This window comes from Parvularcula sp. IMCC14364, assembly GCF_030758415.1.
Classification (GTDB): Bacteria; Pseudomonadota; Alphaproteobacteria; order Caulobacterales; family Parvularculaceae; genus Aquisalinus.
This window is the reverse complement of the sequence record NZ_CP132334.1, coordinates 2,211,521-2,269,191: the sequence shown is the minus strand read 5'-3', so window position 1 is coordinate 2,269,191 and position 57,671 is coordinate 2,211,521. Positions and strand designations below refer to the sequence as shown.

General features: G+C 51.2%; 30 protein-coding genes (2 of these 30 running past the window's edge). 21 read left to right on the top strand and 9 right to left on the bottom strand.

Annotation, left to right across the window (positions count from 1 at the left end):
• Both RAL90_RS10715 and RAL90_RS10710 read left to right on the top strand, forming a co-directional pair.
• Positions 1-703: the final stretch of a calcium-binding protein gene (locus RAL90_RS10715; RefSeq protein WP_306250448.1), read on the top strand. 782 nt of this gene lie to the left of the window's left edge; only the last 703 of its 1,485 coding nucleotides appear in the window; the start codon falls outside the window, past its left edge; the stop codon is at positions 701-703.
• A 142-nt stretch (positions 704-845) separates the two neighbouring features.
• Positions 846-3,710 carry a M10 family metallopeptidase gene (locus RAL90_RS10710; RefSeq protein WP_306250446.1) on the top strand — a complete coding sequence of 955 codons (2,865 nt, stop codon included), beginning with the start codon at positions 846-848 and terminating at the stop codon, positions 3,708-3,710.
• Positions 3,711-3,715: 5 nt separating this feature from the next.
• On the opposite strand, the gene RAL90_RS10705 is transcribed toward RAL90_RS10710, so the two are convergent.
• Both RAL90_RS10705 and RAL90_RS10700 read right to left on the bottom strand, forming a co-directional pair.
• On the bottom strand, positions 3,716-4,858 hold the full coding sequence (locus RAL90_RS10705; protein ID WP_306250443.1) for an AGE family epimerase/isomerase: 1,143 nt from the start codon (positions 4,856-4,858) through the stop codon (positions 3,716-3,718).
• A gap of 18 nt (positions 4,859-4,876) precedes the next feature.
• Positions 4,877-5,965 (bottom strand): mannose-1-phosphate guanylyltransferase/mannose-6-phosphate isomerase, encoded by a 1,089-nt coding sequence (locus RAL90_RS10700; RefSeq protein ID WP_306250441.1) that lies wholly within the window; start codon positions 5,963-5,965, stop codon positions 4,877-4,879.
• Between the two features lie 150 nt (positions 5,966-6,115).
• Between RAL90_RS10700 and RAL90_RS10695 the strand changes: the two genes are divergently transcribed.
• Complete coding sequence (locus RAL90_RS10695; RefSeq protein ID WP_306250438.1) at positions 6,116-7,168, top strand: glycosyltransferase; 1,053 nt, start codon at positions 6,116-6,118, stop codon at positions 7,166-7,168.
• Positions 7,169-7,179: 11 nt separating this feature from the next.
• On the opposite strand, the gene RAL90_RS10690 is transcribed toward RAL90_RS10695, so the two are convergent.
• Together RAL90_RS10690 and gmd are read right to left on the bottom strand one after the other, a co-directional pair.
• Positions 7,180-8,139 (bottom strand): GDP-L-fucose synthase, encoded by a 960-nt coding sequence (locus RAL90_RS10690; protein ID WP_306250436.1) that lies wholly within the window; start codon positions 8,137-8,139, stop codon positions 7,180-7,182.
• A gap of 20 nt (positions 8,140-8,159) precedes the next feature.
• Positions 8,160-9,233, bottom strand: a complete 1,074-nt coding sequence (gene gmd, locus RAL90_RS10685; RefSeq protein WP_306250431.1) for a GDP-mannose 4,6-dehydratase — start codon at positions 9,231-9,233, stop codon at positions 8,160-8,162.
• A 236-nt stretch (positions 9,234-9,469) separates the two neighbouring features.
• On the opposite strand from gmd, the gene RAL90_RS10680 reads away from it, so the two are divergent.
• From RAL90_RS10680 to RAL90_RS10610, 15 genes are all read left to right on the top strand, one after another.
• A complete protein-coding gene (locus RAL90_RS10680) occupies positions 9,470-10,456 on the top strand; it encodes a glycosyltransferase family 2 protein (protein WP_306250429.1) in 987 nt (328 codons plus the stop codon).
• Positions 10,457-10,500: 44 nt separating this feature from the next.
• Positions 10,501-11,220, top strand: a complete 720-nt coding sequence (locus RAL90_RS10675; protein WP_306250427.1) for an acylneuraminate cytidylyltransferase family protein — start codon at positions 10,501-10,503, stop codon at positions 11,218-11,220.
• Between the two features lie 9 nt (positions 11,221-11,229).
• Positions 11,230-12,165, top strand: a complete 936-nt coding sequence (locus RAL90_RS10670; protein WP_306250425.1) for a phosphoglycerate dehydrogenase — start codon at positions 11,230-11,232, stop codon at positions 12,163-12,165.
• A complete protein-coding gene (locus RAL90_RS10665; protein WP_306250422.1) occupies positions 12,158-12,910 on the top strand; it encodes an SDR family NAD(P)-dependent oxidoreductase in 753 nt (250 codons plus the stop codon). The genes RAL90_RS10670 and RAL90_RS10665 overlap by 8 nt, the downstream gene beginning before the upstream one ends.
• Positions 12,907-13,818 carry an SMP-30/gluconolactonase/LRE family protein gene (locus RAL90_RS10660; protein ID WP_306250420.1) on the top strand — a complete coding sequence of 304 codons (912 nt, stop codon included), beginning with the start codon at positions 12,907-12,909 and terminating at the stop codon, positions 13,816-13,818. Before RAL90_RS10665 ends, RAL90_RS10660 begins: the two co-directional genes overlap by 4 nt.
• Positions 13,819-13,840: 22 nt before the next feature.
• Positions 13,841-15,034, top strand: a complete 1,194-nt coding sequence (locus RAL90_RS10655) for a hypothetical protein (protein WP_306250418.1) — start codon at positions 13,841-13,843, stop codon at positions 15,032-15,034.
• Positions 15,031-16,449 (top strand): MBOAT family protein, encoded by a 1,419-nt coding sequence (locus RAL90_RS10650; protein ID WP_306250417.1) that lies wholly within the window; start codon positions 15,031-15,033, stop codon positions 16,447-16,449. The genes RAL90_RS10655 and RAL90_RS10650 overlap by 4 nt, the downstream gene beginning before the upstream one ends.
• Before the next feature lie 197 nt (positions 16,450-16,646).
• Positions 16,647-17,309: a hypothetical protein gene (locus RAL90_RS10645; protein ID WP_306250415.1), complete on the top strand. Its 663-nt coding sequence runs from the start codon at positions 16,647-16,649 to the stop codon at positions 17,307-17,309.
• A 14-nt stretch (positions 17,310-17,323) separates the two neighbouring features.
• A complete protein-coding gene (locus tag RAL90_RS10640; RefSeq protein ID WP_306250413.1) occupies positions 17,324-22,186 on the top strand; it encodes a glycosyltransferase in 4,863 nt (1,620 codons plus the stop codon).
• Between the two features lie 27 nt (positions 22,187-22,213).
• The gene (locus RAL90_RS10635) at positions 22,214-23,044 is read left to right on the top strand and encodes an ABC transporter permease (RefSeq protein WP_306250411.1); all 831 of its coding nucleotides are present in this window, start codon (positions 22,214-22,216) and stop codon (positions 23,042-23,044) included.
• Entirely contained in the window at positions 23,041-23,814 is a 774-nt protein-coding gene (locus tag RAL90_RS10630) for an ABC transporter ATP-binding protein (protein ID WP_306250409.1), read from the top strand. The genes RAL90_RS10635 and RAL90_RS10630 overlap by 4 nt, the downstream gene beginning before the upstream one ends.
• A complete protein-coding gene (locus RAL90_RS10625; RefSeq protein ID WP_306250407.1) occupies positions 23,768-24,697 on the top strand; it encodes a sulfotransferase domain-containing protein in 930 nt (309 codons plus the stop codon). The genes RAL90_RS10630 and RAL90_RS10625 overlap by 47 nt, the downstream gene beginning before the upstream one ends.
• A gap of 93 nt (positions 24,698-24,790) precedes the next feature.
• Positions 24,791-25,564, top strand: a complete 774-nt coding sequence (locus RAL90_RS10620) for a sulfotransferase domain-containing protein (RefSeq protein ID WP_306250406.1) — start codon at positions 24,791-24,793, stop codon at positions 25,562-25,564.
• Positions 25,565-25,573: 9 nt separating this feature from the next.
• Positions 25,574-26,596 carry a sugar nucleotide-binding protein gene (locus RAL90_RS10615; protein WP_306250404.1) on the top strand — a complete coding sequence of 341 codons (1,023 nt, stop codon included), beginning with the start codon at positions 25,574-25,576 and terminating at the stop codon, positions 26,594-26,596.
• The gene (locus RAL90_RS10610; protein WP_306250402.1) at positions 26,593-27,423 is read left to right on the top strand and encodes a sugar phosphate isomerase/epimerase; all 831 of its coding nucleotides are present in this window, start codon (positions 26,593-26,595) and stop codon (positions 27,421-27,423) included. Before RAL90_RS10615 ends, RAL90_RS10610 begins: the two co-directional genes overlap by 4 nt.
• Here the strand turns inward: RAL90_RS10610 and RAL90_RS10605 are convergent.
• The 4 genes from RAL90_RS10605 to RAL90_RS10590 are packed head-to-tail and all read right to left on the bottom strand — an operon-like array spanning position 27,420 to position 32,962.
• Positions 27,420-29,909 (bottom strand): GtrA family protein, encoded by a 2,490-nt coding sequence (locus RAL90_RS10605; RefSeq protein ID WP_306250399.1) that lies wholly within the window; start codon positions 29,907-29,909, stop codon positions 27,420-27,422. The genes RAL90_RS10610 and RAL90_RS10605 overlap by 4 nt on opposite strands.
• Entirely contained in the window at positions 29,899-31,077 is a 1,179-nt protein-coding gene (locus RAL90_RS10600; protein ID WP_306250398.1) for an FAD-binding oxidoreductase, read from the bottom strand. Before RAL90_RS10600 ends, RAL90_RS10605 begins: the two co-directional genes overlap by 11 nt.
• 14 nt (positions 31,078-31,091) lie before the next feature.
• Entirely contained in the window at positions 31,092-31,964 is an 873-nt protein-coding gene (locus RAL90_RS10595) for a glycosyltransferase family 2 protein (RefSeq protein ID WP_306250396.1), read from the bottom strand.
• Positions 31,961-32,962 carry a hypothetical protein gene (locus RAL90_RS10590; RefSeq protein WP_306250394.1) on the bottom strand — a complete coding sequence of 334 codons (1,002 nt, stop codon included), beginning with the start codon at positions 32,960-32,962 and terminating at the stop codon, positions 31,961-31,963. Before RAL90_RS10590 ends, RAL90_RS10595 begins: the two co-directional genes overlap by 4 nt.
• A 340-nt stretch (positions 32,963-33,302) precedes the next feature.
• Here RAL90_RS10590 and RAL90_RS10585 point away from each other — a divergent pair, with 340 nt between their 5' ends.
• The gene (locus tag RAL90_RS10585; protein ID WP_306250392.1) at positions 33,303-50,978 is read left to right on the top strand and encodes a hypothetical protein; all 17,676 of its coding nucleotides are present in this window, start codon (positions 33,303-33,305) and stop codon (positions 50,976-50,978) included.
• Positions 50,959-55,014, top strand: coding sequence for a hypothetical protein (locus tag RAL90_RS10580; RefSeq protein WP_306250390.1), 4,056 nt, complete (start codon positions 50,959-50,961; stop codon positions 55,012-55,014). The genes RAL90_RS10585 and RAL90_RS10580 overlap by 20 nt, the downstream gene beginning before the upstream one ends.
• Before the next feature lie 71 nt (positions 55,015-55,085).
• On the opposite strand, the gene RAL90_RS10575 is transcribed toward RAL90_RS10580, so the two are convergent.
• Entirely contained in the window at positions 55,086-56,168 is a 1,083-nt protein-coding gene (locus RAL90_RS10575) for a TIGR03032 family protein (RefSeq protein ID WP_306250388.1), read from the bottom strand.
• 154 nt (positions 56,169-56,322) lie between these two features.
• Between RAL90_RS10575 and RAL90_RS10570 the strand changes: the two genes are divergently transcribed.
• Positions 56,323-57,671, top strand: partial view of a ligase-associated DNA damage response DEXH box helicase gene (locus RAL90_RS10570; RefSeq protein ID WP_306250386.1) — the 5' portion only. Its footprint extends 1,132 nt past the window's final position; only the first 1,349 of its 2,481 coding nucleotides appear in the window; the start codon lies at positions 56,323-56,325; its stop codon lies off the right edge, out of view.

The following is a 57,671-nucleotide window of genomic DNA, read 5'->3' as shown; positions in this document are numbered from 1 at the left end:
TAAAGACACCATCTCAGGTGGCTCCGGCAATGACACGATCTCTGGCGGCACGAATAACGACATTTTGGATGGTGGCACCGGCGATGATACAATCAATGGTGACAAGGGCATGGATCTTATTCGCGGTGGCGAAGGTAATGACACACTTGCTGGCGGCGGCGGTGCCGATACCATTTTTGGCGGTAATGGCGATGATATTATTGAGGGGGCCATCGGGCAGGATGTTCTGATGGGTGAGGCTGGCAATGACTTTATTACGGCCGGCAGTGGTGCAGACACCCTTGATGGTGGTGTCGGTAATGACACCATGTTTGGTAACAAGGGCGATGACCTGTTTCTCGTTGGTGATGGCGTGAAAACAATGGACGGTGGAAGCGGTGCTGACACATTCGAGTACAGCATCCTTGATGGCACAACAGACACGATCAACAATTTTGACGTTAACCGCCTGGACCCGGAAACGGAACTGAACACCAATGACTTGCTTGATATTTCCGACGTACTTGTTGGCTATGACAGCAGCGACCCAGTAACCGCATATCTCCTGTTAAACACGACAGATGCTGGGACAGAGGTGTTCGTTAACGCTGACGGTGTGGGAGAGGATTTTGTTTCTCTGGCGCTGCTGACAAATGTGATGGACTTTATTTCCGAAGCTGATTTTGTCGCAAACGGCAATATCATCCTGGAAGATGTAGCCTGACGACGAAACAAACAGCTTTTTTACGGCCTGCAGCGAGACTGTTTTCTTGCTGTGGGCCGTTGTTGTTTTAGCTGCCTAATTTCTGGCAAATTCGTCGTCCATAAGGTAGTTTAATGAAAAAATAGCGCTCGGGAGCACGTATATGTCAGGTTTTTTTGATCGTCAGTCACTGTCTGATGAAGCTGTAATAACCAGCAGTTTTTCAGTAGAAACGTTTGGCAGCAGCCTGGCAGCAGCGGGTCTTAACGTTGACAGCTTGCTGAGCCGGCTGAACTACAATCATGCCAACAAATATGAGATGGACGGCAAGGGCGGCTGCGGCTGTTGTGGCATACAATTGGCGACGGACCTTGTTGAAGTAGCTCCAGGGACAACTTTCAGTGAAAGTTTTGATGATTTTCCTGTCGATGCTTCCGGCACGGCGGACGGCCCTCAAGCAAAGACGACGGCGTCAGGTTTCAGCGATGGCTCGCTTTCAACTGTTCTTCAGGCGCTGGTTGGCGATTCGGCTTGGGACAATTCCAGCCCTATAACTTATCATCTCAAATTCTCTGACTTTGATCAGAACAACGTCAATGACTGGGATGAAGATGGTGCCGGTGATGCCATGCGTCTGGCAATGGCGTTGTGGGATGATGTGGCGGATATTCAGCTGCAAGAAGTGGCCAATGAATCTGGGGCTAACCTTATCGAAAGTGTAACCGATGCTGACGGTGCACTCGGTTTTCATTTCTTCCCGAATACAAGCAGCAACACCACGACAACAACTGACGGCATTGTCCTCCCGCCGTTTGGCTCCCCTGGACAATACAACCACGATGGTCGTGGTTGGGATGCTGCAGGCCTTATGCAGGGTGGGTATGGCTTCATCACATTGATCCACGAGATTGGCCATGGCCTTGGTCTTGAGCATGGTCACGATCAGGATCTTTTTCCAGGCGTTGGCGCTGAAAGTGATTTTGGGACGGGCAAAATCAACCAGGGTGTCTACACAACCATGTCGTATAATGACGGGTGGGAGTTATTGGGCGGCGGTTCAACCGAGGATGGTTTTGGCTGGCAGGGCACACCGATGGCTCTGGATATCGCTGCTATACAGGAAATTTATGGCGCAGACATGACCACCCGCACGGGCAATGATACTTATGTCCTGAGTGACAGCAATGGATCTGGTACATTCTATTCTGCGATCTGGGATGCGGATGGTACTGATGAAATATCCTATGCCGGCTCTAAGAATGCATATGTGTTCCTCGGTGAGGCAACGATCGATGCAACAGCAACAGGTGGCGGGCTGATCAGCTTTGTTGAGGGCGTTACAGGCGGCATGACTATTGCGCGCAACGCAATCATTGAGAATGGCACAACTGGTGGCGGTAACGATTTGCTGGATGGGAATGATGCAGACAATGTCTTGAATGCTGGTAGTGGTTCTGATGCCGTGGTCGGTCGGTTGGGCGCAGATACGATCAACGGTGGTGCTGGCGATGATATTCTGATTGGGGACTTTGACGGTCTCTCAGCGCTGCAGGAAATTGATCCAACGATTGGCGGTGGCATTTCCCTCGGGTCCGGTGTGTTGGTTGCAGGGCAAGAAACGTCTAATGATACGCTCAATTCAGCCATTGATATCAGCAGTGCATTCAGTTTGTCCGCAGACGCTGATATTGAGGATGCGACTACCATACCGCATGTGAAGGTTCAGGGTACAGGTAACGGTCAACTCGACATCTACCGAGTTCAAATCAATAATCCTTATGCGCGTATTGTTGCAGACATTGACAACACTTCCGGGGACATGGATTCGTTTATTGGCATTACAGACAGCACTGGTAATTTTCTTGCTTTCAACGATGATTCCAATCCGGCGGACGGGGCTGGTGGAAGCGAGTCAGAGTTTCAGGGCCGTGCACTCGATTCATACATTGAGTTTGTCCCTGGAGCCGCCGGGGCGTATTTTATTGTTGTCGGCACTTTTCCGAATCTGTCTGAAATCAATGTCGGCGATACGTATGACCTGAATATCTCTATCGAGAATGAATTGGGTGGTTCATCTCCCTATTCGTTTTTCTTCGATTATTTCGACTTTGATGCCACCGGTGGCGGTGATGATATTATTGACGGCGGAGATGGTAACGACCGTATTTTTGGCGGTGACGATTTTGATCAGCTTACAGGCGGGTCAGGTGATGACATCATTTCTGGTGGCGACGGTCAGGATACCATTGACGGCGGCAATGGTCAGGACACGTTGAATGGTGATGCTGGTGCGGATATCATCGTTGGTGGTGCCGGGGCTGATATAATTAGTGGCGGTGGCCAGAATGATGACCTTACCGGCAATGGTGGGCAGGACACAATCTTCGGCAATGATGGTGACGACATCATCTCCGGCGGTGGCGACAAGGACATCCTCGACGGCGGCGATGGTAATGATGAGATCATTGGGGGTGACTCCGGCGACAGAATTTTCGGTGGCGCCGGTGATGACAATATCTCTGGTCGGCGTGGCAGTGATGACATCTTTGCGGGTGACGGAAATGATTTCGTTTCAGGCCGGGGTCTGACGGACACAATTTTCGGTGGTCTTGGTAATGATGAGTTACGTGGCAATGGCGGCAATGACGTTATCCATGGCGAAGAGGGCGATGATCTGATTGTTGGTGGTGCCGGCAACGACCAGATGTTTGGTGGTTCTGGTGATGATATAATTGATGCTCGCCGCGGTGATGATATTCTGTCTGGTGGTGCTGGCAACGATGTCCTGACGGGCAAGTCCGGATTCGACACATTTATTTTCGGGTCAGGTCACGAGCAAACAGAAGTGACTGATTTCAAGGATGATGAAGACACACTGGATTTGTCATCGTTTGGCTTTGGATCCGTGAATGATGCAACGGCGCAGATGATTGAGCTTGGAGGCGATGTTATCTTCACTGATGGTCTTGATGTGCTTACTTTGCGCAATATCACAATTGCTGCTTTGGAAGACGATATAGCGATCTAGGCAAATCAGGCTGAGGGTTGGGTTTGCTCATTCAGGCCCAACCTTTTCATCTCTGCGCCAACACCGATCAGGTGATAGAAACTGCTCGTTTCCATAAACCCGGGAACAGTTACACCGATATTGTCACAGGTATCAGACCATCCGCCGGCAACAGGCACTGACAAGTATTTGTCCAGCATCAGTCCTGTAAGACCGTTTGCAGCCTCAAGCTTGCCATTCACCATGCTCGCTTTGATCAACTCTGTGAGCGTCCAGAGGCGACTCGTTTCTTTCATCACGTCGCCGGATTTTGTCACCTGATCGAACAGAAGTCCTGTTTTTTCGTTCAGGCCAATATGCTCTGCCTGTGCATACAGTCTGTCGGCGTAGTTACGCGTCTGTGTCCCAGTGAGGCGACGATACCAGTCCAATAGCCATACCCACTCCATCATATGGCCTGGCTCAATCAGATGACCGCTCTTGGTGTCAGGCTGAAACCGATCATTAAAAAATTCCAGCAGCAAGCCGGAATCCATATCGTAAAAATGGTCAGTAAAAAGATTAAATATCTGATTGGCTTTTTCCAGATAAATATTTTCTCCGGTCGCTTCATGGCACGTCATAAATGCTTCTATCAGGTGCATATGAGGGTTCTGGCGGCGGGGTAGGGTTTCTGGGTGTCCTTCCTTCCAACCACCAGCAGGATGGGAAAGGCGTGAATCCAGAAAACCGACTGTCTGCTCAAGGATATCTCTTGCTGCGCGATCATCGAATGCTTTTACGCGCCACGCAGCTGCTAGGAGAAGAAAGGCCTGCGCGTAGGTGTCCCTGTGACCGTCCAGAACGGAGCCATCGGGGTTCAACAGATGCGCTATTCCTGCTCTGTCATCGCTTCCTGCCATGCCGTCTCTCGTCAGGAAGTGCCACCCATGGTCTGAAACAGCTTCTGCATTCTCGTACCAGCCATAATACGCAGCCATACTGTAGACCTGCGTCAGTCGTGCCTGAACACGCACACGCCGAGCGCAATTCGTGACGGGTTGGCCTTGCATGGTTAGCTTTTCATGAAAACCACCAGCCGGATTGATTGCCGCTTTTGCCCAGAAGGGCAGGGCATACTGAACAAGCCAATCGTGGTAGCGTAAAAAGTGGTGGTGCGGATGATCCATGCGTATGATTGCCCGGCCTTATAAAAGGTCTTTGCGGTCGCTTTCGGATAATTGTGCCACGATATTTTTGACGTTTTGTGCCTGCTCCGGTGTGGTCACGAGTATCGCATCTTCAGTGGCAACGATGACTATATTTTCAAGGCCTACTGCGGCAACCAATGGCCCGTCAGTGCGAATATAGCATCCTTCGGAGTTGACGCTCATGACGTCGCCTCTGACAACATTTTTGTCATCATCTGACAGCAGCTCACGGACGGCTGTCCAGGCGCCAATATCATTCCAGCCTATATCAACCGGTGCCACAATAGCGCCCCGTTCAGTATGCTCCATAATGGCGTAATCTATTGACTCGGCGCGACAGGCAGAAAATGAATCCGTATCAAGAAAAATAAAGGTTTCCTGTTTTTGTGAAACGGTGAGGCACTTCTTGCAGCTTTCAAGAATATCCGCTGCGCATTGATCGAATTGAGTGAGCATCTCTGCTGCATTGAAAAGGAAAATACCGGCATTCCAGAAATAATTCCCAGCTTGCAGATATTCCTGAGCTGTCGCCCGATCAGGTTTTTCGCGGAAGCTGTCTATACTGAAAACCCCTTCGGTCAGCTGCTTGTCGCTTTTTATATAACCGTAGCCCGTCTCCGGTTGTGTTGGCTGTATCCCGAAGGTCGTGATATGTCCCTGTTCCGCAACCTGAAGGCCCGATGCAACGGCCTGCCAGAAACCATCTGTATCAACGATGTGATGATCTGCGGGCAACAGCAGGATGATGCCATCTGGATCAATCTCCTGAATAACCAGAGAGGCAATCGCAGCGACAGGGGCTGTGTTGCGGCCCACCGGCTCCAAGATCAGTTTTAACAATGTGATGTTGTTTTCCGCACACTGTGTGCGCACCGTTTGTTCATGCGCAGTTGCGCATATGACGATCGGATCAGCTATATCCAGAGCGGTCGTGGTGCGCCCTTGTGTAATCCTGCTGACGGTCTGCAGAAACATGGTCTGGTCAGTTACAATAGCCTGAAACTGCTTTGGCTGCCGTTTGCGGGAAACAGGCCACAGTCGTGTTCCGGAACCACCGGCCATGATGACGGGAAAAATCTTTGCCATGGCTATATCACCTTTGCATCTCTGGAGCCTTAGGCAGAAATAAACATCATGACAAGAGAAGATACCCGGGGAGCCGGAAAGCGGTCTGTACTTGTTTGAAAACTTTCCCTAAATCACTGATCTGGTTCAGCAAATTCAGCAGTATGGTTCATGAATGACTTTGCCATAGTCGTGCCTGTCGGGCAGTACGATCCGCGCCTTGAGATCGCGCTGAAATCGCTAGAGGTGCAGGATGTGCAGGTTGAAGTTGCGTTGATGGACGCATCAAATGACCCTCGCACTGTCGCGCTGGCGAACAGGTTTGACGGTATTCTCAGCAAGCGTTTTCATCAACCAGACCGGGGGCAGGCTGATGCCATCGGCACCGGCTGGGATGAAGTGTCCGGCAGGTATCTTGGCTGGCTGAATGCTGATGACGCGCTCATGCCGGGTGCGCTTGAGAAAGTGCTTTCCGTGTTTGAGAGTGACGCTGCGCCGGATGTGGTCACCGGGCAGAGCACAATAGTTGATGAAAAAGGTCGCACGACTGGTTTTCATCGAACAGCGCAACCAGCATCCCGCTTGCTGCTACGGGGCAATACTCTTTCCCAGCCTTCATGTTTTGTGAAGCGGGAGGCGATAGAGAGTATAGGCGGTATTGGTCGTACACTGCATTATACGATGGATTGGGATTTATGGATGCGGCTTTATCAGGCAGGACTGTCCTTCTCTCATCTCGATCAACCTTTGTCATGTGTCCTGATGGGAGAGGATACAAAAACGGCGCAATTTACTGAAAGCCGTCGCCGGGAAATCTGGCATCTTGTGAGGCGCAACCATTCACGCCTTACGGCAGCGAAGACCATGACAGGTTTTATGCTTGAGCACCTCAAGGCAGGCTCGGCATCAGCGGCAAAAATTGTCACGTCACTTTTTCCGGCCGCCGATGATTCAATATGTTTACCTGAGGATGAAACCCTCGAAGTGCCTTTGCTGAATATGTCACCTGCCAGGCCGCAGCAGATTATTATTCAGTGGCGGTCCTGCGCGCCTGATACCAATATTGAATACAGCCTTGCTGGCGCACCTGTTGATGGAACACCGCAAAGTGCTGACCAGGCCAGGATTGACGTGCCTGCGGATTTGAAAGATGCGCATCGCATTGATCTCGGTATCAGATGCTTGTCGGGGCAGGCAAAACTGGACTGGATTGAGATAGTATGATGGGGAGTAGATTAGCGCTCTGCCCACTGACCTTCATTTTCCACAAACCAGTCATAGGCATTTTTCAGACCGGATTGAAGTGAAATAGACGGTTTCCAGCCAAGCCCCCTGATTTTATCAGCGCTCATTAGTTTGCGCGGCGTGCCGTCAGGCTTGCTCGTATTTTTCGTCAGTTCCCCCTCGAAGCCAACGACGTCCATCACATTGCGCGCGAGGTCCTCAATGGTCAGGTCCTCACCGGAGCCAACATTGACATGCTCAGCATCTGAATAGATTTTCATCAAATGCACCAGTGCGTCTGCTAGGTCATCCACATGTAGAAACTCACGGCGCGGTGTGCCCGTGCCCCAGATTTCCATGGAGGCGGCGCCGTCTGTTTTTGCCTCATGAGCCTTGCGGATCAATGCAGGAATCACATGGCTGTTTTGCGGGTGAAAGTTATCGCCGGGTCCGTAAAGGTTCGTGGGCATCGCAGAGATGAAATCAGCGCCATACTGGCGGCGATAAGCCTGGCACAGCTTGATCCCGGCGATCTTCGCAATCGCATACCATTCATTGGTTGGTTCAAGCGAGTTTGTCAGTAACTGGTCTTCTGTAATCGGTTGTGTGGCAAATTTGGGGTAGATACAGCTTGACCCCAGAAACATCAGTTTCTCGACGCCCGCACGGTAGCTGGCTTCAACGATGTTGCTGGTAATCATCAGATTATCATAGAGAAATTCGGCTGGGTACGTATCATTTGCAACTATGCCGCCAACTTTTGCGGCCGCAATGAAGACAGCATCCGGCTTGTTGGTGTTGATCCAGTCTTCCACCTGCTCTTGTCGCTTCAGATCAACCTCTTTACGAGTAGCGGTCAGAATGGTCGCACAATTCTCGGTTGCCAGACGACGCACAAGCGCCCCGCCAACCATGCCGCGATGGCCCGTTACCCAGACTTTTTTGCCGTCAAGCGAATAGGTATCCTGCATGTCAGCCCCGCCTGCCTCGTTCAGTCATCTGTACGACGTGTGCGCCAGCTTTCCTGCGCCACCACTTCAAGGTCAGACTCGACCATGTCATGTACTAATTGCTCAAAGCTGACCTTGTGGCTCCAGCCAAGTTTTTCTTTGGCTTTGGCCGGGTTACCAAGAAGCTGTTCGACTTCCGCAGGCCTGAAATAGCGTGGATCAATCACGATCAGCTTTTTGCCGGTTGCAGCATCGAAACCCTTCTCATCGACGCCGTTGCCCTTCCACTCAATCTGCTTGCCCACTTTTGCGAAGGCCAGCTCGACGAATTTCCGAACAGAGTGCATTTCGCCAGTTGCCAGCACATAGTCATCCGGCTGTGCCTGCTGCATCATCAGCCACATACCCTCAACATAGTCTTTCGCGTGTCCCCAGTCGCGTTGGGCATCGAGATTGCCGAGATAGATCTTGTCCTGCAAACCAAGTTCTATTGCGGCCACGGCCCGTGTGATCTTGCGCGTGACGAATGTCTCTCCGCGCAGCGGGCTCTCGTGATTAAACAGGATGCCATTAGAAGCATGCATGCCATAGGCTTCGCGGTAATTCACCGTGATCCAGAAGGAATACAGCTTCGCTGCTGCGTAGGGGCTGCGCGGATAGAATGGTGTGGTTTCGCTTTGCGGCACTTCCTGCACCTTGCCATACAGTTCCGACGTAGAGGCCTGATAGAACCTTACCGCTTCTTCCATGCCCAGGATGCGAATCGCTTCTAACAGTCGCAGCGTGCCGACAGCATCGGCATTGGCGGTGTATTCAGGCGTATCAAAGGAAACCTGCACATGGCTCTGCGCCCCGAGATTATAAATCTCGTCCGGCTGAATGCTCTGGACGATCCGAATCAGATTGGTCGAATCCGTCAGGTCGCCATAATGCAGGAAAAAATTCGCATCATCGACATGCGGGTCCTTGTATATCGGGTCAATCCTGCTGGTATTGAAAGATGAAGAACGACGTTTAATCCCGTGAACTTCATAGCCCTTTTCCAGAAGGAGGCGGGAAAGATAGGCCCCGTCCTGTCCGGTCACGCCTGTTATGAGTGCTTTTTTCTGGGTCATCATTTTTCCTGGCTGATCCATAAATCTACAAGGGCTAGAAAATCGCCCAATTCACCCTCGCCCCTCTAACGAATGAGACCATGGCTGGCAATTGCTAATCCTGATATATTCAGTCGATCCGCTTCACCAGTATCATTGGCTGCGCTTCGCTCATCCTGATCTGGCCTTGGTCTTTGGTCGGGAGTTATGTACTTTCACAGAGGTGCGGGATATGTGATTTGAATATTGCCGCACCCATGAAAGGCCGTTTAGTGACAACGCCCGAAATCAGTATCGTTTTTCGTGCCTTGAACGAGGAAAAGTGGTTCGATCAGGCGCTGGCGGCCTGTCGGCAGCAGAGGCTTGATGGTCTGGATTTCGAGATTGTGCTCATCGATTCCGGCTCGACGGACAGAACGATTGAGATCGCAGAGTGCCATGACTGCCGTATCACGCATATTTCAAAAAGTGAGTTTTCGTTCGGGCGCTCCCTGAACCGTGGCTGCGCCTTTGCACGGGGGCAGTATCTGGTTTTTATTTCAGCACATTGCATCCCGACTCACGATCGTTGGCTTCAGGAATTGGTTCAGCCGCTTGTTGCTGGCAAGGCATCCTACACTTATGGTCGGCAGGTCGGGCATGATGAGGTCACAAAATTCTCCGAGCATCGTTTGTTCAATAAGTACTTTCCCGAAGGCGATGCGATCCCGCAGGAGGGGTTTTTCTGCAATAATGCGAACGCTGCAATCCTGCGTGAGGTTTGGGAACAATACCCGTTCGATGAAGAAGTGACCGGCCTTGAAGACATGGTCCTGGCCAAACAGCTTCAGCAACTTGGCCATAAAATTGCCTATGTGGCTTCAGCGCCCGTCACCCATGTGCATGAAGAATCACAAAAGCAAACGCAGAACCGGTATTATCGCGAAGCGCTGGTGCTGAGAGACATCATGCCGGAGGTGCATTTCTCTTTACTGGATTTTGTGCGCTATTTTACGGTCGGGACCGCTCTGGACATGAGGGCAGCATTTTCAGAAGGCAGGACTTTTTCGCGCATATCGGAGATTGTCGCCTTTCGGTTTGCCCAGTACTGGGGCACTTACAAAGGGCATAACGAGCATCGTAAGCTGTCACGGGCGCAAAAGGAACGCTACTATTATCCGGCGCAAGACAAGGCATTGCAAAAACAGGAAGCAGACGAAAAAGACGCTTCAGGGCTCGACAGCGAAGCCTATAACCAGCGATAAGCCTTGCTTATAAGCGATTTTCACAATCATTCCTCCGAGCTTTTATGACGTTCAATAACAAGACACTGACGGCCCTCTTGCCCATGAAAGCGCATAGCGCGCGCGTTACCTCCAAAAACTTTCGTGATATTGCGGGCAAGCCTCTTTTCCGCTGGATTCTCGATACGCTGTTGTCGGTCGAGGCGATTGACCGGGTTGTTATCAATACAGATGCCCGGGAAATACTGGCGGACAACGGCCTTCGAGATGGTGATGGCGCGGGACGTGTTCTGATACGCGATCGCAAACCTGAATTATGTGGTGATTTTGTCTCCATGAATTTGGTACTTGAGGATGATATAAAAAATCAGCCATCAGATTATTATTTCATGACCCACACAACCAACCCTTTGCTGTCGCCCAAAACGATCCAGGCCATGCTTTCCACCTTTGAGGGAGCAAAGAACGACGGCAGCGCCGATAGCCTGTTCACAGTGAACAGACACCAGACAAGATTCTACACGCCAGAGGGGGAGCCGATAAATCATGATCCGGCTAACCTGATCCGGACACAGGACTTGCCGCCCTATATGGAAGAAAATTCAGTGGGCTACCTTTTTACCGAAAGCAGCTTTGCCAGAACGGGTGCGCGTATCGGTGAAGCCCCCGTGATGTATGTTACACCTGACCTTGAGTCAGTGGATATTGATGAGCCATCTGACTGGTTCATGGCTGAGTCACTATTGATGCGTGTCGCTTCAGGCACCTTGTTGCCCGGGGAGTAGGCGAGGAAAATGCGTGTACTGGTTACCTGTCCCAATATGCTCAACCTGATGGATGAGTTTTACCCTGTCTTTGCAGAAAAGGGGCTTGAAGGCGTTGCTGCCACTGTTGTTCAGACATTGAGCGAGGACGAGCTGATAAAGATGCTGCCAGACTTTGATGGCTGGATCATCGGAGATGACCCGGCGACGCGGCGTGTGTTCGAAGCCGGCAAGAGCGGCAAGCTCAAGGCTGCTGTCAAATGGGGTGTTGGCATCGACAATGTAGACTTTGACGCCTGTGAGGAGCTTGGCATTCCCGTCTCGAATACGCCCGGTGTTTTCGGCAGGGAAGTGGCCGATGTTGCTATCGCCTATACGATTGGCCTCGCGCGCAACCTGTTCGTGATGGACCGAAAAATCCGGACCGAGAACCAGTGGCTGAAACCGGGGGGTATTTCTACCTGGAACAAGCGGGCAGGCGTGGTCGGCTTCGGCGATATCGGGCGTCAGTCCTGCAAGAGGCTTGCAGCGCTCGACATGGAGATCGTGGCGTATGATCCATACTTCAAGTCAGCGGATTTTGTAGATGTCGAGCATCTGCCCTGGCCGGAAGGTCTGAACGAGCTAGATTTCCTGATCTTTACCTGTCCCCTGAACGAATACACGCGGCATATGTTCAATCGCGGTATTCTGCCTCAGTTGAAACCGGGCGTCAGGGTTATCAATGTCGGCCGAGGGCCCGTCATCGAAGAGGCCGCACTGGTCGAAGGGCTGGAGGCAGGTATCGTAGCTTCTGCAGCGCTGGATGTATTTGAGGTGGAGCCATTACCGGCAAACTCTCGCCTCAGGGATTTTGATCAGTGCATCTTTGGTTCCCATAGTGGCTCCAATACCGTAGATGCCAGCCGTCACGTCAGTTTACTGACGATTGATATGATTGAGGATTTCCTTAAAAAACATGTCTGAGCCAAAAAACATTCTCATCACCGGTGTATGCGGTGGTATTGGTCACAAGATGGCAGAGGTCTTCGCGGAAAAGGGATGGCGCGTTATTGGCACGGACCAGCGCGAACCGGACTTTCCGTCGGATCATTTCAGCTTTGTTCAGCATGATCTGGAAAAGATTGCGGTAGAAGATGTGGCTCTGGCGAGTCTCGTTACTGATGTGCAGACCTTACTGTCGGGTGCGCCGTTGCATGCCCTTGTGAACAACGGTGCCCTTCAGGTTCTTGGCGGGGTTGATGATCTGTCTGCAAATGACTTTTTGCAATCATTCAAGGTGAATACGCTGGCGCCTTTTCGACTTGTCCAGTCCTTGTTGCCTGATCTTGAAAAGGCTGTGGCGGGCACTGTTCTCAACATCGGCTCGGTGCACGCTCAATCAACAAAGCAAGGGTTCGTCGCTTATGCCACCACAAAGACAGCCTTGCATGGCTTGACGCGTTCCATGGCTGTGGATCTTGGGAACCGGGTTCGTATCTGCGGCCTTGCGCCTGCAGCGACAGACACGCCGATGCTGAAAGCAGGCTTCAAGGATAATCCTGAAGCCTTGCAGGCTTTGGCTGAAGCCCATCCCTTGCGTCGTATTGCCTCAACGCGGGAAGTGGCAGAAATCGCCGTTTTCCTCGTTTCCGGCAAGGCTGCTTTCATTCACGGTGAGACCCTGTATGCGGATGGTGGTGTTCTCTCCAGACTGCATGACCCGGCATGAGTGTGAAAGCCGTAACTCTTGAAAACCTATCATGTGTTTGGCCTGCCGAGGCACTTCTCGGTGAAGGGCCTGTCTGGGATCACGCGCTGCAGGCGGTCTGGTGGACGGACATAAAGGGCAAGCAACTGCACCGCTATGACACCAAAACGGCAGAAAAAAAATCCTGGTCCTCTCCAGAGATGATTGGCAGCTTTGCTAAAGCTGAAGGGGCGCGTTTTGTGGCCGCAACACGCACAGGCTTTGCCTGGCTTGATGTGGAAGACGGCAAGCCGGAAGTCTCCATCGCGCCAATCCATGATCCGGAAAAAAAATTACCTGGCAACCGCTTCAATGATGGCAAATGTGATCCCTTGGGGCGTTTCTGGGCGGGGACCATGGATGATGCGGAGCAGGAGGATACAGGGAATTGGTGGCTGCTGGATGAAAAACTGGCCTGTCATCAACTGGCAGGTGGTTTTGGGGTCACAAACGGGCCAGCTTTTGATGCCAGCCTTTCGCGTGTGTATTTCACAGATTCAAAATATCAGCGGATTTTTGCAGCTGACCTGACGCTAGAAGGCTTTGCCAACAAGCGCCTGTTCAGGCAGTTTGAGCCTGGCTTCGGCTATCCGGACGGTATGACAGTAGACCGGGAAGGCGGCCTGTGGGTTGCATTCTGGGCAGGCAGCAAGATTTGCCGCCTCGACCCGAAAAGCGCTGAAACGGTGGCGACAATCGAAATGCCAGTACCACAGCCAACAAGTATTGTCTTTGGCGGTGCCGAAGGAAAAACAGCTTTTGTTACCTCGGCAAGGGCGGGATTGAGCGCGACAAAGATTGATAAGGCACCGCTTTCAGGCGGATTATTCCAACTCGACTTTGATCGCCCCTTGATGCTGCCTGCAGCATCTTTCAAACAGTCAGTCTAAGGTTCTTTGAGGGTATTCAAAAATGCTGGGAATATTTTTAGCGATCCTTGCCCTGGCTGTTATTGCGGGAATACGTGTTGGCCCGGACCACGAACATCACAAGCCGCGTGTGCGGACCGGTTCACTTTTGATGCTTGCAAGCGGTGTCGCGGCGATGATGACCATTTCTACTTTGCTTGTTGTATTGGGCCATCTCCCGCAGACGGATGTGGGCGGCCTTGCAAAAACCTACAGGATGAAGCTTGCGCAACACACTCCGGACAAGGTGCTGATAGTTGTTGATGGTGGCAGCATGGCAGCGCGCGGTCTTGATGGGGAAATGGTTTCAAAAGAGCTTACTTCGAAAGGTGTAGAAAATACTCTTATTCAGCTGACATTCATGGGCGCAAACCATACAGAGCGAAATTTTCTCAATGAATATTTGCTGGAAAATCTGCCTCGGGACCATCGCAAAAATATTATTAACTCTCAGATTGTCTTCCTGCTGGAAGTCTATTCTGGATATGATCTGAATCCACTCGCCAAGGCCCATGAGAATGTTAAAGCGCAGCGCGTGCTTGATTATCTTTCACCTGAACGTGCACGCCAGGCTTACAAATCCATTACGGAAAATCAGGACGGTATGAGCCGCGCTGTAGCTCCTTTTACGCCCGAAAAAATCAGACGGAATAGGGAAATAGATGCAGATGTGAAGTGGGCCACAGGCCTTAGAAAAATGGAAATATTCCTGTTTGAAACAGGCCTTAGCAATTTCTTGCGTATAGGTATTTTATCACGGCGTGATACAATGTCTGCTACAAGGGGCGTATATGGTTATCGACCTATCAAAGCACAAAGGGAGTTTGACTTTGTGCCTACAGAGAGCGTTCTTGATTATTTTTCGCAGCAGGCACCGGAGGCTGATTTTGCCCGCAACCGGTTGATTGAAGAGCGTACGCCACGGTTTGTTCGTGCTTGGGGAGATGACAATTCTGCGAGGGTAATATATTTTAGCACACCAACTATTTCTGCAGATGAAGTTATTCATTTAAATGGCGTCTGTTCTATGGTGAGGGCGAGGAACTGCCTGACTTACGACGATCCATCCTTGCTTGCTTCTTTGAATGATAAAAAATACTGGCGCGACACTATCCATTTGACCAGTGAGGGTGCGCCTGTCTTCAGTGCGTGGTTTGCAGATGAACTTGCGGATAGCTTGGTTGAGGGCAGGGAATGATATTCACCTCATATCAGTTTGCAATATTTTTCCTGCTGGCTTTGGTCTCGTACTGGGCTATTGGTACTACCAGACTACGCCATATCTTTTTACTCATCGCCAGTTTCTGGTTTTACGCAGCTTGGGATTGGCGTTTTCTTGCTCTCTTGGCGGCGGTTATCATGGTTGCCTGGGCCGGGCCGAAGCTTTTTGATAGGTATCCTGATCGCAAGAAGTTAATTCTCACGCTTTCTATAGTAGCATTACTGTGCCTTTTGGGGACCTTCAAGTACTTCAATTTTTTTACAGATAGTTTTGTGGATATACTGAACGTAATTGGGTTCAATGCCGCATATTCGACATTGAATATAATTTTGCCAGTTGGAATTAGTTTTTATATTTTTCAGGCGGTTTCTTATCTGGTTGATGCTTACAGGGAAGAAATTAGCCGTCAAACGGACTTCCTTAAAGTAGCACTTTACATTTCTTTTTTTCCTCAACTCGTTGCTGGCCCCATTGTCCGCGCTCATGACTTTATCCCTCAGCTGGAGGAGAAAAAGAGATTTTCCGAGTATGATTTTCTGACTGGTTTGAAGCTATTTGTAATCGGACTGATTTACAAGGCTGTCTTTGCAGACCATCTTGCCGGGTATGTAGATCCTGTATTTGCTGACCTCGCCGGGTATGACAACGCGTCAATAAGAGCTGCGACATTCGCCTTTTATGGCCAAATATATTTCGATTTCGCAGGTTATTCCACAATGGCGATAGGCTGCGCGCGTATGCTGGGTTTTGCGTTACCAAGAAATTTCGATTTTCCGTATGCCTCGCGTGACATAGCAGATTTCTGGCGGCGTTGGCATATCTCGCTTTCAGGCTGGTTGCGCGACTATGTTTATATTCCGATGGGGGGTAATCGGGGTTCCAAGCTTCAGACCAACCAAAACCTGATGAAGACAATGCTGCTGGGCGGTCTTTGGCACGGTGCCAGCTGGAATTTTGTCCTGTGGGGCTTTCTGCATGGCGCTGCATTGATCGTTCATAGATTATGGGATCAAAGCTTCTCGTCCGGGAATTCAAAAGCCGGAAAATGGAGGGTGTGGGGTATTGCGTTTGCTGCGTGGCTATTGACGCAGGCGTTTGTTGCCGCTTGCTGGGTCCCCTTTCGAGCTGAAAATGCTGCTGATACACAGTTGGTATTTAATGCACTGCTGGCACTTCGTAACGATTCTGGTCTGGCATCGTTGGAAATTCCACTGGTGTTGCTTGTGATGCCGCTGCTGGTAGATACTTTTATCATCTCAGGCGCATCGGGCCGATTGAAATCCATTAGGTATGGTCGATTGATAACTTATGCGCTCATTGGTACCGCTCTAGCGATCGCTGTTGCTGCCATGAAACTTGATGCCAGCCCCTTTATCTATTTTCAGTTTTAGCCACTTTGCTGGGGATCCGGTTTTTAAGACGCATTTTTTGCGTTCCGGATTTTGGCATCTTTTGTTGGGCACGAGGTTTGGTATCATTCTTAAAGGATTGCGGTTGCGAAGACCTTTGTGAGGCTTTACGAGTGGCCGATATTTCGCGCTGATGATTGGTCAGCCAGATTGTGCCCTTGGACAAGAATTGCCCGTAAATGCTTGATTTTGTGAGAAAATATGAGTCATTCCGCGCAGCGGAACAGACTGGGTTGTCTCCGGCAGGTCTCAATATGAGCTTTTACCAGCAGATAGCCGTGCAGGATTTCCTGAGTGGTATCGAAATGGCAAGTGTTGCGGAAATAAATCCGGGTGAAAAATCCCTGCTGGATGGTTTGATCCGCCACAATGAAACCTACTCGCTTCAAATGCAGCAAACGAAAATCGAGAAAGTTTCAGTATATTCTGGCTCAAAGAGCGGGGATGAACGGGTATCTGGGGCCGAGATCGCTTTTGATCTGCTGTTTTCTTGCGGTGAGTTCGAGAAGTTTGGCAGTTCAGAAATTGCCGAGGCACTTGATGTGTGCCGGGATATGTTGCGGCCGGGCGGTGTGATGATCCATGCCCTGCAATTTTATATCGCACCGACGCCCACACCATTCTGGCTGGACCGTTTTGCTGCATTTCATCAGTCTTTTCAGCGCGGCGGGGTTGAGCCGGTGGGTAATGTAATGGGCCCCGAGCCTCTCTTTCAGCCAGACATGGCGTCGACGTCGGACGCGGCCCTGTTCGAGTTGTATAAAGCCAGCCCCAATATGGCCGAATTGCGCATGCAGGCACAGAATGTCTGCCTGATCTATGCCGCCCGGCGGGTTTCATGAGGGATGGTGTATTTATGACAAAACTACCCACCATCTCGATCGTCACCCCCAGCTATAATCAGGCTGAGTTCGTTGATAAATGCTTGCAAAGTGTTGCGACGCAAAGCTCGTTGCCACACGAGCACATTATCATGGATAGCGTCTCCTCGGATGGGACAGCCGATAAGTTGCGTTCTTATGCAGCGGGTAAGCCGTGGGTTCACCTCATGGTCGAAAAGGACAAAGGGCAGATGGATGTCATCAATCGTGGCTTCGCTCAAGCAACAGGCGACATCATAACCTGGTTGAATACGGATGATTTCTTCATTGACGAGAATGTCTTGCGCGACGTTGCTCGGTATTTTCATGAGCACCCGGAAGCCGATTTCATTTACGGTGGCGGTGAGTTTCTGGACCAGCACGGTGTTTATCTGCAGGATGTCTACATCAACGCCGAACCTGATATGTTACGCAGCCGCCTGATGAATTCAGTCGGTATCTTGCAGCCTGCCAACTTTTTCAGACGGGAAGTTTTCACGGATATCGGGCCCTGCCGTGAAGATTTGAGTTACTGTTTTGATTATGAATATTGGCTGCGTGCGGTCCATGCGGGTAAAACTTTCGTGCATGTCGACAGAAAGTTTACGCAGGCCACACTCCATCAGGATTCGAAAACAATAGGGAATAGAGCGGTCTCCCTCGAACAGACAACCCGCACCAGCAAAGACTATTACGGGTTTGCCAGCTATCAGTGGATCGATAAACTGGCTCGGTGTCTGACAGATGGTTCTGATGGAATCGTTAGAGATAACTGGAAGTCCTCCTCCAACCTCGGAGGAAAGCGTAAGGAAGTTTTCATGGCGTATAATGGTGACAAGCAAAGCCTTTCAAGCCTGTTCAGCATGGCGCATCTGCCGGACTCACTTGAGACGCTGAAATATGTGCGGTCACAAAATCTCATCAGCACAAATCGCGTCTATATTTCTTCATTTGACGAGGGTTTTTTTGCCAGTGGCCTGACCATGATTGCGGGTCTGCAAAAGTATCATGAAAAACCATATCCGGCTTTTGTCTACGATCTTGGCCTCACACAGGCACAAAGAGATATTCTTCACTCGCTTGAAAATGTGTTTGTGCTGGATTTTGACAGGCAGGCTGCGCCGTTCTTTGAAGATTATTTCTCTGTACAGACTTATGGTTTCAAGGCTTACGCGATCTGGCATGCCCGGCATTATCTGGAAGCGGGGGATAATGTCGTCTGGATGGATGCTGGTATCTATCCCCTGTCTGACATGCAGACCTGCTTTTCGGAAATTGAAGAGCACGATATTCTCTTGGTTGATCATAGCGATAAGAGCATCTGGCCGGTGTGGAACTCGACATTCACGTCAGATGCTTGCGTTGCGGGTATGCAGGCGAGCGCAGAAGAATTGATGGCGCCGCATTTGCGGGCTGGTTTTCTGGGGTACAAGGTTGGTGGGCGGTACAGTAACCTCTTTCAGGAAGCCTTTGACTATTCTCTGCAGCCGGAAATTCTGGCCGGGGACAAGCATCCCGAGCCGCCGGTTTACCAGCGCCGCGATGGCGGAACGTCAGATGAGCGCAACCGGGCAGTTGAGGACAAGGCCTGGCAGGCAACGCTGTCGCCTTCAAAGATACGTGAACTTTTTGGCTATTTTGGTCACCGCCATGATCAGGCGATCATTTCCATACTGGCAGCCCGGCACAAGGCGCCATATCGCTCCGCACAGGAATTTTGTGTCGCTGACAACCTGTCTTCTGCCTCTTCAAAGTCGCGCTGGAAGTCTGGTAGTGATAATCAGGATTATCAGGTGTCTACGGAGATACCTGAATTTTATCGAAACAGTGCAGCTGCCATGATGCAACACAGGGGCCTGTTTCTGAACACAACAGGTCTCAAATTTATTGGATCCCCTGCGACCAAACCTGCTGTCGTTTTGGGCAATGGACCCTCTCTTGCCGGGTTTGATTTTGACCGGTTCAAGGTGACTGACGTTTTCGGCATGAACGCTGCCTACCGCTACTGGGACGAAATTAACTGGTACCCACAGTATTATTGCTGTCTCGATCTCGTCGTCGGGTTGAGCCACAAAGCTGAAATCAAAAGACTGATTGAAACATCTCACAAGACAGGCATTCGCCTCTTCATGTTACGGCAAAACCTCATTGAGGAGATCGGTGCTGTCAAAAATCAGGAACGTGTGCTGAATTTTGATGAGTTAAAGCGTTACTCTGCCGTCCTACAGGCACCGACAATCACTACTGGTAGCCATACAGCAGCTTTCGCCGCTATGCTTGGCTACCGGAACATCTATGTTCTTGGTGTTGATTGTAATTACAAAGAGGTTGTGGACGGTGCCAAGGAAGTCGGTGTCGGGACAGAACTTGAAATCGTTGAGGAAAAAGAAAATCCCAATTATTTTTTCAAGGGTTATCAACGCAAGGGCGACAAGTATAATATTCCCAATCCAAACAGAAATATTCATCTGGATGCGTGGCGTGAGGTGGCAGGCCCCGTGATGGAGCAGGGCGCACAAATTCTGAATGCCAATCTCGACTCCAAAGTGGATGCGCTTGATTTCTGCCGGTTTGAAGATGTTGAGAAGGGGGGCGTTGTTGAGGTTATTCCTGCTTTTGATATTCTGGATGGTGAAGCTTCTTCCGTGGCAGCAGAGCGCGGCATGATGACAGACACAGTCTCCCAACAGCCCGCGGTGACGCCCGCTAAGCCAGCTCAAAATACCGTCCGTACAGATTCTTCTGTGCAGTCTTCAGCTGCAGTTCGGGAGGCAAAATCACCTAGAGGGGAAACTCGAACGGCAGCCAGAACGCCCGGGACGATGTTACTACAGTTTTTGCCTGCCAGATTTCGTCCAATCATAGCCAAGGGAATGAGGTTGTCGAAAGACATTCTCAAACGGCGTTTTCCGCTGTTCCTTTTATATGGTGGTGCGTTGCTGCTAACGCTTGGCCTTGCGTTCCTGACGCCGCTTGGGTCAACGCCCTGGCCCTGGCTCGTTCTTGCCGGACTGGTTCTTGCGGGTTTTGCCGGTGGGGTTGCCTTTGGCTTTCTCTACACAAAGCGCCGTATCACCCAACACTTTCAGAACCTGACCAGCACCCTCCGGTCAGAGATTGCTGCGCGTGCGCCGACCCCTGTCGTGCAGCGGCTGGCCAGTGAACAGCGAAAACTGGAAGCCGCGAATGCTTCTGCCAGAACACAGTTGACGCTTGAGTTGCAGTCACTTCGTGAACTTCTGGATTCCGCGCAAGTCGCGCAGGAAAGTTTGCGTGCGGTACAAATAGCGCAGGAAAGTAAAATCACTGACTTCGAAACATTTCTCGACGACACAGCAGCTCAGATTGCCAATAGCCTCGAAAGCAAACTGGGCAGCGAAGATATTGAGGCTTTCCGTCATGAGGTTGCCAACGTCTATAATGAGCTGGATCAGAAGGCAGGCATGGCGCTGGTTTCTGAACTGGAAAGCATCCTGTCAGCCAAGGCCAGAAATGATACTTCCGATCTTGAGAGCAAGCTGTCTGACATCGAAAACAGGTTTGCAAATGATCTGTCTGAAAGGCAGGCAAGCCTTGAGCAGGCGCTAGAGAAGTTGCGCAATTCACTGGAGCAGAAATCCGACGGCAATCAGCTAAGCACACTGGAAAATGATGTCGCCCAAAAGTTGCAGAATATGTCTGGTGAGCTTGCGGCGTTAGAGAAAAGAGTATCTGACTCTGTTGAGCAGGATCGCATCTCTGAGTTTCAGGCCGAGTCGCGCAGGCAGGTTGCTGACGTTGCTGAGAAAATCAGCCTCTTGCAGGGGCGTATGGAAGACTTATCCAGTCAGGACCATGTTGCTCAACTGGAAGGGGAGATACGCGCGCAGCTTAATGAACTCCTGAACAAGAACTCGTCATTCGATGAAATAACAGACTACCTATCTGACCGGATAACACAGATGGAGGCGGATGTTACGAAGGACATTGAGAACCTCAATCTCACAGTGGCTGAGGAAAAATCACGGCGTCAATCCCTTGTCACTCAGGTTGGTGAACTAGAAAAGACGGGCGCTGATATCCACGTGCTGACTGAGAAAGTTGATGCTTTCAGTCACGTTGCCACGCAGAATGATATTAACTTCAACTCTTTTGACCGGGCGTTGACACCGCGCGATGTTGCCGAAATCAAGGAGAAATGGGCAGGTTCTCTAGGGCTGAAACTGGAAGACAAGAACCTCTATTATGCAGCCAAAAGAATATGCGAACTTGAATCTTCTTCCAGGGGAAGGGTGGCGACGGATATTCAGGATGCGGTTTTGCGCTCTCTCGTCGCCGGTTCCGTGCGGGGCAGGAGTTTGAGTGTTCTGGAGATAGGCACGCTATTTGGTGTCGGTGCTGGTGCCATTTATGATCATTGCCGGGACAGGTTTGATACAGTAAAGCTGACCATGATCGACCCTCTCGACGGGTATTATGGTAACGATGCTTCGGATATCCTGACGGGTCTGAAGGTTGGCGAAAGCAACCTGCGTCAGAATATGCAGGCCATGCATGTTTCCGACCACGATTACACCTTGATCAAGCGGTACAGTCATGAAGACTCTGCCATACGTGAGGCATCAGATGATCGGTATGATGTCATCGTTATTGACGCGGATCATGCCTATACCAGCATCAAACTCGACTTCGAGAATTACGCCCCTCTGGTGAAGCGGGGAGGCTACATCATTTTTGATGATTATGGTGCGGATGAATGGCCGGATGTCAAAAAATTTGTCGATGAAGAAGTTAAAAGCCATCCTGATATGACGCTTGTCGGCCAAAGTTGGCGAACAATCGTTTTCAGAAATATCAAGCCAGCCTCATTTGCTGGGTGATGCCTGCCTACTTACCGGAGATCATGTGTGGCTGAGACAAGCGCATCAGAAATTGTTACACGGAAAAGCAACCCTCTCTGGGAGGTGCTGAGAGATGACATCTGGAGTGGTCTTCTCCAGTGGCGCCTCTGGACGGCTTTGTCCAAGGAAGATTTAAGGCAGAGGTATCAGCGCACCGTTTTTGGCGTTGCGTGGCTATTTCTCTCATTTGGTATGTTCGTTCTCGTCAAGGTTGTTATTTTTGAGCGGTTGTCAAATGTGCAGGATATTTCGTTCGCCGTATTTCTGTGCTCTGGATTTCTTGTTTGGCAGTTTATAACTGGCTCAATAAGTGAGGGATGTGTTATTTTCATGTCCTCAAGCAATTGGCTCAAGGGGACAAAAATACCTATATCGGTTTTTATATTTCAGAGCATTACTGGCAACCTTGTTACTTTTTTCTTCAGTTCTATTATTGTTGCAGCCGTTGTGGTCTGGCAGGGCGTGGATATAACCCCCGTAATGTTCTGGACGATTCCGGCACTCCTGATTTTTATTATCAATGCAGTATGGGTGCATTTGTTCTTGGGATGCATTTGCGCTCGATTCAGGGATTTGCAGCATTTCATAAGTTCTGTAATGCGCATCATGCTGTTCCTGACTCCCATCTTATGGGTACCTACTTCTATGGGTAGATTAGGAGAATATGTTTGGTGGAACCCTTTTACGCACTATCTCGAGATCTTCCGTGAACCAATCCTGCGGGGTGAAGTACCTGTTGGGAGCTGGATTGTTGTCCTTTGCATAACTGTTGTCGGTTGGGCGTTGGGCGTAACCCTTTATGCGCTGTGCCGCCGTAAAATAATTTTCTGGATATGATGATGCCCAGTGTTTGTCTTGATAATGTGGCATTGATTTATCCAGCGCTCGGCTTCAAGTCGGTGGTTGCTAACAGGCTTAATCTCAAAAGTGACAGTACGCTTGGGGGTAACTTTGCCAGTGGCAAAAAAGGGGGGGTTGAGGCACTTAAGGGTATTTCTCTTTCTTTATCAGGCGGGGACAGGCTTGGTATTGTCGGTCATAATGGTGCGGGCAAGACCACTTTGTTGCAAGTTATGGCCGGCATTGTGCCGCCTACTCATGGGTCGGTGACTTCTGAGGGGGTAGTATCTGCATTGTTCAATGTGGGTATCGGTATGAAAATGGAAGCAACTGGTATTCAGAACATCATACTCAGTGGGCTTATACAGGGTATGACCAGAGCAGAAGCTGAGGAGCGCGTGCCTGACATCGCCGAGTTCAGCGGCCTTGGTGAATATCTGTTCATGCCTGTGCGGACTTATTCTCGCGGTATGGTTATGCGATTGGCATTCTCGACAGCAACAGCCTTTGAGCCGGAAATACTGATGATGGACGAGTGGATTGGTGCTGGAGATCTCAAGTTCAGAAATAAGGCACAGGAGCGGATGAAAACAATGGTTGGAGGTGCTGGCATTGTTGTTATCGCTTCCCATCGTATTCCCTTATTAAGAAATTTGTGTACACATTTTTTGTGGCTTGAGGCGGGGGGGATGAAAGAATACAGCCAGGATCCGAGCATACTTGAACGATTTGAAGAAGACGCGCGCAATCGAAAAGAAGAAGTCTGACTTTATGTCCTGTTATCCCAAGCTGAACGGCAAGACGATGATTATGGGGGTCGGCGCGCCCCGTGCCGGCACATCATGGCTGTTTCAATTCCTGCGAACCTATGACGAAATTGCCTGTAGTCCAATCAAGGAAGTTCATTATTTTGATACGCGGTATGTGCCGCATCTGTCAGGGGACTGGAACCGTGACTTTGAGCTGGCGACTGCAGAGGCGCTGTTGGCAAAGCCTCACTCTGTGCATGGGGGAAAATCGCGTCTTAGGAGAATCAAAGCATACAGGGAAGCCTTGATTGATCGAGTAAGGATGGACTATTGCCCGGAAGGGTATCTCGATCATTTTGACCGCCTGTGCGGAAGTGATCAAAAGTATTTATGCGAGATCACGCCTGCCTATATGATGCTGCAGGCGGATCATTTTCGGAAAGTCGAAGCGTTGTTCTCCGCACATGATATCAAACTTAAGATAATCTTCCTAATGCGTGACCCTGCTTCCAGGCATTGGTCACAGCTTAAGTATCAGCAGGCCAGAGGCAAGATTGAAGATGCCAGGGCAGAATTGGAGAAGTCTTTCGAGTCCAGTGTGCTTTATGAACGGACGCGTTACGATAAAACGATTACTGAGTTGGAAAAAGCGTTCCCGGCAAACATGCTCTTTTACGGCTTTTATGAGAATCTTTTTTCTTCTGAAACTGTCGCGGCCATTCAGAAATTTCTGGGGTTGCCTGCTAAGCCAGCCAGTTTTGATCAGGTTATCAATCGTTCAGTTAAAACCAAATCCATTGATGAAAACTCTTTTGGCCGACTGCGCGATCATTATGCAGAAGTTTATGATTTTTGTCAGTCCAGATTTGGTGACAGGCTGCCAGAAGAATGGCGAGATTGAGTGCTATGGCGCTCCGTATAATTGCACTGAATTATCTTTGCACATCTGCGTGCTGTATATAAGGCGGCAAAACTGTCGAGGAACTATATATCCATGAAATACCATATAGCTATAAAAACACATCACAAAACCGGTACAAACTGGATGAATAATATCTTTGAGGGGCTCGCAGCGCGTATTGGCGTTGAATATATACACCTTTCCCGGATCAATAATATCCAGGAGAGAAAGGAGACTCTGGAGAAAGCTGCTCAAGGCAAAGACAAAAAAATTATTTTTCATCCGTATGGGCGTTTTCCCAAGGTAAGGATCAAGCACCGAATGGAATTCCGCGGTATTCATGTTGTGCGCGATCCTCGTGATATGATCCTTTCTTCAGCTAAATACCACCAATGGTCTGATGAGGCGTGGTTGCACGAGCCAGATGATAAGTTTGACGGGCAGACATATCAACAAGCGCTCAATAAGCTGGAAACACTTGACGCGCAGGTGGCTTTTGAAATGAGCAATAGCGCTGAGCACCACATCAACATGATGTATAATTTTGATGCTCAGAATATTTTTTTCAATGTTAAATTCGAAGATATGCGGCAGGACACGGACCTGATGCTCTGGCACCGGATATTGTTACGGCTTGGCCTTGAGGCCCATGAACTTGCGCCGGCAATGGAGCTCTTTGTCCAGAATTCTATACAGTTCGGGAAATTGAAAAAAACCAGCCACATTCAGGATACAAGCGTTCTGCCTTGGGTGCGTAAATTTCCAAAAGATCAGTTGGCTGAGTTTGATGAAAAATTTGGCGCGATCACAACCGAGCTTGGTTATCCGGCAACACCTGAAGTTTTGGCGAAGGCAGATATAGTATAAGCTAGGGTTTTGCTGATCCGCATTGAAAATGCCATTGAGGTGAAGATGATAAACAGGGATCAACTAGAGGACAGGCGTATAGCTTTAATCGGGCATACGGGCTTTGTCGGCGAAACATTGAAGCGCCAATATACCGGCTTTACCGGGTATTATAACAGCGCCAATATCATGGATATTCAAGGTAGAGAGTATGATCTCATTATATGTGCGGCAGCTCCAGCGACCATGTGGATGGCAAATAATGCTCCTGATCAGGATCGCCAGAATTTACTGAATCTGCACACTCACCTTCGGGGCGCGAAGTGCCAACGGATTGTCCTGATTTCCACTATTGCAGTGCTGGATGATTTTAACGGAAAATACTCTGAGAAAAATAGTCGTTTTCAGGATGGGACTGCATATGGAAAACATCGCAGGGAACTTGAAGTCAATATAAAGAACAGTTTCCCCAACAGCCACATATTGCGGTTGCCGGCGCTTTTTGGTGCGGGCCTGAAGAAAAACTTCATATTCGATATTCTTAATCCAGCCCCTTCATTTCTCAAACAGGTCAAGGCTGATGAACTGCTTTGCGATATGAAACAGGAAATGAAGTTACTATTCGAGAGCCTTTATCAGTATGATTCAGATACGACGATGTTGAAACTGGATAGGCAGAAATATGAGCAGCCTGAAGTCAGGCCTGCAGTGAACAGACTTTTCGATATTGCGGGCTTCAGTTCGTCTATGTTTACGAACAGCGAGAGTACGTTTCAGTACTACAACATGAATAATCTTTGGACTGATATCAGAAAATCCGTCAATCATGACCTTGAGACACTGCATATATGCTCAGCTCCTCTCAAGGCTGGCATTATTCACGAATACCTGACTGGTAAACCCTTCTCCAATACGGCTCCTGCGGAGCATCATGAGGATATGCGGACAGTTCATGCAGAAAAATGGGGTAAGGAAGGAGAGTATCTGTACTCAACGCAAGAGACTCTCGACGCCTTGAAAGCCTTTTATGACTTTCACCAAAGTGAGGGATGATGAAGCTCGCTATATCCAATATTGCCTGGCAGCCTGATGAATCTGACGCCGTCTATGAGTTACTTCAGGCCTACGGTTTTGAGGGGCTGGAATTTGCACCAGGTTTGTTGTTTCCAGAAGAAGATGATGCTTTTGTGCCGCGGACTGGGGCTGTGAATGCTACCCTCCAGAGGCTGGCATCGTTCGGTTTGCGCCCTGTTTCTATGCAGTCTCTGCATTTTGGCGTTCAGGGGGCCGCTCTATTTGGTACAGACACAGAGCGTACGGTTTTTACGAATTCAATCAACCGGGCCATCAATCTAGCTGGCAGGTTGGAGTTTTCAAATCTTGTAATTGGGTCGCCCCGAAACCGGGTTATTCCTGGCGATATGGATACGCAGCAAGCCGATGAAATTGCACTGTCCGAATTCAGACTGTTAGCCGACTCAGCATTTAAGACAGGTCAGAAACTTGCGATAGAACCTAACCCGGCAGCATACGGTGCGAATTTTTTAACCAGAATGTCGGACGTTTGTGACTTCGTTTCTCGCTGTGACCATCCGGCAATTACCATCAACTTTGATACGGGTGCACTGCACATGAATGAAGATATGGGGGCCTTGGAAAAATTATATGATCTGGCAAGGCAGAAGATTTCCCATATTCATCTCTCTGAAGCATGGCTTGCGCCTGTACCGTCAGGGATGGATTGGCTTGTCAGCTTTTCTGACATCGTGAAGGCGCGTAATTATGATGGCTGGGTTTCAATCGAAATGAAGCGATCTGAAAAAGATCCGCTCGCTAGTATCGAACAGTCTCTAGACGCTGTGAGCAGAGCTTTCAGTTAAGGTGCGCGCCGTACGCTGGTGTTTTCTGAAACAACTTCCAGTTTTTCCGGCAAATCGTCAGGCAAAGGCTCGTCAAATGTCAGATTGATATATCTGCGATAATGTCTGACACCAGAAACACTAAGTATCTCTCCGTTTGCGAGCTTCACGGCTGTAATATCAGCGAGTTGCGCACGGGCTTCGGGGCTGTGTTTTACAAAAATTGTGTTCCACTTTTTATGGATGCCATTATGCCAGTCGTCTTTTGTCAGTAGTTCACGCTTTATGTCACGGCCAGGATCGCCGGGGAAAGACACGTTGCCACTGTCAGTCCAGATCCGTGAATTGTCATCGCCGCGTAAAAAGGCTTCTTTGTCATATTGGCCTAAATGAACTCTCTGTACCGAAAACCCCTTGAATGGGACTTTGGCTTTACACCGGTTTTGTAATGGCAGTCTGGGCAGGGCATAATCTTCAAAAGCAAAATCTGCATTCACAATTGGTTTTGCTTTGCCTTGAACCAGATAATTTAAGGGGCTGGTATAAAGATGCATGAAGAAAGGAAGATCATTCCTGATCTTGCGGCACGGGATTTCCACAATCACTGATGATTGATAGAACTGGATGTTACCTTCAGTCAGGGAGGCATTGGCCCAGATGTTTTGCTTTGGGTACATACGGTCAAACTTGATCGTGTAAGCTGCAAACAAGCCGGCCGATAAAGTGAGAGTGGTTACTACGGTGATGCCAGATTTGAGTTTCCAGCTGGCCCCTTTTACTGCCTCTAGCGTAAGGCTGGCGGCGATGATCACTGCCATAAACCCCCAGATTATGTGCCACAGCACAAAGTTGAGATGGAGGTGCTTGGCAGAATGCCCGTTTGCCAGGATGAACCATGAGACTGGTCCAATTAAGAGCAGGACAAAGAGTATCGCGGGGGCGTTGAACCTGAGTTTGAATTTGCCACGCAGCATCAAGACCGAGGCAGATACGAGTATTAAACAACAGGCAATTATGAGAATGTCAGTTGCGGCCAGGCTGATTTGGCCAAGTTCCACAATCGGTGCGTCAAAAAAATATTTGGCTAAAATATCTTCGCCATGACCGTCCAGCGGTTGGCCACCTACAGGTGAGCGTTTCAGAACGCGCTCTGTGAAATCGCTTAAAGCGCTGCCGAAAGAACCAGTGTAAGTAGAAATGACAACAATCTGCGTCAAAAAACTGACAATCAATGCACAGATACATGTTGCGGACGTAAGCCCGCCTTGCAGGAATACTTTCTGCCATCTGCCTTCCTGCATCGGTCGGTAAATTGCCAAGGCACCACATACCATGAAAATGGCAGTTACATATTCAAAGCCAGAACCGAGTTTGAGAATAAGTAAAATCAGCAGCAGAATAAAAAGATATGGCGGGGCAACCTTCTCTTGCGTTGTGTCTCTACTGATGAAGGCAAACCAGCATACGGCTATCGGAAGGAGCCAGGTAAAGGGAACCCAATAAGCGCTCTCTGAGAACGTGTTCACCCAAGGTGCGGCGGCAACAAAGACAAATCCGACCAGTGCAGGAAATCTTCCAAACTCGCGCCAGGCCATAACGAGAAGAAGGGAGAGGCAAATAACGGTCAGTAATCGAATGATATTCTCATGCGCGATAATGCGTTCTCCGCCGTCAAGGCCCATCAGTTTTAACGGGCCCTCAAACGCATAGAGGAACCAGCTTTGCAAGCCGATATTGCCGGTATATATCCCCTGAGGTTGCTGAAGAGCTGACTTCTTTTCAGGTCCCGCGCCTGTTCTGTAGAGGTCAATTGTTGCCTGAGATCTGGCAGACCCGCTATCTACACCGGCATTGAGGGCAGGGTCGTGCACGCGTCCCATAAGCCCGCTTTTACTGAGCGGTCCTTCTCGTTCTGCCCTGATAAGACGTCCATAAACGAGGCCATTCGAGAAGACGTCCGGTTGGGCAATGGTTTGATCAACACGTAGAATATCCGACTGATATACCCAGAAGAGGGTAGCCGCTGAGGCAACACCAAAAATAATCTGGGGTAATCTGTCCGGTTGCAAAGTGTCTGTTGTTTGGGCGCTTGGGAAGACGGAGAACCGAGTTAGGAGATAATTGACAGCAAGCGAAGCGCCTGCGGCGCCTGAAAGGACAAGGAAACTAGTGACGGCAGGTAAGTCTATATCGGTAAAAATAAACAGTATCAGCCAGCGTACAGATAATGCGGTGATGGCAACACCAAGATAGCGGGTCAACCGCATGACTGAAAAACCATTTCGCCTGTCCGGAAAAGTCCAGTACTCGTGCGCGAGGTAATTTGCCATGGCTGCGATGATAAAGCCGACACTTGCAGCCACCGGCAGTGGCCAGCCAAATATTTCATGACAGAGCAGGGCAATCATCAGGTCCAGCACGAAGCCTGTGATGGTAACAATGCTATAACGCCCTGTTTCGCCAGAGAGGCTGATTCTGACAACAGCGATGATATTTTCAGCTGACATGGTGAATTTGTCGGGGGTTGTCTGATTTAATCGGTTTATCAAAGAGGAAGCTGGTATTAACGTCGCGCCAGGCAGGGTTTGCCTGTGGCAGCACCGCAAACAGATCATAAATATTGTCCAGTTTGCCGCCCATTATGGAAGTGACATTGGGGGCATCTGAATGCTGGTGAAACAGGATTGGTCTGCCATCATCCCGTTCGTTTTTGAGGAGCACAGTCTTCACATCAAAAAGTGATTTCTCATACGTGACACGTGTAGCGCCAGGCATATATTTTGCGGCGTCTGCCACCATGTGACGCCAGCGCGATTGCCTGGGAAGTGTTTCTGCCATTTCATATGGGGACTTACTGACATTCTCGTCCAGCCAGCTGAAATGAGGCGTATAGCGAACATGCGTAAATGAGTACCGGCTTTCTGCCGGATAGGGCATCAGGGAAAAGAAGGGACCATCCATAATGGTAAAGCCGAAGGGTTGTAATTCTTCAGGTGGCTGAACAAGTGCGATTTCTGTCCATTCATGCTTCATTGGCAAGGCCTGTAATCCGCTGGATAACAGGATATTGTTGATATGCGAATATGTTACGTTAAACACATGGCCAGCTGCGATGCTGTTTCCATCAGATAATTCTGCAATAACACTGTCTTCACCGTTGGTCAGATTTTCAACTGTCGTATTGAACCTGATGGTCAGCCCGGCCTTGTCGAGTTGCTTCGTCAACTGCGTGCGAAGGGCGCGAAAATCAAAAGCCCATTCAGTACAAGTGAAGCAGTCTTCGATAGTGTCAGAAGAAAAAAGCGCTTCGACGCCTGGGCCTGCCGCTGAAACGGGTGCCCCCATTTCCTGAAATGTGCGCAGGAACCGTTGCCCGGTAACCTTGGACTTGCGACGGGCGATGGCATAAACCATCTGGAAGTCATCAACGACGGCATCGGGAAAGTCAGCCGCAAACCGTTTGTATAGTAACTTTGAGCGCAATGCTGTCACGAAGCTGCGTGGGTAGTGAAAGCCTGCGTGTATTCTGGCCTGGTTGACGCGTGAGGCACGCTCAAGAGGCGCATCACCACGCTCAACCACAATCACGTTTTGTGAGAGCGACCGCAGAAGTAGCGCCAGACAGCAGCCATAAAAGCCGCCCCCGATGATAAGGAAATCACAGTCTTTTGCCATGCTGCAAATCCCGGTCAGCTTTGCGCATTATGTGGTGGGTGATAGTCACCCTTCAGTGTAGAAAAGAGCACACTGACAAGATCCATATGAGCCCCTGCACCACTGATCTTTGTGGGAATTTTTTCGTGCGCCGGATAGAGGCGTGCTGTCGGTACTTCTGATGTGCGCAAGCCCAACTGGCTCGCGCGAACGGTCAGATAGGCAAGCAGTTCATACTTTACAAAAATATCGCGAAAAGGCTGGACGCGTTCGTCGAGAAGGTATCTTGCGGAGTAGGCCCGGAAGCCTTGCGTTGTATCGCTAAACCAGCGACGGGCGGCGAGGCTCAGCATCGGAGCGTGCAGCAGGCGTATCGCCAGCAGCCGGGACAGCGGCGTATTCTCAGAACGGCCACCGGGCACAAATCGGGAGGCCTGCGCATAATCCACACCCCCCTCAAGCGCCGTGATAAAATCGGCAATGCTCTCAACAGAGTCCTTGCCATTGCCGTCAATGGTGATGATGCCGTCATATCCATCAATAAGCGATACGGCATAACCACAGCGCAGCTGGGCGGAAAGTTTGCCCGGTCCGGTCTTTGTAATGACTGATCTTACATTGACGCTTTCCAGAAAGGCCGGCTCAAGTGAACCGTCTGTCGATCCGCCGTCAGCGATGATCGTATCAACCTTGCTGCTCAGGCCGAGATCATGAGTTGCCTGCAGCTGGTTTCGGATGCGCTCCCCCTCGTTGATGACCGGGATCACCAGGCTGTATTTATTCCGCCTGGTGGACAGGTGGTTCACCGAAAAAGCAGGTACATCCCAGTTGCGCTGTTTGAAAAAGTCCGGATAGGCCTCCTGCTCAAGAGCCTGAGAGGGGGCAGTCACGTTCTGGTCGAAAGTCATGATCGGGCCTCTTGCTGCGTAGCCGCGTCTGCCTTGGCCGTCATTTCCACATTCAGGTCATCGGTGTCACGGAAAAAGTCGGTATTGCTGAATTCTTCAAGAATGACCTGCCGCCTACCGCCGCTCAGTTTATCCAGTATCGCCACCAGGCCTAGCGACAAGGCACCAAGGGCGCAGCTCAGAAAGAAAGAAGTGAGGCCCAGCACGAGGGAAATGGTCAGCCAGCCGTCCTGCACATCGATGCCTGAAAAATAAACCACCACAGCGTAAACACAGTAAAGTAGGCTCGCCAGGGCAACAAAGGCCGACAGCATGGTAATGACGCTTAACGCTCGCGGGGCAGAACTGGCGATAAGGTCGGACACAAGTGCAAAGCGCTGGACGAAGTGGCCCTTTCTTTCAGGCCAGCCAGTATCTTCATCAACAGGCAGTCGCCGCCGCGCAATAACGGCGTCCTGCCTCTCAAAGCGGAGGTCGAGATCGGCCGTGGGTAATTCCAGAATGCGGTTCAGGTCATGACGCGGGAATGCGACAGTGTGTGTGTCGCTTTTGCGCAGGTTATATCCAGTGAGTGAGCCCAGCAGGGATCTTAATGGAGAAAAGGCATCCAGCAGCCTGGAGCGCCCGACCACCACAGGTTCTTCAGCTGCCCGGCTCTGATCTGCCAACAGCGCGAGATCAGTGAGGGACACTTCGTCCATAGTGGAAATAATCACAACATCACCGATGGCTTCACTCGCGCCCAGGGTGCGCAATCTATAATATCCGGCACGCTCCCAGACCGAGAGCACGCGGACATTCGGCAGATTTGCAAACTGTTCACTCATTAGTTTGGAATTGCTTTGTATCCCTTTGATAACAATGATGATTTCCCAATACTGGAAAGCCCGGGAAAGAGTGGAAATAACGGGTTTGAGCGCAGCCCCGATACCGTCCGAAAGCTCTGTTTCAACGAGGACAAGGGAGAGCAGATAGTCATTTCTCGTCTGGTTGCTCAAGCAATACTCCGCAGATCGGGTAATTTCGTTCTCATGGCCATTTCACAGACATTGTTAAACTGCATGATTAGGCAGCGCTGTGTAGTGATGCAAGGTGAAACCAGGCGGATATTCGCGGATGGCTCATCACGGTCCAGGAAGGTTGTATCCTGTAGGGGCGCTACCTATGCGCGAAATACGCGCAAGTGGCCCGGATTTTGCGTGAGATCACATTAGAAATGAGGACAGAGCGCCGCGCACCAGCGATTGTTTTGTGGCTAATATCGTGCCATAACTGGAAGTGGTGGGTGTTGTCGGTTTCCGGCAACGCAATTTTTGTCGTTTAAGGGGGACCAGTCTCATGGCCATCATCAGACCGAATGCGGATATTACTGCCGATGCGGAGGCGATTATTCCGCTCAATGGTGACACTGTTATCATTGATCAGGGTATCACGATTATTTCAAACAATGCTGAAGCCATTGAGGCATTCATCTCCGACATCATCGTTCAGGTTGACGGAACGGTGCAGGGCGCGACAGGCGGTATTCGCTTCCTTGCCGAGCCTGATGTGCTTTTCAATCACGACATAACGATTGGTGGTACAGGGTCTGTCAGCGCGATCGGGACGGCCATTTCGCTTGGTGGTTCGACGCCATTTGAGGGCCGGGGCACACTGTCAGTCGTCAACGCGGGTGAGATTACATCAGCTGACTTCTTCGGGGTTTTGCTTTTCAATTTTGCCACTGCCACAATCGACAATTCGGGTTCGATCACAACCAACCGTGACGACGCCAATTCTGCAAACGCCATCTTCCTCAGCGGCGAAAACGCAACACTCACCAATAGCGGCACAATCCAGAATTTCGTCACATCAACGAGCACTGACGTGGATGTATTGTCTGGCGTCGCCACAATCTCTTCCATACCTGGTTTTGGTAAGGATGAAGATGGCGATGCAAGCAATGACCTGACCACGATCAACAACTCGGGCAGCATTCTGTCCGGCACTAGCGAAAATGCAGGTACGGCGATCGTCAGTACAGACGGTATTGATGTTATCAATAACCTTTCTGGCGGATTGATACGGGGCGACATCTGGCTGGCTGATGCCAACGACACCCTGTCCAATGCAGGCACCATCGACGGCGATATAGATTTCGGAACAGGTGCCTTCACACTCATCATCGAAGAAGGGTCTGTGATAACAGGAGAGGTGCGTTCAACTGACGATGCTTCTAACGACACCGTGGACAACCGGGGCATTCTCGACTTTTCCATCGCCTTTGGCAGTGGCAATGATCAGCTTATCAACTCAGGCAATGTCACTGTTGATCAGGATTTCGGGGCAGGTAACACCACAATTACCAATACGGGCCTTATCAGTGCCGCGCTGACAATCGGCAGCGGCAATGACCTGATTTTCAATTCAGGCGAAATCAGCGGTGCGTTGACGCTTGGTGCAGGTGCAGACCAGGTCAACAATCAGGCCGGCGGCCTGATCAGCGGTACGATTGATGCCGGGGATCAGTCAGACACGATCAATAATGATGGCACAATCACAGGCGTTCTGAACACCGGTAGTGGTGGGGATTTCATCAATAATGATGCTCTTATTCAGAACACTGTCAACGCTGGAACGGGCGGTGATATCGTCACCAACAGTGGCACGATTGAGGCGGCGGTTAATACCGAGGGCGGAAGTGATGTGTTCACAAACACCGGTACGGTAACCGGGTCTGTCAATACGGCTGGCAGTGATGATATTTTTACCAATGCCGAAGGCGCAGCTATAACCGGCGCCATTGCGACAGGCGGTGGCAAGGATACGTTTGTCAACGACGGGACGATAACGGGTGATGTTGCCACGGGCTCAGGCCGTGAAGATTTCACGAATACAGGACTTATCACTGGCGATGTTCGCACGGGCGGTGGCAGTGAATCGCTTGTCAACAGCGGTACTATAGATGGCGAGTTGAACACTGGTGGCCTGAATGATGTTGTCACCAATACCGGCACTCTTTCTCAGGGGGTCAATACGGCGGCTGGCAATGACACGCTCCTGAATAATGGCGGCACGATCAACGGCTTCCTCGTGACCAACCGTGGTGACGACACGATTACCAATAATGGTGGTACAATCAATGCGCTCATCAACATGGCCAAGGATGACGACACGCTGAATAACATTGAAGGTGGTTCAATCACGGGTGACGTTTTGCTCGGCAGTGGTGATAATGCCATCACCAATTCCGGCACTATTCAGGGGAATATATCCGGTGAGACCGGCGCAGACATTATTGACAATTCGGGTTCGATTGTCGGCGACATATCACTGGGAGATGGCAATAACACGTTCTCTAACAACGCTGGCGGCGTTCTCAGCGGTAACATCACGACTGGTGCTGGCGCGGATTCCATTTCCAACGATGGTACCCTGACGGGTAATCTTTCCACTGGTGCAGGCGACGACAGTGTCACTGTGTCTGCTGACGGCGTACTGTCAGGCGATCTTGATCTTGGTGAGGGCAGTGCGGACGAACTTACCAATGCCGGGACGGTTACTGGCACAGTATCAGGCAGCAATTTCAGTGTTTCCAATGCCGCTGATGCGACAATTACATCAATAGCAGGTGGCTCTGCCGACGTTGACAACGCTGGCACGATTGATGCGATCAACAGTGATGCGCTGAGCCTGTCAAACAGCGCTGGCGGCTCCGTCACGGATGTGGATGCCGGTGATGCAGTTATCACCAATGACGGTACCATTGGCAGCGGTGGTATATCTGTTGCCGCTCTGGACTTGACAAACAGTGGAGATATTAACGCAGACGTCAGTGCGACGGGCGCGGCCAACATCGACAATAGCGGCACGATTACCGGTGCTATCAACACTGGAAGCGGCGCCGATACGATCACCAACCAGAGCTCTGGTTTTATTACGGCTGGTCTGTCACTTGGGGCAGGTGATGATCAGTTGACGAATGATGGTACGATCAACGGCGATATTGACCTTGGCACTGGCGACAACACCTTCTCGAACTCTTCTGACAATTCAATAAATGGCAATATATCCGCTGAACAAGATGATGACACAGGCGTTAATACTGGCACGATTACCGGTGATGTGGACCTGAAAGAGGGTAACAACTCTTTCACCAATGACGGCACTGTAACGGGCAATTTCTCCAGTGCAGGTGGCAGTGATACTTTCATCAATAATGGTGTCTTCACTGGCGACATCACGGTAGGCGATGGCGATAACTTCGTCACCAACAATGGCGCTATCATCGGTAATCTGATTGCAGGCGATGGTAATGATACAATCATCTTTGGCGAAGGCGCTACAATCAATGGCGAGGTTGACCCTGGAACTGGCGAGAATACGCTTGTAGGCATCACGCTGGGGGGTGGCTCCAATGCTGTAACCAATACAGAAGTTCTTGATGCGGACATTACAGGCGAAGAGGGCGATGATACGGTTGATAACAGCGGCACAATCAATGGCTCTGTCGATCTGGGGGATGGCGATAACGACGTTGATAACAGCGGTACGATCAACGATGATGTGACCACCGGCGCTGGCGCGGATGATGTCGACAACTCTGGTACTATAAACGGTAATGTCGCGACGGGCGCGGAAGACGACACCGTCAGCAATCAGGCTGGCGGGGTTATCGATGGTGACGTTGATCTTGGCGCAGCTGGCGAAGCTGGTGACACACTGGATAATGCGGGCACCATCATCGGGGCCGTCACGGGCGACTGTATCTTTGTCAACAATGCCGCCACTGGTGATCTTGCCGAAGTCGGTGGCATAAAGAGCATCATCAGCAATTTTGGTAACATCACGGCCGTTACGTCTGATGACAGTACGATCACGAATGACGGAACCATCAGCACGGTTGCGGTTGGCACACTTGACCTGACGAATAATGCGGAAGGCACCGTCACTGATATTGATACGAGCGGCGATGCATTGATTTCGAATGCAGGGACGATCGGTGCGGGCGGTGTGCAGGCCTTGGCCGAACTGGATATGACAAATACCGGTTCCGTCAATGGAGATATTTCAGCCGCAGGTGCAGGCGATGTTGTCGCAAACAATGGCGGTACGATTACCGGGGACATAAGTCTCGGCGATGGCCTTGATCGTCTGACAAATACCGGTGGTACAATCACCGCGACAGCCATCTCGACCGGCGGCAGCGGTGATGTATTGCTCAATGAGGCAGGTGGCAGCATCACGGGCACGATCAATACTGAGGCAGGTATTGATACGCTCACAAATGATAACGCTACCATAACTGGTGATATCAACACTGGTGGTGACAGGGACTCCCTGACCAACGCTGAAGGTGCGGTGATTGAAGGCAATATCAATCTTGGTACCAATGATGATACTGTGACCAACACCGCAGGTTCTACAATCACGGGTGACATCGACTTTGCCAGTGCAGGCGGATCTGGTGATATGCTGACAAATGATGGCACGATCAACGGAACTGTTTCCGGTAACGACATTATTGTTACCAACACCGGTACTATTACCGAGGTGGCTGGCAGTGTTGCCGACATTACAAACTCTGGTGATATCTCGACAGTTTCGTCCAGCGATGCGCTGGTCCAGAATGATGGCGCAATATCAACCGTTGCCACGGACACACTTGACCTCACCAACAATGCTGAAGGCTCCGTCACGGACATTGATACGTCGGGCGCTGCCCTCATTTCGAATGCCGGGACAATCGGTTCTGGTGGCGTGAGAGCCTTTGGTCAGCTGGATTTGACAAACACCGGCTCAATTGCGGGTGATATTCAGTCAGCCGGCTCCGGGGACACACTGACCAATAATGGTGGTACGATCACAGCCAATATCAATCTTGCTGGTGGCGGCGATGTACTGACAAATAATGGCGGTACAATTGTTGGTAACGTAAATCTTGATAATTTCAACGATCAGCTAATCAATCAGCAAGGTGCAACCCTCACCGGAGCTGTTGCGCTTGGCGAAGGCAATAATACGCTCACCAACTCCGCCTCTCTCATTGCAGGGAACATCACGGGCGGCGCTGGTGATGACACAGTTATCAATACAGATGGCACAATCACAGGGGATATTGACCTGGGCGAAGGGGACAATTCTGTTACCGAAACTTCCACAGAAGGCGAGTTTACGATAAACGGAAATATCACCACTGGTTCGGGTGCGGACAGTGTAACCGTAAATTCTGGTGAAATAAATGGCGACATTGACCTGGGAGATGGCGCCAACACGATTACGAATGAATTCGGTGCAATTAATGCAGACTCGATCACCACGGGCAGCGGCGATGACGCGCTGACAGTTAACGGTGGGTCAATAACAGATTCTTCTACTGAGGGACTTAGTGCGATCGATCTTGGCGGTGGTGCTGATGTTCTAACCAATGCCGGTGGCACTATTTCTGCTTCAATAGTGACGGGCGCTAATGGCGATACGATCAACAATGAAGAAGGTGGTAACATCTTCGGAAGTATTTCTACGGGCGGTGGCATTGATACACTGACAAATGACGGCTCGACGATTACCGGCGATATTATCACCGGTGGCGATAGAGACACTATCAATAACGCAGCTGCCGCAATCATTACGGGCAACATTGATCTTGGTTCTGGTGACGATGAAGTCACTAACAGTGAAGAATCCACAATCAATGGTGATATAGACTTTTCGAGCTCCGGCGAGGGTAGCGATGCGCTCACGAATGACGGTTCCATTAATGGGACAGTGTTGGGGAACAGCTTCTTTGTCACGAACAGCGGTGACATTACGGAAGTCGCTGGCAGCGTTTCTGATGTCACGAATTCTGGTTCAATCACCACAGTTTCGTCAAGTGATACCACGATCACCAATGATGGTACCATCGACACAGTTTCGGTTGGTGCACTCGATCTGACCAATAATGCAGAAGGTACAGTTTCGGAGATCGACGTTACTGGTAGCGCGCTGATCACCAATGATGGCGTTATTGAAAGCGGCGGAGTTACCGCCGGTGGCCAACTCGATCTTACAAACTCCGGTCAGGTGAACGGCGATATCAACAGTGCTGACGAAGCAGATACTGTCGCAAACACCGGTTCCATTACTGGCAATATCAGCCTTGGGGCAGGCGACGACATACTGACAAATACAGAAGGTACTATTAACGGCGATATTGATCTTGGGGCTGATAATAATGCCTTTACGATTGATGGCGGCACGATCAGTGGTGATGCCATCACGGCTGGCAGTGGTGATGATGAGCTGACTGTCAACAGCGGTTCAATCAACGGTTCATCTGAAGCTGGTTCAAACGCGATCAATCTTGGTGACGGCACGAACACACTCACCAATGATGGCAGCATCACAGCATCTGTTACCACCGGCAGTGGTGACGACACCGTTGCGAACACTGGCACCATGACGGGGGATATTTCTCTCGGTGGCGGGAATGATACTGTTACGAATACGGATGCGACCATCAATGGCAACATTGATCTTGGCGAAGGGGACAACTCCGTCACCGAAACCGTTAGCAGTGAAGAGCTTGCCACGATCAATGGCAATATTACCGCAGGCAGTGGTGTCGACACTGTCACTGTCAATAACGGCACGATCAATGGCGACCTTAGCCTCGGTGATGGCGCAAATGTAATCACCAACTCCGGCTCGATCAATGGCGATGCCATTACGACTGGCGCTGATGATGATCAGTTGACGGTCAATGCAGGCTCTATCGACGGCTCAACTGAAGCTGCCGCAAACGCCATTGATCTGGGTGACGGTAACAACACAATTACGAACGAGTTTGCCTTCATCAATGCCTCGATAACGACCGGCGCCGGTAACGATACGCTTACCAATACAGATGGTACAATCAACGGTGATATCGACCTGGGCGAAGGAGATAACTCTGTCACCGAAACGTCCAACTTCATGGCCTGGTTCACCATCAATGGTAACATTACGACGGGTGCAGGTGCGGACAGTGTAACTGTGAATGACGGCACCATTAACGGCAACATCTCGCTCGGTGATGGCAATAATACAATAACCAACTCGGGCATGATTGTTGGCGACAGCATCACAACAGGCACTGGCGATGATCAGCTGACGTTGAATAGTGGTCTTGTTGATGGTGTCTCAGAGGCTGACAATGCAGTAAATCTTGGCGATGGAAATAACACGGTTAATAATAACTTTGGCGTTCTCCTCGCTTCTCTGACGACTGGTTCCGGTACTGATAATATATTCCAGTCAGGCGGGGATATCTTCGGTGATATCAATACTGGTGCGGGGGCTGATCTTATTCAACAAGACAGTAGCGCCGTGATTTTCGGCAATATTGATACCGGCGCAGGCGGCGATAGTATCAGTAATTCCGAAGGTTCTGTTATCTCTGGCAATATAGCCTTGGGCTCCGGAGCTAATACGCTGACCAACACAGCCGAAATCCGCGGTAATGTAACGGCCCTGCAAGACGACGATACGCTTACTAACACCGGCATCCTCACAGGCGCGCTTGATGGTAGCTCAGTCAGCACTATTGGTGAGGTTGATCTGGGTGATGGCAACAACACGCTCGACAATTCCGGCACGCTGGAAGCGAACGTCACCACGGGCAGCGGCACGGACACGTTTACCAATACTGGTTCCATCACTGGCGACATCTCAACTGGCGCAGGTGCGGATGCACTCATGAATGGCTCAAGCAGTTCCATTTTCGGGTCTGTAGATTTTGGTGCTTCCGGCGAGGGCTTTGATACGCTTGATAATGAAGGCATCATCTCCGGCACGGTCAGTGGCGATGATTTCGACGTCAATAATACCGGATCCATCACGGAAGTTGCTGGCACCTTTGCCAGCATCACGAACGACAACCAGATTGACAGCGTCACATCGGAAAGCGCCGATATATTCAATAACGGCAATATTGATAATATTTCCGTTGGCAGCCTTTCTCTGGATAATAGTGGCACTGCCGGCTTTGTCAGTGCGGGTGATGCGTTCATCACCAATGATGGGACAATAAGTGGTATTAATGCTTTCGACCTCGACCTTACAAACAATGAGGGTGGTCTGATTGATGGCGACATTGCTGTCAGCGGCATCGGCACTATCACTAACGATGGTGACATTCAGGCCAGTCTTCTGCTCGATGACGGTAATGATACGATCACGAATAATGAAACCGGCATTATCATCGGCGATATTGAACTTGGCAATGGCACGAACCTGATCACCAATACCGGCTCTATTGAGAGCAGCGCCATTCTTGGTGGCAGCGGTGTTGATACGCTCGATAATTCCGGTCAGATTTCCGCCTTCGCTGATGGCAGCTCCGGTGGTTCACTGGCCACCTCGATTGACCTCGGGGACGGTGATAATGTCATCACCAATGATGGCACTCTTTTTGCCGATATCCTCACAGGTACAGGAAACGATACGTTTACAAATAATAACCAGTTCAATGGCGGCAATGATGGTGAGTCCACCGAAACCGCATCGCTTGATCTGGGCGATGGCAATAATTCCATCACGAATTTTGGCACAATAGTGGCGGATGTCATGACGGGTGCGGGGGATGATACCCTGTTGAATTCGGGCACACTCACTGGCGACATCATCCTTGGTGCCGGTGACGATACCATTACAGAGCAGTCACTGCAGACCATCAATGCTGACTCTATTGAGATGGGCAGTGGTAATGACCTGATTACGGTCAATGGCGGCACAATCAACGCAACGGATATTCTCTTTGCTGATGGTGATGATACGCTTGACGTCATCAATGGACAGGTAAACGCTGAGACAATCAACTTTGGTAATGCTGATATTGGCGTTGGGGCCAATGACGATCAGCTGCTGAATGCCGGTAACATTACGATCAACTCATCTGAAGCTTCGGGGATAACCTTCGGTGACGGTAATGACGTGCTGACTAACGCCGGATCTTTGGGTGGTGATGAGGTTATCTCTGGCAGCACTGGCGGGACAGAAGCTGCCAGTGTTGATTTTGGAGAAGGCGATAATATGCTGACCAATTCAGGATCGCTTACCGCCAACATCGTTGCAGGTGATGGTGCGGATACGGTCAATAACAGCGGTGTCTTTACGGGCTTCAATAGTGAAGGCACTTCCGTTGCTGCGGCTCATCTTGTGCTTGGCGCCGGGGATAATGCGATCAACAACACAGGCGGCGTCATGTCAGCCAACATCATCACAGATGGTGGCAATGATGTGCTGACAAACAGCGCTGTCATAAATGGCGGCGAAGAAATTGAACCAGGCACACTCACCGCGATCATTAATCTGGGTGAAGGCGACAATTCTGTTGTCAATATGGCGGGTGGCAGCATCATCGCGAACATCACCACAGGATCAGGTGCCGACAGCATTGCGAACACAGGCGGCAGCATTGATGGGACCATCAACCTTGGTGACGGTGAAAACACACTGACCAATGCCTCCGTTGTTGACGGTGCGACGGCACAAATCACCGGCAGCATTACTTTTGGTGCTGATGACGATACGCTTGATAATCAGCAGGATGCCGCGATCACTGGTGATATTTCCCTCGGGGAAGGGGACAATACGCTGGATAACGCTTCTGGCGCGCTCATCACGGGCAACATCACGGCTGGTGCAGGTGATGATGATGTGACCAATTTCGGCACCATTGAGGGAGATATAAACCTTGGGGCCGGTGATAATTCAATTACGGAAGGTTCTGGCGACACGATCATTGGTAACATCACAACGCTTGGCGGTGATGATGACCTGAGCGTTCAGGCTGGTGGTGTCGTACAAGGCAACATTGACCTCGGCAGTGGCACGAACACGATTGATAATGCTGGTGATATCAATGCCAGCACCCTGACCACTGGTACAGGCAACGATACTTTCCTGAACAGCGGCACTCTCGAAGGGCCGGTAGACGGCAGCACAGGTGGTACGAGCGCCAGTGTGGACCTCGGAAATGGCACAAACCAGATTGACAATTCCGGCACCATGCGTGTCAGCATCACAACTGGGTCCGGTGGAGATATTCTCACAAACAGCGGTACACTGACGGGTGCGGCAGGTGACGAATCTGATGAAGCGGCGGTCGTCAATCTTGGGTCAGGCCTCAACCAGATCACCAATAGTGGTGCCATGCTGGTCGCGCTGACCACTGGTTCCGGCATTGATACATTCGTGAATGAGACAGGCGGGACAGTAGATGGTGTTGTTGACCTCGGCTCTGGTAACAACCAACTCGTCAATGACGGTACCTTCAATGCCAATCTTACGGGCGGCAGTTTGAATGATCAGCTTGTCAATACAGGCTCTATCACCGGGGCTGTGAACCTCGGCAATGGTACCAATTCTGTTACCAACGAAGCCAGCGGCAGTATTTCCGGTACAATCACAACCGGCAGCGGCAATGATACCATCCTGAACGATGGCAGTATCTCCAGTGACGTCTCCACCGGGGGCGGTAATGACACGATTACGGTCAATGGAACGCTCACCGGCAACACCACCATGGGCGAAGGGAATGATAACTTCGTCACCAGCCAGAGCGGCGCTGTTGTAACGGGCAATATCAGTCTTGGTAATGGCTTCAACACCGTCAGCAATGTTGCCGGCGCGACCATCATGGGCAACATCAACGGTGATGCCGGTCTGGATAACGTCAACAATTCAGGCATAATTACAGGCAATATCGGCCTTGGTGACGGGCCCAATGGCGTGGTCAATGCCAGCGGCGCGACGTTCACCGGTAACATTACAACGGGCACGGGTGCAGACTCGCTGACCAATGACGGCACCATCAATACACTGAGCATCAATCTTGGTGGCGGCACTGATAACTTCAACAATACAGGCATCATCAATGGTAACGAAGGCATCGCCGTCATCAGTATGGGTGCAGGCGACGACAATGTAACCAACTCCGGCACCATCAATGGCGAGATTGATCTTGGTGAGGGCGACAACAGTTTCGTTGAAAATTCTGCGACAACAACCAACGGCAATATCAGCGCAGGCACAGGCGACGACCAGATCGACATCACAAGCGGCACGGTCAATGGCAACATCTCGCTTGATAATGGCACGAATGCGGTCACGGTTTCTGGTGAATTGAACGGCAACCTGACAACAGGAAGCCACGAAGACACACTCACTGTTTCCAGTTCAGGTCTTGTAGCAGGTGATATTGCGCTGGGTAACGGTGATAACACCATCGAGAATGCTGGCAGCATCCTCACAGATAATCTGAGCACCGGTAGTGATATTGATGTCCTTAACAACAGCGGCAGCCTGACGGGTTCGGACAATTCTGAAGGCGGCTTCTTCAATGCACCCGTCGATCTGGGCGATGGCGACAATGCGATCACTAATGACGGCACGATGCAGGCTGCTGTCACACTTGGCGCGGGTGATGATACAGTCACCAACTCTGCAGAGGGAACTTTCAGCGGTTCTATCGCCTTTGGCGGTGCGTCGCAGATAGCTGCTGTTCAGGGTCAGCCTTCAAACCTTCTCGACAATGATGGAACTTTCACTGGCAGCGTAACCGCCGCCAATGGTGCGCTCGTTGTTGATAATGCCAACAGCTTCACGGGCACGATTTCAGTCAGCGGCACGGGTGATCTGGTTGTCCTTAATACGGGCACGTTCACGGGCGATATTACAGGCGACACTGGAAATGACGTGGTCGATAATGACGGCGGCAGCATTGATGGCAACATCGCGCTGGGCAATGGCAGCAACCAGTTGTTCAATGCCAACGGGGCCAGCATCAATGGCGAGGGACTTACAATTTCCTTCGGCGATGGCAATGATTCGCTGGAAAATGATGACACCAGCACCATCACTGCGGCAATCAATCTGGGTAATGGCAACAACACTCTCGATAATTTCGGTGATGGCAGCACCATCAACGGTATCATCACGGGTGACATCACAGCCGGTGATGGCGATGACACGGTCAATAATTTCGGCGTCATCAATGGCAATATCAATCTTGGTGGTGGCAATAACATCATCAACGAGAACGGTAGTGAGAGCATTACGGGCAACATCACGACGCTTGGCGGTGTGGATACACTGAACATCACATCAGGCGGTCTGATTACAGGCGATGTTGATCTTGGCGACGGTAACAATATCGTCGACATCGCAGGCACTCTGATGGGCAACCTGACGACCGGCAGTGGCGATGAGTCCATCAACATTCAGGCCGGCGGTGTGCTCACCGGTGACATTGATATGGGTGCCGGCGGCGGCACACTGACCATTTCTGGAACCGTCAATGGCAACATCACCCTGGGCGAAGGCGTTGACCTCGTTCTGGTCGGCGGTGTCATCAATGGTGAAATTAACCTGGGCGACGGTAACAATATCCTCACGCTGGGTGAGATGAGCGGCAACATTGTATTCGGCAGTGGTGATGACACGTTAAATATCAGTGTTAGTGGCTCTCTCACTGGCAATGTCGATGGTAATGGCGGCAATGATACCATCAACAATAATGGTGACATGGTTGGTGACATCTTCCTCGGCGACGGTGACGATACAATCAACAATGGGGTTGGCGCATCGATTACAGCCTCCGTTGTTGATTTCGGCAATGCTGATACCGCAAATGGCGTAGCCGATGATGTGCTGATGAATTCAGGGTCAATCGTCAGCTCTATCGAGTTTGGCGATGGCAGCGATCAGCTTACCAATGATGCAGGCGCGACCATTTCCGGCGATACAGAAGTGCTCGAAGGCAGCTCCACAACTGTTCTGTCGACAACAGTCAGTTTCGGGGAAGGTGATAACACCCTCGACAACAGCGGCACGATCATCGCTGATATTACAACAGGCACAGGCAATGACAGCATCATCAATGATGGCCTGATCGAGGGGCAGGATTCAGCAACCACCAGCATCACTCTTGGCGAGGGGGATGACAGCGTCACCAATAATGAAGGTGGCCAGATCACTGCAGAGATTGATCTTGGTGACGGCGATAACATTGTCACCAACGCTAGTGGTGCCTCTATCCTTGGCAGGATAGATACCGGTAACAACGATGACACGGTCACCAACGATGGCTCAATCGAAGCTGCTGATGGGACCGGGGCCGCTTCGCTGCGTGATGGAGACGATACGTTTACGAACAACACAGGCGCGTCGGTGACCGGCCGGATTCAGACCGGCGATGGCAACGACATCATCAGCAACAGCGGCACCATTGATGGCAGTATCGAGTTTGGTAGCGCAACCGTAGCCAACACATTAACCAATTCGGGAACAATCACAGGTAGTCTCTTCGGTTTAGATGTTACGAATATAACGAATACATCTACTGGTATCTACACCGGCAACTTGGGCGGTTTCGGTGCCGTGAATGTCATCAATGATGGCGTATTCAACACATTAGTTGTTACAAATTCCGGAACTGGCAACGCGGTCAACATCACCAACAGTGGCACCATTCAGGGGCTGGGGGGCGCCGGCACGTCGGCTGTCCTGCAGCTGGATGATGGTGCCGATGTCATCACAAACAACACCGGTGGCCTTATCGTTGCCAGCATCCGTGGCGGCCAGGGTGTCACAACAATCACAAACAATGAAGGTGCGACCTTCACAGGCGACATGCAGCTCGGTAGTGACGCTGATGTCATCGTGAATGACGGCACGATCGATGGCGGTGAAACGCATACCTTGGGGAGTGGCGATGATACGTTTACCAACAGCGGATCTTTCACTGGCGACCTGCAGGCGCAGGCTGGCGACGATACCGTCACCAATAGCGGTACTTTCACAGGCAGCATCGACTTTGGCTCAGCTGGTGAAACAGGTGATGCCCTGATTAATAACAGTGGCTCGATCTCCGGCACGGTCAGTGGCGATCAGTTCAGTGTGGACAATAACGGTACTGGCTCCATCGAAACGGTGGCTGGCACGGATGCGTCAATCGACAATGACGGCACGATCAACACGGTCTCCTCAACGACAGCAACGGTAAACACAAACACTGGCACGATCACGGGCATCACTTCGACGACAACGACTGTTTCGTCGAACACTGGTGCGATCACCAATATTGAGGGCGGGACACTCGACCTGACGAACAGCGTGGGCGGTTCAATCGGCATGATCGATGCAGCAACACTGCTTACCATCAACAATGACGGCTCTATCACCGGCAGTATCACAGCGGGCGCTGGTGACGACACGATCAACAACACAGGTACCATCAGTGGCGACATTGATCTGGGTGCAGGTACCAACACGATCAATGAAGGCTCGGGCACAACCATCACTGGCAGCATTACAACGGGTAATGATGAAGATTTCATCAATGTTCTGGCAGGCGGCAGCATCGACAATGCGTCTATCAACCTGAATAATGACGATGATACAGTCACCGTCAGCGCAGGTGGTTCCCTGACCACGGATGAGCTGAATTTCGGTGACGCAGACACGGCCAATGGCGAGACAGATGATGTGCTCGCTAACAGCGGCGCAATCCTCATTAACGGCTCTTCCGGCGGTATCACTTTCGGAAACGGCTCAGATACTGTCACCAACAATGAAGGCGGCACCATCACCGGCGACATCACCTTGGGTGATGGCTTTAATCAGTTGACAAACGATGGCGACATCACTGGTGAGATTACGGGTGGGTCGTATAATGAGACGATCTACAATGACGGTAACATTTACGGCGGCATCGACTTCGGCCAGAATACATCCGAAGGCATCGATCAGCTGATCAATACTGGCTCGGTCACAGGTACGGTTCAGGGCGATGGTTTTGAAGTGCAAAACTCTGGCTCCGTGTACGATGTGGCCGGCAACTATGCCACCGTCTATAACTATAATCAGATCGACAATATCAGTTCGTCTGCCGCAGCAGTGTCCAACACCGCGACGATCGGCAATATCTCCGTAGACGACCTTGATCTCTTGAATGATCCTGATGGCAGTATCGGCGACATCTCCGCCAGCAACACATTTGTTATTTCAAACTCTGGCGATATTACCGGCACAGTTACAGGCGGGACAGGAAACGATACACTTACAAACTTCGGCGATATTGGTGGCAATATCGACCTGGCTGGCGGCGTCAACACACTGACGAATAATGCAACCGGCGTCATCACCGGCGATATCACGGCTGGAATCGGCGGTGACACGCTCAACAACACCGGTACAATCACCGGGAATATTGATCTTGGAAATGGCAACAATACCATCAATGAAGGTGCCGGCACTACGATCACCGGCACAATTACAACGGGCGCAGGCGCAGACACAATCAATGTTCTGGCCGGTGGTAATATCGATTCATCATCCATCAGCCTGGGCGATGCAGGCGACACAATCGATGTAGATGCTGGAGCGACGCTGGATGGCGGCGATGACGGGAATGGCGGCACGCTTGCGACCAGCATTGATCTGGGTGAAGACGGTAACCTGATCTTCAACGACGGTGCAATCGCTGCAGATATCTCGGGTGGTTCCGGTGCTGACAGAATATTCAACAACACCACGATCACTGGCTTTGTTGATGGTTCTAGTGGCGCTACAAATGCGAACATCAATCTGGGTGATGGCAACAACGTGATTTCAAATGGCGCGGGCGCAATGCTCACAGCCGATGTCACCCTCGGTAGTGGGGATGATACCCTCACAAACAGCGGCACGATTTCCGGTATGGTTAATCTCGGTGCGTCTTCGGAAGGGGATACTGTCACGAATAATGCTGGCGGTTCCATCAACGGCCAGGTTCAGGGCGATGGCTTTGATGTCGATAACGCCGGGTCTATCTACAGCCTCTCGTCAAACGTCAGCCTGAACCTGACCAACAATATTGGCGGGTCAGTCGGCAATATATATGCCGAAGATGCAATCATCACGAATGATGGCACAACTGAAGGCATCAGTGCATCCTCACTGAACCTGACCAACAACAGCGCTGGCGACATCACCAACCTCATCAGTGTTGACGGGACGGCGACAATTGATAATTCCGGCGACATCATCGGCGGGATTGCTACGACTGATGTTACAGACATCACCAACAACTCGGGCGGCATTATCCAGAACGGCATCACCACAGGTGCTGGTGATGATACAATCACCAACGCTGGCAGCATTAGCGGCGGCGTCAGCACCGGTGAAGGCATGGACAGTTTTGTCAATGCTGGCTCTACGGCCTCCGTCACGGGCGGCATTGACTTTGGTGACAACACCACCAGCGGCACAACGGATACGTTGACCAATAATGGTGGCAACATCAGCGGCACAGTCACTGGTGGCGACACGACGATAGTTGTGGATAACAATAATGATGGCGGTCTCACTGGCTCTATCGAAACAATCGCTGGCACAACATCGTCCGTAGACAATGACGGCACGATCACAACGATCTCGTCCACGACGACGACGGTGAACACAAACACCGGCACCATCACAAACCTGACCGCCACCAACGCGACGGTTACAGCCAACGACGGCACCATCACCAATATCGAAGGTGGCACGCTTGATCTGACAAACAGTGAAGGCGGCAGCTTCGGCACTGTGGATGCAGCAACACTCCTGACCCTGACCAACAACGGTTCAATCACAGGAGATGTTACGGCGGCTGACGGCGATGATTCCCTCACCAATAACGGCACGATCACAGGCGACATTGCACTGGCTGGTGCGGCCACTGCGACCGGCAACACTTTGTCAAACTCAGGAACAATCCGTATGGATGCCATCACAGGTGGCAGCGGTGCAGACAATCTCGTCAATACCGGCACCATTGGCGGTGTTGTACCTGTTGAGACACAGATTGTGGGGGCAAACACAGTGCCGAATAACGGTCGTTTGTTTATCATTGATTTTGATACAGGCCAGACAAGTATTGTGACGACCAGTGGCAATCGCGCAGCAAACGCGCCGACAAATGGTGTCATTATTGATATCAATCCGAACAACGACAATTGGAACGTGACAGCATATTCCTATCTTGATGGTGTGGAAACACAGCGTACAGATACGAATGATTTCACGATCGAAGGATATGCTGGCGCAGTTACAACATCACCAACTGGCACCGTTTCCTATCAAGATGTGACAACCAATGCCGTTCTGACATGGTCAAGCCTCGTGGAGACACCGCTCGGCCCACAAACCGTCACATACACATTCTCGGATATCGACTTTACTGATGCGTTCCCGGGCGATCTTGATGTGGGCAATGTGACTGTTGCAACAACAGGCGCATCGATTGATCTTGGTGATGGTGATAATACCATAAACAATAGCGGCGATATTGGTGCAGACATTATTGCGGGCGCAGGCATTGATGACATTACCAACTCGGGCACCATTGCGGGCAACGTAAACCTTGGCGGCGGTGATGATAACTTCACCAGTGCCGATGGCACTGTCGGCGGCACCGTCTTCGGTGAGGGCGGCAATGATGACTTCATCGCTGGCCTTAATGCAGATGACTTTGATGGTGGTGCAGACGAGGATTCAGTTTCCTATATCACCTCTGGCTCAGCCGTAACGGTCAATCTCGCAACAGGCGTTAATACGGGAGGCAATGCACAAGGCGATACGCTCTCCAACATTGAGAATATCTTTGGTTCGGATTTCGACGATATTCTCACGGGTGACGGCGGTGAGAACCAGATCTTTGGTGGCTCCGGGCTTGATACCATTTTTGATGGTGAGGGCAGTGACACAATGAACGGCGGTGCTGATGCTGACACGTTCATTATCTCACAGGACTCCAACAGCGGTGTTACCATCACGGATACAATTCTCGACTTCGAGGATAATGATCTGGCAACGGATGACGTGATCGACCTGAGTGCATTCTTCACGGATATCTCTGAGGTGGTGGCCAATGCCGTAGAAGTTGATGGCAATGTCAGAATTGAGTTGCAACCGAACTCGGCTATTTCCCAGTTCCTGGTCATAGAGAACACGACCATAGCTGCTCTTGATGTCGACGATTTTTTTTAGGCTTATCGTAGCGCCGGAGATTGATGCAGACTCATCTGCGCTCACAAGTTCCCTGACAGTCGGCATCGACCAGTCAGATAATTTTGACGCAGATGATCTGTTGGCGAATTTCAACACGGAAACCTCAGGCCGCTCCGCTGCCGTAATCGACAATAACGGCACGTCAGTGCTCGCCATTGGGGCCGGTGGCTCTACACGAACAAATCCACTTGTTGAATTCCCGGGCTTTGCTGCGGGTGAATTCGACGCTGACAGCGTGGTGACCATCACCATTACAGGTGAAGTCATCCGCGATGGCAGTGATCAGGACCTGATTTTTGGTATTCAGGATTCTGATGAATTCATGGGCGTGTTTACCGCTGATGGTGGTGGCTTCCTTGTTGCAGATGGTATCGTGAACGGCTCATATGGCATCGGTCTTGGGAGTTTCGGCCAGGCTGAATTTGACAGAACCGAGTTCCCGCCTAATGGTGTGCCGCAGGTTGATCAGTTCCTGATGCAACTTACGCTAAATGGGGCAACCGATCAGATCACGTTGGTTAACGGCGATGGCGTTACCTATAATCTCAACTCGACGATTGGTGATTTCCTGAGCCCTGAAGATGGGTTCACATTCTTCATCGCGCCCGATCAAGGCTCAGAGACATACGATATCGTCAGCTTCGATTACACTGTGAACGAAGCGTCCCTGACGGACAGTGGCACGATCGTCTTCACGGACACTGACAGCGAGAGCCACACAGCAAGCGTCACGGATGTTTCATTCACCGGCAATGCTGGCGATGTGACGCCTGAGGACGCTGAGGCCTTCCTGCAGCTGGTCACAGCAACAACAGGTGGTGCGGGTACGGTTGACTGGACCTTCACGGCCAGCGACAGCCTGTTCCGCCATCTCACGCTCGGTGAGCTGTTGGACATCAACTACGAAATTACCGTCGATGATGGTGAAGGCGGAACGGATGTCACGACACTGGCCATCACTGTGGTGGGTAACCCGCCAGTCACCGGCCAGGCTGATGGTCTCATCCTCGAAGGCACAGCAGGTGCTGATACACTGGAAGGCTTCGGCGGTAACGATCTGCTCTCCGGTAATGATGGTGATGATACTCTGCTGGGCGGTGCCGGTAATGATATCTTTGATATTGATGTCGACAGCGCACTCAGTGGCAGCGGCGTCACAATCACCGACACAATCACTGACTTCGAAGATGGTGTGGACCTGATCGATGTCCTTGATTTTGGTATCGAGGATATTGATGCATTCCTGGCTGCGCGGGCAACGGAAGTGAACGGTGATGTGCGCATTGAACTCGCGAACGGTTCCGCGACACAGTTGCTGATTATTGAGAACACAACACTGGCACAGCTTGATGCATCAGACTTCGTCCAACCGGAAGCAGTTATAGAACAACCAGCGACAAGATCATTCTCTCTTGATGCGAATGACCTGTTGCCTCTGGTCAATAACCCGACTGTTACGGCAAATGTTCAGAACATCAATGAAGAGGACGTATTGCAGGCATCTAATGGCACACAGAATACGTCCTTCATTGAGGTGCCCTTGACATTTGCAGGAGCCGTTGATGCGTCGGATCAGGTATCAATCACTTACACCTTTGACAGGCAGGCAATCGTTAGTGGTGACACTGATAATGATATCTTCGTCGGGGTGCATGATGGCCAGAAACAGATATCGCTGTTCGCGTTGGATCAGGCTATTGCGCAATTCTTTGTCGCTGATTTTGGTGCAGATAACACAGTTGTAGATCAGGCAGTTGGAAACGGTGCGACACTAAATACACTGGAGACCGGTGGTGCCAATATTACAGCCAATGGCTTTACTGAAAACTTCAAAGTTCAAATAAGCCTCGACGGTTCAAACGATCAAATTTCGATCAGCGATATCAATGGCCAGTCACTTTCCTTCTCTTCAGTGATTGGGGATTACCTCGATCCGTCGAATGGTCTGACCTTCTTCATCGCCGGAAACTTTGACACTATTGGCGCACCAGAGGTCTATAACATCGTCAGTGCCGGTGTATCTGTCACCGGCGGCTTCAGTGCTAATGGCAATGATAGCTTCATTGCTGACCTCTTTGCTGAAAGTTTCGATGGTGGTGAGGGCAATGACACTGTCTCCTATGTCAATTCAACAGCAGGCGTCACCGTGAGCCTGTCTAATGGCGAGGTCGTACAGACACCGGGCACCTTTGCTGCGAGTTTTGAGCTATCTTCCCTCCTGGCGGTCAATGGCGGTGATGGTAGTAACGGCTTTATTCTGAATGGCACCGACATCAGTGATCGCAGTGGCTTCTCGGTGGCGAGTGCCGGGGACGTCAATGGTGATGGCGTGGATGACCTGATCATCGGGGCCCTTAATGGCGATCCGAATGGTCAGGCCAATGCCGGGGAGAGCTATGTGGTGTTCGGGACTGCTGGCGGGTTCGCGGCGAGCCTCAATCTCTCGTCCCTTGATGGCAGTAACGGCTTTGTGCTGAACGGCATCGATGGCGACGACCGTAGCGGCATCTCGGTGTCCGGTGCCGGTGATATCAATGGCGACGGCGTGGATGATATAATCATCGGTGCCTCTCGCGCCGATCCGAATGGCCAGGGCGATGCTGGAGAAAGCTATGTGGTGTTTGGCCAGGCGGGCGGGTTCGCGGCCAGCCTCGATCTCTCCGCCCTTGATGGTAGCAATGGCTTTGTGCTGAACGGTATTGATGCGGGCGACAATAGCGGCCGCACGGTCGCCAGTGCCGGGGATGTCAATGGTGACGGCATTGATGACCTGATCATCGGGGCCCTTAATGGCGATCCGAATGGCCAGGCCGATGCTGGGGAAAGCTACGTGGTGTTCGGCTCTACGACCGGGTTCGCGGCCAGCCTCGAGCTCTCGTCCCTTGATGGCAGTAACGGCTTTGTGCTGAACGGTATTGATGTGTCAGACGATAGCGGCATCTCGGTGTCCGGCGCGGGGGATGTCAATGGCGACGGCATTGATGACTTGATCATCGGGGCTTCTGGTGGCGATCGCATTGGCGGGGCTAATTTTGGAGAAAGCTATGTGGTGTTCGGCTCTACCGCCGGGTTTGCGGCGAGCCTCGATCTCTCCGCCCTTGATGGCAGTAATGGCTTTGTCCTGAATGGTATCGATGCGGACGACATCAGCGGCTTCTCGGTGGCCAGTGCCGGGGACGTCAATGGCGACGGCGTGGATGATTTGATTATCGGTGCCCGTGGAGGTGATCCGAGTGCCAATTTGGGTGAATTCAACGATGGGGAAAGCTATGTGGTGTTCGGCTCTACGGCCGGGTTCGCGGCCAGCCTCGATCTCTCCGCCCTTGATGGTAGTAACGGCTTTGTGCTGAACGGCATCGATGGCGGCGACCTGAGCGGCCATTCGGTGGCTGGGGCCGGGGATGTCAATGGCGACGGTATTGATGACCTGATCGTCGGGGCGGTTAATGCCGATCCGAATGGCCAGATAGATGCCGGGGAAAGCTATGTGGTCTTTGGCCGCGGCACCTTTGAGGCTGTGGTCAATGTCGGCGGCCATGCAGAAGGAGACGTACTGATTGATATTGAGAACCTCATCGGCTCTGACTTCAATGATGTTCTCACCGGCAACGATCTGAATAACATTCTGGATGGTGCCGATGGTGATGACATGATCTTCGGTGGCTCCGGTCTTGATGAACTGACTGACGGTCTGGGCAGCGATATGCTTACAGGTGGTGCGGATGCAGACATCTTCATCATTGAGCAGGAAATCGCCAGTGGCGTTGGGACAATCGACACCATCCTCGATTTCGAAGATGATGTGGATACGCTGGATCTGTCAGCCTTCGGCTTCGCAGATCAGGGTTCTGCCATTGCCACAGCCACCGATATTGATACCGATGGGGATGAAATTGTAGATTCTACTCAGTTCATGCTGACCACTGGTGGCGCTGATACGCAGATACTGGTGGTGGAAGGGATCCTGAAAGCTGATCTCCAGAACCATATCGATGTCGGCGAAGTAATCTCGTAAGAAATCGCACATTCAAAAAAAAGCCCGGCTTACAGGCCGGGCTTTTTTGTTTTTACAGACCAGAAAACAGTCTACAGATCAACTTCTGCAGGTTTCAGGTAATGGCGGATTTCCTCCGTCTTGAATCCAAGTGCCATCGGCCGGATCAGGCCCGGCAGGGCAACCACGTCATATAATTCCTCGACAACGCCTTCAATCGTGAAGGAGTGCGCAACCGCGCCCGTTTTCAGGTCAATCACTTTCAGGCCGCATTGTGGTGACACGCCTTCCTTCTCCAGGCGGGCGTTCAGCGCCAATCCCTGAAAGGTCTTGTTCTCGCGTGGCTTGGAGAGGCCGACAATCGCATGGTCACCAATAAATGTCAGTCCACGCAGGAAACCAGGGCAAAAAGCCACGGGTTCAAATTTTCCGCTGTTTGAGTCCACTTTGCCGAATTCCCCCGTCCCGGCATTCAGGAGCCATAAGACGCCGTTATGCACCCGCGGGGAGTGCGGCATGGAAAGGCCCGTTGCCACAATCTCGTTGCTCTCCACGTCCATGATAACGCCGCCGCTTTCACGGTGTTCGCGCCAGCCTTCGGAGATATTGGTGGTGGAGACCATCGACACATATTTCGCCTTGCCATCTTCCATGGCGAGGCCGTTCAGGTGGCAGCGGTCTTCCGCCACCAGCCGGTCGATAAAAGGCGGCTTCCACACAGGGCGAAAGGAATGCGTCTCGCCAGGCACGGCAAGGCAGTTAAAAAGGGTCGTCACGAAAATGGGCTGCCCGTCCGCCTGAACACCGATATCATGTACATCCACATCGCCGGTGGTGCGGCTTTCCAGCGGGACATAGACCGCATCAAAACCATTATGCTGCTGCCCGTCTTCCAAAAAATCCTCAAACCGCCAGAGCTGGTTCAAGGTTGCCATCCACAGGCGCTTGTCCTGCGTTGCCAACCCCATAGAGCGGGCAAATGTGCGCTCGAAAATGGACAGCCGCCCATCCGGTTGCATCCCGATGAAAAAAACTTTGCCCGCCTGATAGGTGGTGAAGGCAAGGCTTGCCTGCGCGCCTGTCAGCCATGAGGTAAAAAGCCTGCTGCCACTTGCGGAAAATGCCGGTTCTGCCATGTCGCCTCTTGTTCTGTGTCGTTCTGCCTTGTCGGTCATAACCGCTGCATATGTCACGGCAAAGCTGTTTCTTGATCAGGAAAAATTTTGCACCCACTGTAAAAGCATAAGCATATCAAGAGCTTAAAAATTTATGTGCCCCCCTTCGTTTGCCCTTATGTTGGATAGGGTCAAAACAGGAAATTGCCGTTTCATGGATCAGAGCCTGAGCATATTGCCACAGAATTTTGCCGCCTGGTTTGCCGGGCGCGGCTGGCAGTTACGTACCCATCAGGCTGAGTTGCTGGAAAAGGCGCGCGCCGGACGCTCGGCGTTGCTCATTGCCCCAACGGGCGGCGGCAAGACACTGGCCGGCTTTCTGCCGTCCCTGATCGATGTGTCAGAAAATCCGTCGCCGGTGCCGCATCTTCACACATTATATATCTCGCCCCTGAAGGCGCTGGCGGTGGATGTCTCCCGCAACCTTCAAACCCCGGCAGAAGAGATGGGGCTGTCGGTCAGGATTGAAACGCGCACAGGCGACACGCCTGCCGCCAGACGCCAGCGTCAACGCCATACCCCGCCGGACATTCTGCTGACAACGCCTGAACAGTTGGCCCTTTTGCTCGCCCATCCCTCGGCGGCTGAATTTTTTGCACGGCTTAACTGCGTCATCCTTGATGAATTACATGCCCTCGTCACGTCGAAGCGCGGTGACCTGCTTGCGCTCGGGCTCGCCCGCCTCTGGCAACTGGCGCCGAAAATGCGCACGGTTGGCCTGTCTGCGACGGTTGCTGAAGTTGATCCTCTGCGCCGCTGGCTGGTTTCCCAGCATGGCAGGAAGAAGCGCGCTGATCTTGTCACAGGGCAGGGCGGCGCCGAGCCGAATATCACTATTCTCGAAACAGCAGAACGCATCCCCTGGCAGGGGCATCTGGCGCGTCATGCCTACAAGGAGGTGTACGACGCGATCAAAACCGCGCAGACATCCCTCATCTTCACCAACACGCGCAGTCAGGCAGAGATCATTTTTGCCGCACTCTGGCAACTGAACGAAGACAATCTGCCCATCGCCCTGCACCATGGGTCGCTGGATGTGGGGCAGCGCCGCAAGGTTGAGGCAGCAATGGCAGGCGGTGCCCTGCGCGCGGTGGTGTGCACGTCAACACTGGACCTTGGCATCGACTGGGGCGAAGTGGATCTGGTCATTCAAATCGGCGCGCCCAAAGGCTCTTCCCGCTTGATCCAGCGTATTGGTCGGTCAAACCACCGGTTCAATGAAGTCTCCCGCGCCTTGCTCGTGCCTGCGAACCGTTTTGAGGTGCTGGAGTGCCAGGCCGCCTGCGAAGCTGTACGCGAAAATGTGCTGGACGGTGATCCGCCCAGAGAAGGCGCATTGGATGTGCTGGCGCAGCATGTCTGGGGCATGGCAGCCGCAGAGCCTTTTCATCCTGATGATCTTTACAAAGAGGTCACGTCAGCCTGGGCCTATTCAAAGCTGTCACGCGAAGACTTCAATCAGGTGCTCGATTTTGTTGCCACGGGTGGATATGCGCTGAAAGC

Bases quoted from the DNA above. Each gene is read 5' to 3' on its own strand.
- RAL90_RS10690 (WP_306250436.1), bottom strand. From the start codon at position 8,139: ATGCAGGATACCTATTCGCTTGACGGCAAAAAAGTCTGGGTAACGGGC.
- RAL90_RS10575 (WP_306250388.1), bottom strand. From the start codon at position 56,168: ATGACCGACAAGGCAGAACGACACAGAACAAGAGGCGACATGGCAGAA.
- RAL90_RS10655 (WP_306250418.1), top strand. From the start codon at position 13,841: ATGCTGGGAATATTTTTAGCGATCCTTGCCCTGGCTGTTATTGCGGGA.
- RAL90_RS10710 (WP_306250446.1), top strand. From the start codon at position 846: ATGTCAGGTTTTTTTGATCGTCAGTCACTGTCTGATGAAGCTGTAATA.
- gmd (WP_306250431.1), bottom strand. From the start codon at position 9,233: ATGACCCAGAAAAAAGCACTCATAACAGGCGTGACCGGACAGGACGGG.
- RAL90_RS10580 (WP_306250390.1), top strand. From the start codon at position 50,959: ATGTCGACGATTTTTTTTAGGCTTATCGTAGCGCCGGAGATTGATGCA.
- RAL90_RS10605 (WP_306250399.1), bottom strand. From the start codon at position 29,909: ATGTCAGCTGAAAATATCATCGCTGTTGTCAGAATCAGCCTCTCTGGC.
- RAL90_RS10660 (WP_306250420.1), top strand. From the start codon at position 12,907: ATGAGTGTGAAAGCCGTAACTCTTGAAAACCTATCATGTGTTTGGCCT.
- RAL90_RS10670 (WP_306250425.1), top strand. From the start codon at position 11,230: ATGCGTGTACTGGTTACCTGTCCCAATATGCTCAACCTGATGGATGAG.
- RAL90_RS10585 (WP_306250392.1), top strand. From the start codon at position 33,303: ATGGCCATCATCAGACCGAATGCGGATATTACTGCCGATGCGGAGGCG.
- RAL90_RS10665 (WP_306250422.1), top strand. From the start codon at position 12,158: ATGTCTGAGCCAAAAAACATTCTCATCACCGGTGTATGCGGTGGTATT.
- RAL90_RS10610 (WP_306250402.1), top strand. From the start codon at position 26,593: ATGATGAAGCTCGCTATATCCAATATTGCCTGGCAGCCTGATGAATCT.
- RAL90_RS10675 (WP_306250427.1), top strand. From the start codon at position 10,501: ATGACGTTCAATAACAAGACACTGACGGCCCTCTTGCCCATGAAAGCG.
- RAL90_RS10705 (WP_306250443.1), bottom strand. From the start codon at position 4,858: ATGGATCATCCGCACCACCACTTTTTACGCTACCACGATTGGCTTGTT.
- RAL90_RS10595 (WP_306250396.1), bottom strand. From the start codon at position 31,964: ATGACTTTCGACCAGAACGTGACTGCCCCCTCTCAGGCTCTTGAGCAG.
- RAL90_RS10695 (WP_306250438.1), top strand. From the start codon at position 6,116: ATGAATGACTTTGCCATAGTCGTGCCTGTCGGGCAGTACGATCCGCGC.
- RAL90_RS10630 (WP_306250409.1), top strand. From the start codon at position 23,041: ATGATGATGCCCAGTGTTTGTCTTGATAATGTGGCATTGATTTATCCA.
- RAL90_RS10640 (WP_306250413.1), top strand. From the start codon at position 17,324: ATGACAAAACTACCCACCATCTCGATCGTCACCCCCAGCTATAATCAG.
- RAL90_RS10700 (WP_306250441.1), bottom strand. From the start codon at position 5,965: ATGGCAAAGATTTTTCCCGTCATCATGGCCGGTGGTTCCGGAACACGA.
- RAL90_RS10650 (WP_306250417.1), top strand. From the start codon at position 15,031: ATGATATTCACCTCATATCAGTTTGCAATATTTTTCCTGCTGGCTTTG.
- RAL90_RS10645 (WP_306250415.1), top strand. From the start codon at position 16,647: ATGCTTGATTTTGTGAGAAAATATGAGTCATTCCGCGCAGCGGAACAG.
- RAL90_RS10680 (WP_306250429.1), top strand. From the start codon at position 9,470: ATGAAAGGCCGTTTAGTGACAACGCCCGAAATCAGTATCGTTTTTCGT.
- RAL90_RS10600 (WP_306250398.1), bottom strand. From the start codon at position 31,077: ATGGCAAAAGACTGTGATTTCCTTATCATCGGGGGCGGCTTTTATGGC.
- RAL90_RS10620 (WP_306250406.1), top strand. From the start codon at position 24,791: ATGAAATACCATATAGCTATAAAAACACATCACAAAACCGGTACAAAC.